Consider the following 57,671-nt stretch of genomic DNA (forward strand, 5'->3'; position numbering starts at 1 on the left):
AAGGCCTGACTCCGATAGAATATCGAACTCAGGCCTTGAAAGCCGCTTAACAGAAATGTCCAACTTTACGGGGTCACTTCAGTGATAGGTATCTCTCGGGCTTTTTTCTCTGTGGTATTAAGTCCGCGGAACTCAATCAACACACTTAAGCATTGAATAAAATTACAGCTTAGCGATAGCGTCTTTAATTTGTTGTGCGATCTCTTCGTTGCTGATAGAACCAGATTCAAAGTCGAAGTTATCGTAGAAGCTTGGTACAGAAACAGAGGCCTTTACGTTGCCGCCAAAGTAAGGTGCCGAGCCTGTCGCCGCGCCCAGTACTGTTTGTGCCCCACCAGGGCCAGGAGAAGTCGCTAGGTAAACCGCAGGCTTTTCGCCAAATACTGAACGCTCAATGCGTGTCGCCCAATCAAATAGGTTTTTATACGCTGCTGGGTAATGTCCGTTGTGTTCTGCGAAAGAGATAACAAATGCGTCCGCTTCTGCTAGGTCACGCAAAAATGCTTGCGCGCCTTCTGCTTGGCCGATCTCTTTTTCAGTGTCTTCACTGAACATAGGAACGTTATAATCAGTGATGTTGAGAACTTTTACGTCAGCACCTTCAATCAAGTTAGCTGCGTAAGTTGCTAGTGCTTTGTTGATAGAAGTAGAGCTTGTGCTTGCGCCGAATGCGATAACTTTCATGATATAACCCTTTCTGTAATCTCGTTAAGTGGGATTAGAATAACGTAGTCAGAAAATGGCACCATCACAAGGATTGAACAGACTCATTCAAAAATTTCGAATGAGTCTCAAAATATTCACTGCTCAGCAAAATGGAAAGGAAGGGACTGAGCAGACGATGATAAATAACCCGCGATTAAGCTTGGTTTTGCAGCTCAACCCAAAGGTCATTCACAATGGTGCGATCTGCAGGTGTGAGTTCAGAGCGAGCATCATCTAGGCTCTTCTCAATGCGCGCTTTCACTTCTGCTAAATCTTCAATGCCTTCTTCTTCACATGAAGCCACTGAAAGAGAAATATGACCACGTAAGTAACCACCCGCAAACAGTTCGTCATCTGATGCGTTTTCAATGCGAGCATCAATTACTTCAAGTAGTTTTTCTTCAAATTCGATAATCATAATATTCTCTTATTTCACAATAAACTGGCTAGCACACAGAGGTTCTACATCGTAGAAGTCGCGCAACGCTTCAGAAAGCATTTTGACTCTTGGTGGAAGACCAACTTCTAGGATACCCATGACTTCGTTGTGTACTTTATTCATAAAGGCCAAACGATCTGGCTCAAAATCGCCGTGTAGATTGTCACAGCTAACATTAAAAGGAAAGCCTGCACTGGTTGCAATGATCCATTCATACGCTTGCGGGCGGATTTCTACCTTTTCAAACTCAGCTTGAACCGCTTCTGTTCGACCATCTGGCTCATACCAATAACCAAAATCTTCCAATAAACGACGCTCAGGACCCGCTACACACCAGTGCGCGATCTCGTGCAGTGCAGAGGCATAAAACCCGCGAGCAAACACGATACGATGGTGAGGAACCTGCTCATCGGCTGGTAGATAAATAGGCTCATCTTCACCCAGTTCGAGTTTAGTATTGAAGCTATCGAAAAAGGTTTGGTTGAAAATATTGATGATATCTGGATATTGGTGCGTCATAGAATCAAATTAAAGTAAAAAGAACAGGCGCATTTTGCGTTTTTTTGCGCGCACGGTAAAGCCCTATTAGGGGTAATGACATTCGCAATATCGTTGTCCTAGAGGTGGACAATCGATTGCAGCATCCAGATTACACCACTTTTAGGTGAATGATTAGTTTAGCTAATCTGAAATGCTCATTCACGGTACAAATATTCATTCGTCAATCACCTGTTTTACTACTACACTCGCGCTTCATTTTTATATCTCCAAGGCCTATAAGACTCCAATTTATAGACCTAAATAATAGAGCTACAGCAATGCTACTAAGTGTTTTGTATATCATTGGCATCACGGCAGAAGCCATGACCGGTGCTCTCAGTGCTGGTAAACAAAAAATGGATTGGTTTGGTGTAATGTTGGTTGCCAGCGCAACGGCGATTGGCGGTGGTACAGTGCGAGACATCTTGCTTGGTCACTACCCGTTAGGTTGGGTTGAGAACCCTGAATTTCTTGCGATTACTTGTGTGGCAGGCGTTGTCACAACAGGCCTAGCTAATTGGGTTATTAAACTTAAAGGTTTGTTCATTCGCTTAGATGCGCTAGGTCTGATTGTATTCAGTATCATAGGCACTAAAGTGGCGATGAACATGGGCCTTCACCCAATGATCTGTATGGTATCAGCACTGGTTACTGGTGTATTTGGTGGTTTGCTGCGTGATCTTATCTGTCGTCAAACACCGCTGGTGCTGCATGAAGAGCTTTACGCCTCTATCGCATTGATTGCTTCAGGCTTATACCTAGGCTTACTCGAGTTTGGCATTAACGATGTCACTGCAACGATTGTGACACTTGTGGTGGGTTACTTGCTGCGTATGGCAGCTGTGAGATTCAAATGGCGCTTGCCTTCATTCCAGCTTGATCCTGAAAGCTCTGTGCATTAACAACGAATACCACTAGAAAACAAAAAGGGTTGCTCCAACAGGAAGCAACCCTTTTTTCATTCACTCAATCGTTAGATTTGAGGAGTATTCGTCGTTACGCCATGGTTCTGACCACGATGGCGTAATAGATGATCAAGTAGAACAATCGCTAGCATCGCTTCTGCAATTGGCACCGCACGAATACCAACACATGGATCGTGACGACCTTTAGTGATGAGCTGCGTCGCTTCGCCATCTTTAGTGATAGTGTCACCCGGTACCGTAATGCTTGATGTTGGCTTAAGCGCAATGCTTGCCACAATATCTTGGCCAGTAGAGATACCACCTAAGATACCGCCAGCATGGTTGCTAGCGAAGCCTTCTGGCGTTAATGGATCACGGTGTTCGCTACCGCGTTGATTAACCACATCAAAGCCATCACCAATCTCAACGCCTTTCACAGCGTTAATGCTCATTAGTGCGTGCGCGATATCAGCATCTAAGCGATCAAAGATCGGCTCACCAAGGCCTACAGGCACTTTAGTCGCGACCACTTGAATCTTCGCACCGATCGAGTTGCCTTCTTTTAGTAGGTCACGAATCAGTTGGTCAAACTCAGGTACTTTATCTGCATCAGGGCAGAAGAAAGCGTTGTTTTCAATCTCGTTCCAATCCACTTTATCAATTGAGATATCGCCCATTTGAGAAAGGTAAGCTTGGATTTCAACACCAAATTCTTGTTTTAGGTATTTCTTTGCAATCGCACCAGCCGCAACACGCATTGCAGTTTCACGAGCTGAAGAACGACCACCACCACGGTAATCACGCACACCGTACTTTTGATGGTACGTGTAATCAGCGTGGCCTGGGCGGAATTTGTCTTTAATTTCGGAATAGTCTTTAGAGCGTTGGTCTGTATTTTCAATCAATAGACCAATAGAAGTACCCGTAGTTTGGCCTTCAAATACACCTGATAAAATCTTTACTTCATCTGCTTCACGGCGAGCCGTTGTATAGCGAGAAGTACCAGGGCGACGACGGTCCAAATCTTTTTGAAGGTCTGCTTCGGTAATTTCTAATCCTGGTGGGCACCCATCTACGATACATCCTAGTGCGATACCGTGACTTTCTCCGAACGTGGTCACGCGGAAATGTTGTCCGATACTGTTTCCTGCCATTACTTCCTCTAAATCAGCCATCAGCAGAAGGTTTGATTCCTAAACCCGCTGGTGAACAGCTTTACTTGTCTATTCTTCGTGAATTCATAGTGGCTTTATTACCAAATGATGTAAACCCCAAAAAAGGAACAATTTTAACTTTCTATTACATGAGCCGAACGAAATGAATAAGAGAAGGAAATAACTGGAGCTTTAAAAGAAGTGTTTTATGATGGATGAAATGCAAAAAACCCGACAACTCAGAGAGCTATCGGGTTTCTTTAAATAATGGCACGCCCTGAAGGATTCGAACCTTCGACCACATCCTTAGAAGGGACGTGCTCTATCCAGCTGAGCTAAGGGCGCGCTACAGGAAGGAATTATACGAATTCGAATCATGAAAGCAACGGCTTTATGTAACATTCTGATCTAAGTGAGTAAAAAAAGGGCAACAAACATATAAGTGTTGGAAAATAGAGCAAAGCAATCGTTTGCTTGATGGTAATCAAAAAGATTTTCTGGAATAATGCGCCAAAAACATCAGCCACTAACTTGAATATCAATACTAAGGAAATTCATGACTGCTCAAAATATTGATGGAAAGCTAATTTCTCAAACGGTTCGCTCCGAAGTTGCTGCACGTGTAAAAGCTCGTACTGAAGCTGGATTACGCGCTCCGGGCCTAGCGGTTGTTTTAGTGGGTGAAGACCCTGCTTCTCAGGTTTACGTTGGTAGTAAGCGTAAAGCGTGTGAAGAAGTTGGCTTCGTATCTAAATCTTACGATTTGCCAGCCACTGCAACAGAAGATGAACTGTTAAACCTAGTAGACCAACTAAACCAAGACCCAGAGATCGACGGTATTCTGGTTCAACTGCCTCTACCTGCTGGTATCGATAGCACTCACGTTCTTGAGCGCATCACACCAGAGAAAGACGTTGATGGCTTCCACCCATACAATGTCGGCCGTTTGGCTCAACGTATGCCTAAGCTTCGCTCTTGTACGCCAAAAGGTATCATCACGCTGCTTGACCGTTACAACATCGATTTACGTGGCAAGCACGCGGTTGTTGTTGGCGCTTCAAACATCGTAGGCCGCCCAATGACTCTAGAACTGCTTCTAGCGGGTTGTACGACGACGACATGCCACCGTTTTACCAAAGACCTTGAAGGCCACGTACGTCAAGCAGACGTTGTTGTGGTTGCTGTAGGTAAGCCTAACTTCATTCCTGGTGCATGGATTAAGAAAGGTGCAGTTGTGGTCGATGTTGGTATCAACCGTTTAGAATCTGGCAAGCTAGTCGGTGACGTTGAATACGATGTCGCGAAAGAGAGCGCAAGCTTCATCACACCTGTACCGGGTGGTGTTGGCCCAATGACAGTGGCGAGCTTAATCGAAAATACGATGATCGCTTGCGAGCAGTTTCACTCGAAGTAATCTGTAACGCAGTATAAATTAAATGAGAAAGCCGCAACGTGAAAAACGTTGCGGCTTTTTTGATAAAGAACACTTACTACTTATCTGGAGCCTCGAGTTTCTCAACCGGCTCTGAAGGCGGCAGTAAACTGATGATCTCACACTCTGTCGATATCAGCTTTTCCAAGTCAGCCCCTTGAGTAATTAAACGGAAATCACCGCCATTGATAACTCCAAGTAAAATCGCTTTAGGATACAAAGCATTAAACTCATTCAGATCAAATGCCTCTGTCAGCCCTGTACTCTTAATTTGACTGCCTTGAGCCATTAACGAATTAAGCTTGGAGTAGGTCACGCCTTCCTCAAATAGACTTCGGTTGCCATCTCGACTCACTTGGTGTCTCTCGTGCTTGCTTTCTGGTGACTCAAGCTCAAAAACCTTATTGGCACCAAACTCGTCTTGATAATGCATGCTGACTAACGGGTTAGTTTGGCGATAAGGTGAGACAATCATCGCTCGCCCTATCCCATCCAGTTCCAAATTGTTTTCCGCGTGACTGGAAGCTGGGTTACCAAAGTAGACATTCAAGCTATCCATACGCGCCAAGCGAATACTCTCCCAGTTGGTATCCGCAAGCACACTATTGATGTTATGAGTCGCGAGCACCTTGGCAAACTGTCTTGCGAAGTGGGTGGCACCAAAGAAGATAACCCCTTGCGCTTTCTCTTGAGTGACACCTAGCCTTCTCGCCCACCAACTTGCGGTTAAACTCTGAATAACAACCGTGCCGATAATGACCAAGAACACCATGGGCACTAGCAGATCTGCCCCATCAATCAATTGCTTCTCTTGAAGTTTGATCGCAAACAGAGAAGAAACCGCTGCAGCCACGATCCCGCGCGGCGCCATCCAGCTCAAAAACCATTTATCTGCAGAACTAAGATCCGTGCCGATCCCGCTGATCCACACACTTAACGGGCGAGCCACCAGCATAACCACCGCTAACAACCCTATACCGCCCCAACCTATCGACAGGAACGCGCCCGAATCGAGCCGACTGGCTAACAAAATAAACAGCGCAGAAATGAGCAGCACAGTCAGAGTTTCCTTGAATTCGATGATGTCTTCGATATCCAAGCCTTTCACATTGGCAAGCCAGATCCCCATGATGGTCACGGTTAACAAGCCCGACTCTTCACTCAAGTCATTAGAAAACGAGAACGCCGCCAACATTAACGTCAGCACTGCCACATTACGCAAATAGTGTGGCACCCAATGCCCTTGCAGCATCTTGGCAATCAAATGGCCACCGATGATCCCTAAGCTTAAACCAATAGCCAAAGTCAGCCCAAGCGCAAACAACACGTGACCGGTAGGGTCGGCTGAAGAGACAATGTATTCGTAAACCAGAACCGCAAACAGAGCGCCTATTGGGTCAATCACAATACCTTCCCAGCGCAAAATGCTGCCAAGAGAAGCTTTGGGCTGAATACTACGCAGCATAGGCACAATCACTGTCGGGCCCGTCACCACTACCAAGGCTCCAAATAGCGCTGCTAATGGCCAACTAAAGTTAACAAAGTAATAAGCACCGACCACGATACACGCCCATGTAATCAGCATGCCGACACTCACTAGATGAGTCACCATGCGACCATGGCCTCTGATCTCCTTGAAATTAAGCGTCAATGCGCCTTCAAACAGAATAATGGCAACACCTAATGAAATCAGCGGAAATAGCACTTCGCCAAAAATGGCATCTGGGTTAAGGACATTTAAACCGGGGCCCAATAGCAGGCCGACAATGAGAAGAGGGAGAATAGCGGGAAGACGCAAACGCCAGCCAAGCAGTTGACAGGCTAAAGACAAGAGTCCAATTAGCGCCAAAGAAGAAGTAATCGACAAATCCATTTATGCCCCTAAATAATTTGTGCCACACCCTGTGATACAAATCTATTTGCTAAAACAAGAAAGCCTACGTCATTAAACTATAGGCTCTCTTTTTCATGCTGACCGAATATTATTGTGATTAATCAGTCACTTTACTATAGGGGAAATAAAGTGACTGACTCATCCACTCGGTGCTTAATGATAAAACTAGATACTTACAGTGAAAGTACCACGCCAGCAATCGCGGCACTCATTAGGTTAGCAAACACACCTGCACAAATCGCTTTAAAGCCGTATTGTGAGATGAAAGAGCGACGCTCTGGTACCAAGCTACCTAAGCCACCGATAAGAATCGCCATGGTAGAGATGTTGGCAAAACCACACAGTGCGAAGGTAACGATCGCTTGAGAATGCTCGCTAAGTACCTCTTTCGCGTCCATTAACTGGATGAAAGCGACAAACTCGTTCACAACGATCTTGTTACCTATCAGTGAGCCTGCAACGATAGCCTCAGACCACGGCACACCGATCAGCCATGCAACGGGTGCGAACACATAGCCTAGGATAAGCTCGAAGCTTAGGTTTACGCCAAACCAGCCCCCAACAATACCTAGCAAGCCATTCAGCATTGCAATCACACTGATAAAGGCAAGAAGTGTCGCACCCACCGCAACGGCAATACGAAGTCCAGACATAGCCCCATCTGCCATTGCCTCAACTACGTTTGTTGCTCGTGGAATTTCAACATCAGACTCAATGTTTTCTTGAACATCGTCAGCACTACCTGGTACTAAGATTTTAGCCATCAACAAACCTGCCGGTGCAGACATGAATGCCGCTGCGATCAGATAGTTTAGGTCTACACCTAGTGACGCATAACCAACAAGCGTACCACCAGCAACAGATGCCAAACCACATACCATCACTGCGAACAGTTGTGAATCCGTCATGTGTTTCAAGTAAGGCTTAACCACCAACGGTGCTTCAATCATGCCAACGAAGATATTTGCTGTCGCAGACAGGGATTCTGCACGGCCTGTGCCCAAGAACTTCTGCAGCGCGCCACCGATAAGGTTGATCACTTTTGGCATAAAACCTATGTGGTACAAACCAGAGATAAGCGCAGAGAAAAAGATAATAATGCCCAGAACGTTAATCGCGAAAACGAAACCGTTGTTCGTAAGGCCACCAAATAGGAAGTTAATCCCTTCTTGACCGTAGTTGATCAAGCTAGATACCGCACCAGTGGCTGCATTCAACGCTTCTTTACCCATTGGTACATATAGAACCAATAGCGCGAATGAGATTTGTAGTAAGAAAGCCAGAGAGACTGTTCTTAGTGGAATATTTTTTCTGTCCGTAGATAGTAACCAAGCGGCAACTAAAATAGTAATAATTCCAAGTAGCGAAGCCATGTGCGTCAACCTAAAAGTTGTAGTTAGGAAAGGCGACGCATTCTATAGAGGAAATCGTTTGCGGCAAGCGGCGGTTGTTAATGTGATGTTGGGGTAATCACTCTTGAGCAATGATTTTAATTAAGTTATTGAATTTTAATAATTAACTTTGATTAAAAAGCGTACTTTTTCCATATGGAAATTATATTTATAGATTTGGAAACAGTTAACGATGCAGTTCAACGCAAGTTTTTAGGTTTTCATCCCAGTAGGTTGGCGATCCGATATGATCTTTTATGAACTCAATCACCGCAGAAAGCTTCTTCGGCATGTTCTTTCGACTCGGATACACAGCATAGAATGGCATCAGCTGACTCGCTCTCCATTCCGGCAAGACTTGGATTAATTTGCCCGTTCTGAACTCTTCCTTCACTAAGTAAGTGGCCAAGTAAGCCACGCCCCACCCGGATACCGCTGCGTCTCGAACTGCCTCAGCTAAATCCACCGAGTAATCCCCGGCCACTTTAACACTAAGGTTCTCTTGTCCGTTATCAAACGCCCACGATGTGTAGTCTCGCTCTCGGCTGCGATAGATAAGACAGTTGTGGTCAATCAAATCAGACGGTACGTGTGGTGTCCCGGCTTTAATCAGGTAATCGGGCGATGCTGCTACCACAAACTGGCTATCAGCTAATCGCTGCGCAATGTACCCCTCTGGCAAGTCTTCATTATTGGTGATCCAAAGATCTAAACGCTCTTCAATCATGTCCACTTTGTAATCGAACAGGTGGACTTCGATTCTCAACTGAGGATAAAGCTGTCTGAGCTCATCAATCGCAGGAATAATATGTAAGGTGCCAAATGACTGCGACAGCCCAACACGCAGTATTCCTGAGATATCGTCACGCTGGCTGTCCATATCCATTTGAGCCGCTTTTACCGTGTTAAACAGTTGCTCACAGTGCTGATAGAATACTTCCCCCGCTTCCGTTAGCGTTAGGCTACGTGTGGTTCTTTGTACTAGCTTGATTCCAATGGAGTCTTCGAGCAAAGCAACTTGCTTACTGATATGAGACACCGAAACGTTCAAGCTTTTTGCAGCACTGGTAAAGCCATCATGCTTAATTAATGCATGGAATATCACCATCTGTGCAGCTCTATCTGTTAGCACAAGACCACCTTATTAAAACTCTAAAATATAAAATCAAAAAGGACTCCGAAGAGTCCTTTAGTTCGTTCTGCCTATGGTAGGCCAAATGCTATCAAAGCAAGTCATACCGATTAATACAATTAGGTCGACTAATCAAACTTGATTCTGTCTGCTAGATGGCTAACCGCCAAAGCAAAGTAGTAAGAACGATTCCACTTCATTAACACATTGTAGTTGTTGTAAACGAGGTAAGAACGACCCGCTTCGTCATCTGGCATGATTAACCAAGCTTTAATGTCTTCATCAAGGCTAGGTAATGGGCGATCGTCATAACGCTTAATACCAAGTTCAGACCACTCTTTTAGGTATTTCGCTTTGTCTTCAGAACGACCTTGCAAATCAATAGACACCGTTGATGGTACGTGAACCTGACGGCCCCAAGTGTACTTGTCGTCCCAACCGGATTGGCTCAGATAATTCGCCGCCGAGGCAAATACATCTTCTTCCGTACCCCAGATATCTTTCTTACCATCGCCATTGCCATCAGCGGCATACGCTAAGAATGAGCTAGGCATAAACTGAGGTTGACCCATAGCACCAGCCCAAGAGCCTTTCATCTCTTTTGGTGTGATATGGCCTTGGTCAAGAATAGTTAACGCCGCCATCGCTTCACTGCGGAAAAACGCTTCTCTGCGCCCTTCGTAAGCCATAGTTGTTAAAGCATCGATAACGCTGTAATTACCGGTGAATTTACCGAAGTTACTCTCAACGCCCCATAAAGCGACAATGAATCGCGGCTGAACACCATATTCATCACCAATGCGCTTTAACGCTTTGTAATGCTTCTTATACAGTGATCTTGCTTGCTTCACTTTCCAATCTGGCACTGCTCGTGGAATATACTCATCCAGAGTCAGTTTCTTTTCAGGTTGGTTTTTATCCGCTTTGACCGCTCTTGGCTTAAACGTTACACCATCAAAGGCTTCATCAATGATCGCTTCAGAAATGCCTTCTTCACGGCCTTGTTGCTTTAGTTTTTCTACATATTGCTCAAAGCTCAGTTCTTGAGCCTGTACTGAGCCAATGGTCAGGCTATTACCTAAAAGTAATGCCGACACCGCCAATATGCTTTTCGAAAATTTACTCAACGATCACTCCTCCCTGAATTGAGATAGTTATCACTCTTCGTCTTGATTGTTTTGCTGAGCTTTGCGCTCTTTGTACAGCTCAAGTTCGTTTACTGGTGGAGGCGGAACTTGCAAAAAGAAACCATCGGTGTTCAGTGATTCTCTCACTTTATCGATGTTCACTTGAGCCAGTTTGCGACCGTCCATTTTAATTACCATTACAAAACTAGGTTTACCAAACATTTGCATCAATGCGTCAGGAACTTGTGAAAAATCATCCTTCTTCGGGATATAAAGGTATGTTCCTTCTTTCTTTGAGCTTTTATATATAGAACACAGCATGACAAACCTTTTTAATTGATTATGACTACAAAACTCTCACATGCGAGATCAATAGTTTATGTTAGGGAAATATTGGGAACAAAACGTCCATTTGACAACAAGATTACTTGCTGTGCTTGGTTTGGGAATATAACATGATAAACCTAGTTTCAGGCAATGCCCTTTATTTTATTCATAAAGAAATTGTACCAATTCGCTATTGAGGTCCTGTAGTTTTTCGATGTCTAGTAATCCAGATCTAAAAGGTAGCAGCTTTACGCTATCTGTTTTGCACTTATCCGATGATCAAGTCGAAAATGCAGTCTCTTTTCTTCAAGAGAAGGTAGACCAAGCGCCCACTTTTTTTGCTGCCGCACCTGTGGTTATCAACATCAGTAAAGTGGCTGGCGATATCGACTTCGTAAAACTCAAAGATGGTATCTCTCAAGCGGGTATGATTCCGGTTGGCGTCGCTGGCTGTTCTGACAAACGTATGCAAAACCTCGCGAGGGAAGCTGGCTTTGCAGTAATGACAGCAAGTAAGTCTCCATCGCAAGCGCCTGCTAAGATGGCACCAATTAAAGTGGTTCGAACCCCAATTCGTTCTGGTCAGCAGGTATACGCAAAAGATGGCGACCTATTAATCCTAAGCCACGTAAGTGCAGGTGCAGAAGTGATTGCCGATGGCAGCATCCATATTCATGGCACGTTACGCGGCCGCGCGATTGCGGGCGCAAGTGGTCAAACTGAAGCAAAAATAATTTGTAATGATTTACAAGCCGAGTTGGTTTCTATTGCAGGAAATTACTGGCTCAGCGATCAAATTGAAAGCGAGTACTGGCAGAAGAAAACCATGTTCAGTATGGCAAACGATGTATTACACGTTGACGTCCTCGCAATATAAGAGAAATAAAAGGAAAAAATAATGGCACGCATTATCGTTGTAACGTCAGGTAAAGGCGGGGTAGGCAAAACGACCTCTAGTGCAGCTATTGCCTCTGGTCTGGCTCTAAAAGGAAAGAAAACCGCAGTTATCGACTTTGATATCGGTCTGCGTAACCTGGATTTAATCATGGGTTGTGAGCGTCGTGTTGTTTACGACTTCGTTAACGTTATCAATGGTGAAGCAACGCTTAACCAAGCGATGATCAAAGATAAGCGCACAGAAAACCTATTCATTCTCCCTGCTTCTCAAACTCGTGATAAAGATGCACTAACCAAAGACGGTGTTCGTCGCGTATTTGATGAACTGGATGAGATGGGCTTTGATTTCATCATCTGTGATTCTCCAGCGGGTATCGAGCAAGGCGCTCTAATGGCGTTGTACTTTGCTGATGAAGCAATTGTAACGACCAACCCTGAAGTCTCTTCTGTACGCGACTCAGACCGTATTCTAGGTATTCTTGACTCTAAATCTCGTCGTTCAGAGGACGGCTTGGAGCCTGTGAAAACTCACCTTCTACTGACTCGCTACAACCCAGCTCGCGTAAATCAAGGCGAGATGCTGAGTGTTGAAGATGTTGAAGAGATCCTACACATTTCTCTACTGGGCGTAATCCCTGAGAGCCAAGCGGTACTGAACGCATCGAACAAAGGTGTTCCAGTGATCTTTGACGAAGCAACCGACGCAGGTATGGCTTACAATGATACTGTAGAGCGACTACTAGGTAGCCAAGTTGACTTCCGCTTCTTAACGGAACAGAAGAAAGGCATCTTCAAACGACTGTTCGGGGGCTAATACGCAATGTCATTACTAGAGTTTTTCAGACCACAGAAGAAGACCACTGCAAACCTAGCCAAAGAGCGTTTGCAAATCATTGTTGCAGAACGACGCAGCCATGACGACCCAGCGCCGTCTTACCTGCCGCAACTAAAAGAAGACATCTTGAAGTGTATTGCTAAGTACGTAGAAGTGGATCCATCAATGGTTGACCTTACGTTCGAACACAAAGATGACGATATCTCAGTATTAGAGCTGAACGTTAAACTGCCTGAAGACGATAAGTAATCATCACTATCTCGTCAGCAGATTGATTAAAAAAGAGAGCCTAGGCTCTCTTTTTTGTGTCTGCGTTTTGTTCTTAAACAGTTTGGCTATTTGATTGCTTTATTCAGCCTCTCGCCAACCAGATCTAAACGCCAACCTTGCATCACATCCGGCAGTTTTTCTGGATTACGATCGTGCTTCCAAACCCAACTCAACATTTGGTTTAGTTGCTTCTTCGATGCCAAAAATTCAGTCGCTAGGCCACTGTGTTGCGAAGCGGTTTTCACTTCATCTTTCAACACTTTAAAGACTTGCTTATAGCCCGGGTAGTCCATCAAGCGTTCAACTGGTGCTGGGTACTCTTCTTCTGGCGTGTGTTCCGCTAACTTAACGATTGAGCTGATCTTCGCGCCATGACGACGTACAGAGCGGAAATCAAAACCTTCTTCTTCCATACGCTTCGGATTCTTAATCGCAAAACGCGCGACAGCCCAAAGATCTTGTTCTTTAAAGATAAAGTTCAATGCGAGATCGCGCTTAATCGCTTCTTTCAAACGCCACGTTGCAAGTGGTCTTAAGATAGCAAGTTGCTGTGGCTTCAGTTGCCATGCGCCTTTGATATCAAGGTAAGCCGTGTCTGGGTTTACTTTGCGGATACGCTTAGCTACTTGTAAGTCAGACTCTTGTTGCGCCGCTTCCCACCAGCCCGCTTCCATCACTTTCTCAAGAAGCTTATTGTACATAGGCATTAGGTAATGAACGTCTGCTGCCGCGTAGTCGAGTTGCTTTTGAGAAAGCGGACGCGCCAGCCAATCGGTACGAGATTCACTCTTATCTAAATCCACACCAACAAACTCTGAAACCAAAGCAGCAAAGCCTGTTGATAAGCCATGCCCTAAGAACGCAGCCATGATTTGAGTATCGACCATTGGGGTTGGTGTACAATCAAATGCGTTCTGGAATACTTCTAAATCTTCACCGCATGCGTGTAACACTTTCAGTACTGAAGCGTCTTTCAATAGCCCAACGAACGGTGTCATTTCATCAAGAGCAATAGGGTCAATCAGAGACAGCGTTTCGCCGTCAAATAACTGAATCAAGCCTAATTGAGGGTAATAGGTTCTTGTACGAACAAACTCCGTATCAAGCATAACGACATCGGCTTCACGTGCTTGTTGGCAAACTCGCTCAAGATCTTTCAATTGAGTAATGATTTGATAATCCACAAAAACTCTCACTGGTTTCTATTTGATCGCCGGATACAAAAATGCCGACATTAACTGTCGGCATTCTAACACCATTTTATCACGCTCGCTTAGATTAAGCGTTTCAATGGTTTCAGGAGGACCTGTGTTCGTTACTCACTCGCGCGTTTAGCAAGCTCAGCATCGTTCTCTTCACGTAGTACACGACGTAAGATCTTGCCTACATTGGTCTTTGGAAGGTCTTCTCTAAACTCAACCAGTTTAGGCACTTTGTAACCCGTTAGGTGTTCACGACAGTGCGCAATAATGTCTTCTTTAGTCAGGCTAGGGTCGCGCTTCACAACGTAGATCTTCACCAGTTCACCAGATACTTCATGAGGTTGACCGATAGCCGCTACTTCAAGCACTTGGCCGTGTAGCGCCACTACGTCTTCAATCTCATTCGGGTAAACGTTAAAGCCAGACACAAGAATCATGTCTTTCTTACGGTCAACAATGTGCAGCAAACCTTCGTCATCAAACTTAACAATGTCACCCGTCGATAACCAACCGTCTTGGTCAATCACTTCTTTGGTCGCTTCTGGACGTTGCCAGTAACCTTGCATCACTTGAGGGCCACGAACTTGCAGCTCACCTACTTGGTCATTAGCAACCACGTTACCTTCGTCGTCAATGATACGTACATCCGTAGACGGAACTGGCAAGCCGATTGCACCAGTGTAGTCTTTTAGGTCGTATGGGTTACCTGTTACCAGTGGTGAACACTCGGTTAAGCCATAGCCTTCTAACAAGTGAATGCCTGTCGCTTTCTTCCATTGCTCAGCGACAGCGCGTTGAACCGCCATACCACCACCAACAGAGAGACGCAGATTACTGAAGTCTAATTCATGGAAGTCTTCGTTGTTTACTAATGCATTAAACAGTGTGTTTACACCGGTAATTGCAGTAAACGGAACCTTTTGCAGTTCTTTAATGAAGCCAGGAATATCACGAGGGTTAGTGATAAGGAGGTTACGACCACCCATCTCCACAAACAGCAAGCAGTTCACTGTCAGTGCAAACACGTGATAAAGCGGCAGTGCTGTGACCACCAACTCTCGGCCTTCTTGCAGAACAGGACCATACGCCCCTTTCGCTTGAAGTACGTTCGCGATCATATTGCGGTGCGTTAGGATTGCCCCCTTCGCAACACCTGTTGTACCACCAGTGTACTGCAGGAAGGCAATGTCATCACCTGCCATAAACGGCTTCACATATTGAAGACGACGGCCTTTGTGCAGCGCTTTTCTGAATGAGATAGCACCCGGTAGATCGTATTTAGGAACCATGCCTTTCACGTATTTCACAACGAAGTCGACAATAGTACCTTTTGCACGAGGGAGCATTTGACCTAGGCTAGTAAGTACAACGTGTTTAACTGGAGTGTTGTCGACCACTTTTTCTAGCGTGCTAGCAAAGTTTGAAACAATAACGATCGCCTTTGCACCAGAATCGTTCAACTGATGCTCTAACTCACGAGGTGTGTACAGTGGGTTGACGTTCACTGCGATCATACCAGCGCGCAATACACCAAAGAGTGCAATTGGGTATTGCAGCAAGTTTGGCATCATCAGTGCAACGCGATCGCCCTTCTTCAGCTTCAAATCATTCTGCAGGTAAGCAGCAAAAGCACGACTGCGCTCTTCAAGCTTACGGAATGTCATTACTGAGCCCATGTTCTCAAATGCTGGTTGGTCTGCGTACTTCTGTACCGACTGTTCAAACATTTCAACAAGAGATGGGTACTGATCTGGGTTGATCGTCTCTGGTACGTCACTTGGATAACGTGAAAGCCAAGGTTTATCCACTATGTTACTCCTCGTTTATCAGCTGACGACTGCTTCGCCGCTTTTTATCATTGCGGTATTACAGCACAGCTTTAGTGCATGAGCACTAAAAGGCTCAAACACTTGTTTAAATTTTGTTAACTAAACCAAGAATTAGCTCTGAAACTAGCTCTGGGCTCTCTAAATGACAATGATGTCCGCCGGGAACAGTCTCTATAATTAGAGGACTATGGGCTGATTTGTAGCGATTATGCTGCAAATGTCTAAATCCATCATTGCCTAATATTATTAATTGAGGGCATTCAATAGCCGCCATAATCGCTTCAGCATGCGCCTGTGACATTCGATATAAAGAGTCACATTTTAGGTTAGGGTCGCATCGCCATTGCCAGGAGTCGTCTAACTCGGCAATACCTCGCTCTACAATAGGAGCTATAAGTTCGGCATTGATTTGGTTGGCGTGTGCTCTCAGCTTAATAGCATCCTCTAGACTTGATAAAGGACGTGAAGGCTTTCTCCGCTGTCGAAGACGACTGAGTACCCCATCTCTTAGACGAGAGACCGTTTCTTGGGGAGCTTCAGAAAGAGGTCCGTGACCTTCAATTTGAATTAATCCTGACACCTTTTCAGGAAAGGCGGCACTATAGCAACTTGCTATCAATGCACCAAGTGAATGTCCTACTAGCACCAGTCTGTTTGGCGATAATTTAGTCACAAGCTGATGTAAATCATCGATATAGTCATGAAATGGGTAGTAACTTCCCGACTTATGCGACGAAAGACCATGACCAAAGAGGTCAATCGCAATCAGATGACAATCGGGTAATCTGGTTTGTAGGTTGGCAATAACAGAAGAAAAACTCGCAGAATTATCTAACCACCCATGAATAAAAACGACCGTCGTAACGGTCGTTTCTGGATTGCCCATCTGCTGTGTGGCAAGCGTCCCGCTCGCAAGGGAGTATGACTTTTCAATCATCAAACATCTCATTCCATCTGACTGTACAATCTAGGCCTAGCAAAGTGAGCTACTCTACGTCCTGTATAACTCGACCGTGCCTTGGCATCGTTTGGAAGCTACGGCAATGTAGGCTTCTGCACGAATAGTAGGTTGGTGCGAAATCGTTAACAACAACACGTTCCGTAATGTTCCACAGTCGTTGGTTATCTACCTTCATCACTGGGAAGGTGTAAGGGTACTCGCCGATTTTGCCATCTTCACTACCGTCTGATTGACCAACTAGCGTAATCAAACGGCCTTCAGCAAAGCTTAACGGCTCAACGTATCCTTCAATATAACCGACAAAGCGCCCACTCGGTTCGGCATCGAGATCTGGCTTACCATTGCTTGAAATTGGCATGTTAGCAACTTCAATTCGAGTTCTGTCTTTTAAGTTGGTCACTTTTGAAATCACGCCACCTAACCGAACACTTTTAGCGTCTGGTAATTGGTCAACCCATTGCTGGTAGTCGCTGATAACAGGCTCTGATTTTGCTTCAAGCTCGCTAGGAAGTGATGAACACCCTGCAAGCACCAAGATACCAATAGAAAGGGCAATTAAGCGTATTTTAGATAAGTAATTAGGCATGGTTCTGGTCCTTAAACAGGCATTAATAAATCGCTTTAGATATAGATATCGACACCGATAAGCTTTGCAAGTTCTTCTTTTTTCGCCTGGTTCATTACATCCATGTATTCTTCCATAGCCTTACGTCCTCGGCCTTCTGGAAGATCATACTGGATTTGAGCCTTGTGTAACTCAGACTCTTTAACTTGACGAATAGAATGAGAGACAGCATTGGCCACTTTGGTTGGCTGCCCAACCGCCGTGCTAGCATCAGATTTTTTTGCCTGCTCCTTCTTTTTAACTCGATTTGGCTTAGACGTATTGCCTATCGAAGAAGGAGGTAAGTTATTAATTGATACCATGACTAAATATCTGCCCTCTCAAATCTAAATAATACGCATTTAGATCAAATTTGCATCAGAACCTTGTAAAAAATTACTCGCGACCTGGCAGCTTCTTCCACGTCACTTTATCACGCAGATAAACTGGCTCAGACTCTTCCGCAGCAACCGCTTTACCCTCTGCGTAAGCGAATTGAGCTAGGAACGCCATATCTTGAGCTTCTGGGAATAGCACTTCACACGCTTTGGTGTTAATCGCTAGTGTATCCATATGCTCGGCGTAAGCTTCCCAACCAGTACCCACTTTTGCCCATGTTTCAGAGTCAGCTTCAAGCTGCGCAGCCAATTCACTTGGCGGTGTAACACACTCAGCATCAACCGCAGTCCAACGACCGTCTTGTTCACGGCTGTAACGAGCCCAATAAACTTCACTCATACGCGCATCAATAGCGGTTGCTACCTGAGTTTCACCAAATTTACGGTAGCTGCCTTGCGCCATCGCGGCCAATGTAGAGACACCGATCATTGGTAAATCTGCACCAAAAGCCAAGCCTTGAGCAATACCAATACCAATACGTACGCCCGTGAAACTTCCTGGACCTTGACCAAACGCGATAGCATCAATATCGGTTAAAGCGATATTCGCTTCTTTCAGTACTTCATCAACCATAGGTAGAATTTTTTTCGTATGGTCTCGAGGTGCCTCTTCGCTACGAGCGAACACCTGGTCACCAATTACTAATGCAACTGAACAGTTTTCAGTTGCGGTATCTACTGCAAGAATTTTCGCGCTCATTTGTGTCTCAAATATTCGTTATCTAATCTAAAAATAATGGCTAAGCTCAACAATGCCAGTTACTCGGCAGCGGTTGAATGGTCTTTAGCTAAGAATTCTTTAATGACCCCTAAGTCACGTGTACGAGGGATAGGCGGTAAACTCGCCAAAAAGATGCCACCGTAATCGCGAGTCACCAATCGGTTATCGCAAATAATCAAAGCACCATTATCACGCTTATCACGTATCAATCGGCCGACACCTTGTTTCAAGGTAATCACAGCGTCTGGCAACTGTACTTGTGCAAAAGGATCACCCCCTTTTAACTTACAGTCCTCAATGCGAGCCTTAAGTAAAGGGTCATCAGGAGCCGTAAAGGGCAATTTATCGATGATAACACAGCTTAATGCATCGCCCCTAACATCTATCCCTTCCCAGAAAGCGCCTGTCGCCACCAGCAAGGCATTACCCAATTCCATGAACTCGGCTAAGGTTTTTTGCTTACTTGTCTCACCTTGTAATAGAACTGGAACCGTCAGGGTTTCTCGGAATCGCTCGCCCAACTCTTTCATCATGCTGTGTGAGGTGCACAGAAAGAAACAGCGGCCTTGGTTTTGCTCAATTACCGGTGTCAGCATACGAACCAGTTTATCGGCTAAGCCCGGGCTATTCGGTTCTGGAAGGTAACGAGGCACACATAAACGCGCTTGATTCGGATAATCGAATGGGCTCGGCAGTGAAAACTGAGCCGACGGTTTTAGTCCCAAGCGCGAGGTAAAGTGATCAAAATCGTCCGATACCGCCAAGGTTGCTGAGGTAAACACCCAAGCGCCCGGCTTCAGCTCAATCTGCTCGTGAAATTTGTCAGCAACTGAAAGCGGCGTAATGTGCAAAGCAAAGTGGCGCGGTGTGGTGTCATACCAATACGAATAACCGGTAATCGAGACATCACATACACGCTCAATGCGTGACTTAATCATGTTTGCACGCTCAAAAGCGGTATCCAATAGTTGGCTTCGTCCGAGTGCTAATTTCAATACATCGACGGCCAGCTGCAGTGCATCTTGCAGGCGAACTAACTCTCTGGCGATCGACTCTGATTTTAGCGCCTCGCGCCAGTTACCACGAAACCCCGTATCACCCAGCACGATTCTTAAATCAGATGAGGACTGAACCAGCCTATCACCGACCTTTTGCAATTGGCGCATGTCTTTCGCTTCGGTACGATAGCCAATCTCAATGTCTTTGGCGAGCTCGTGAATTTGTCGACTCGATACAGACTGACCAAAATATTGGCTCGCAATGTCGGGAAGTTGATGCGCTTCATCGAAGATAAACACATCTGCCTCAGGGATAAGCTCACCGAATCCGGTTTCTTTGATCGCCAAATCCGCTAAGAACAAGTGGTGGTTTACGACCACCACATCAGAATCCATCGCTTTTTTACGCGCTTTCAGTACGAAGCAATCGGTATAACTTGGACACTCTTTGCCCAAGCAATTGTCGTTGGTCGAGGTAATCGTTGGGATTACAGGGCTATCTTCCGCAATATCATCACAATCACCCAAATCACCGGTTTGCGTGGATGACGACCAGCTACGAACTTTGACTAACTGAGCGAGCAGCGTTGGATCCGTATGAGTACCATGACTTTCGATCATTTGGCGGCTCAGCCTATCCAAACACAAATAGTTTGAACGGCCCTTGAGCAAAGCAACTTGACCATGAAAGCCAAGGGCATCGGTCATCAAAGGCAGATCACGGTGGAACAGCTGTTCTTGAAGGTTTTTAGACCCCGTACTAATAATGGTTTTCTTACCACTAAGCAGTGCCGGTACAAGATAAGCAAATGTCTTACCGGTACCCGTCCCTGCTTCTACCACCAATTGGCTCTGTTGCTGAATGGCCTGTGAAACTGCTTCAGCCATGTCTAACTGAGCTTGTCTTGGTTGAAAGCCTGGGATTGCTTTACCCAGTGCGCCATCAGCAGAAAACGTTTTAGATATCATAGAGTACGAAGTTTAGAAAAAGTGAAGGCGAATTATGGCAGGTTTAGTGAGCCGGCGCGAATCAAGAATGACTTCGCACCGGAGGTGTCTGGGTTGTTTCAAATGATTTAGAGAACAGAAATGAAAATCGAGATTGCTATTTTAGCTTAAAGGTTAATTGCTTATTTTCGATTGAGATAACGAGATAGCCAAGGAGCACCCTCAAATTCATTATCATTTGGCTGTATGGCTTTTACTGCATCGCTTGGCGGGGTTTTGCTTTCCCACATTTCATCGAGAACATTTCCATCTAGCTCTGTGCTGCCAGCCAGTGAACTCACTCGTTTGCAGTACAGTTTTTTTGCTAGTAACTCTTTATCCATAAGTATCACCTCTATTTTTGGCCAAGGCTAAAATGCCTCGGTTGAAGTTCAAATGCGTACTACGGTCAAAACTTTAAAAATGAAGCTTCTGCCTGTTTTTCTATCTGAAAACTGATATTTCGACATCAAACAATTTATCAAAGCGATAAATGAGCAGCAGAATTTGTTGAAACCAAATTGATAATAGATTAATTATAACGGTGATATTGCGGCTCAGTTCACCGTTCGACGGCCTGTATTTAATTTGAAGAATAAAAAATATTTCATGGAAGTAAGATGCAAATGGAAAGAAAAACATTACTAACACATTGTACTGATGCCCCAGGCCTCATCTCAAAGATCACCAACATTTGTTACAAGCACCAACTCAATATTGTTCACAATAACGAGTTCGTAGATAACACCAGTGGTCACTTCTTTATGCGCACAGAGCTTGAAGGGTATTTCAATGATGAAACCTTTCTAGCAGACCTAGACCAAGCCCTGCCAGAAAACGCGAAACGTAAGCTCGTTGGCTCTTCTCGCAAACGTGTGGTTATTCTCGTGACGAAAGAAGCACACTGCCTTGGCGACATTCTCATGAAGAACTTCGATGGTAGCTTAGACGTTGAAATCGCAGCGGTTGTCGGTAACTACGATATTCTACAAAGCCTAACCGAGCGTTTTGATATCCCTTATCATCATGTTTCACACGAAGGTCTGAACCGTGAAGAGCATGAGCAAAAAATGCTGGAAGTGATTGACCAATACGAGGCTGATTACCTTGTTTTGGCTAAGTACATGCGAGTGCTTACTCCGGGATTTGTTGAAAAGTACAACCACAAGATCATCAATATTCACCACAGCTTCTTGCCTGCATTCATCGGTGCGAAACCCTACCAACAAGCCTATGAGCGTGGCGTAAAGATCATTGGTGCAACGGCGCACTTCGTGACAAACGATTTAGATGAAGGCCCAATCATTAAGCAAGACGTTATCCCTGTCGATCACAACTTCAGTGCGAAAGACATGGCGCAAGCGGGTCGTGACGTAGAGAAGAATGTTCTAAGTAAGGCGCTAAACAAGGTGATCAATGATCACGTGTTTGTTTACGGCAACAAGACTGTCATTCTGTAGGTTCGACACCTATTAGAACCCAATAAAAAACGCGTAATAGGATCGCCCCATTACGCGTTTTTTGTATCTGGTTATCGAGTCCGTTGTTAGAGATTCCCGACTACGCTCCTTCGTCGCTATCGGGAATGACGGTGTTCAATCATCGGCTCTCTATCTAGATACTTTTATATTTTAAAAGCGCTCTCGATAGTTAGCAGACCCACACAGCAACTAACCGACTAAATCCGTCATTCCGACGAGCCTAAGCGAGATCAGGAATCTCGCCCCTTTAAACTATCGACTAAAACTAAGCTTGCTCTGATTCTACAATCTTCTTCAACGAATGTGGGTGCAGCTTGATACAAATCCCTTGATGCTTAAATGCAACGGTTGGGTTGTTCAAACGCTCACCCTCACCTTTCGGGCTAGACAGCTTGATCTTAACACCTTGCTCAGCCAGCGTTTCAAAGTTAGCAGCGAACTGCGGGTAAGTGTCTTTCAGATCCGCTAAGTACTCGTCAGCCGTTTGAGCATGAGACGGAATCACGAACTCAACGTGTTCCCAATCTTGGCTCGGGTAAATCTTGCCTTCTGCGGGGTATGGTAACTCTAAACACTCAATGCTCCAGCCACGGCTTTGCAAAGGTTCATCAAAAGCAATAACAACAATTGGACGACCATTGATCATCGCTTGTGAAATCGTAGAGCCGAATTCAGACCATGCTTGATGCGCCGCTTTCGCTAATTCCGTTTCATTGATTCTTAGCGCGATATGATCCGCTTGAGCAAAACTCAGATCCAAACCCAGTACGTTACCTAGGTTCTCAATTTTCGCCATAAACGTATCAAGGCGGGTGATCATTTGTTGCGGTTCTAATTCAGCTTGCTTGAGGCTCATCGTCATTGTCTGTGTTCTCCAAATATTGGCTGCATGGTATCAGTTTTGCTTTGTTCAACAAGCGCCGCGTATACAAAAAGACAGCCGATAAGCACGTTGGCTCACATTCCTAAATACACAAACGCTGAATGGCGAAAATTGATTGTCAAAAACCCCTCAGGAAATGTTAATTTTCTATCAATTCGACCTATAAGAAACCGCACAAAATTGGTATGATTACTGCCATTTTTGTGAACTTAAACAGTGTCTGTTGTTCATTTCGGCATTAAATCGTTAACTAGACGCATAATTAACCAAGTTTGATGACCTCGAAATAACGGCCACTCTTATCATCCTTGAATTGAAGGAAACGCGTGTGAATATCCAAGCACTTATTAATGACAAAGTATCTCAGGCTCTAGAAGCCGCTGGCGCACCTGCAGGCTCTCCTGCTGCTGTTCGCCAATCTGCAAAACCACAATTTGGTGACTACCAAGCAAACGGCGTAATGGGCGTTGCTAAGCGACTAGGCACTAACCCGCGAGAATTTGCTCAGAAAGTATTGGACGTTCTAAACCTAGACGGTATCGCTTCTAAAGTTGAGATCGCAGGTCCAGGTTTCCTTAACATCTTCCTAGATGAAGCTTTCCTAGCAAAACAAGCAGACGCAGCACTTGCTGACTCTCGCCTTGGTGTTGCGGCAGCTGAAGCACAAACCATTGTTGCTGACTACTCAGCGCCAAACGTTGCAAAAGAAATGCACGTTGGTCACCTACGTTCAACGATCATCGGTGATGCCGTTGTTCGTACACTGGAATTCCTAGGCCACAAAGTTATCCGTGCTAACCACATCGGCGACTGGGGTACTCAATTCGGTATGCTTATCGCAAACCTTGAGCGTGTTCAGGCTGAATCAGGTGAAGTTTCAATGGAGCTTGCTGATCTTGAAGGCTTCTACCGTGAATCTAAAAAGCTTTACGACGAAGACGAAGAGTTCGCAGTTAAAGCACGTGGCTACGTAGTGAAACTACAAAGCGGCGACGAGTTCTGCGCAGAGATGTGGAAGAAGCTTGTTGACGTAACAATGATTCAAAACCAACGCAACTACGATCGTCTAAACGTTTCACTAACACGTGATGACGTAATGGGCGAAAGCATGTACAACCACATGCTTCCAGGTATCGTTGCTGATCTTAAAGAGCAAGGTCTTGCTAAAGAAGATGACGGCGCGCAAGTTGTATTCCTAGACGAATACAAAAACAAAGATGGTGACCCAATGGGCGTTATCATCCAGAAGCGCGACGGCGGTTTCCTTTACACAACAACTGATATTGCCTGTGCAAAATACCGTTTTGAAGAGCTAGGCGCAGACCGCGTTCTTTACTTCATCGACTCTCGTCAGCACCAACACCTAATGCAAGCTTGGACTATCGTTCGTAAAGCAGGTTACATCCCTGAATCTGTTTCTCTTGAGCACCACGCGTTCGGCATGATGCTAGGTAAAGACGGTAAGCCATTCAAGACTCGTGCAGGCGGTACAGTTCGTCTAGCTGATCTTCTTGATGAAGCAGAAGTTCGAGCTGCACAGCTGATCGAATCTAAGAACCCAGAACTAGCAGAAGACGAGAAGAAAGCGATCGCTAACACAGTTGCAATGGCAGCGGTTAAGTACGCAGACCTTTCTAAGCACCGTACTACTGACTACGTGTTCGATTGGGACAACATGCTTGCGTTCGAAGGTAACACAGCACCTTACATGCAATACGCATACACTCGTGTTGCTTCTGTATTTGCGAAAGCTGGCGTTTCTATGGACTCTCTTGAAGGTGAAATCAAAATCACTGAAGAGAAAGAAAAAGCACTTATCGCGAAACTTCTGCAGTTTGAAGAAGCAGTTCAATCTGTTGCTCGTGAAGGTCAACCACACATTATGTGTAGCTACCTATTCGAACTAGCAGGTCAGTTCTCTAGCTTCTACGAAGCATGCCCTATCCTAGTAGCAGAAGACGAAGCGGTTAAACAGAGCCGTCTGAAGCTTGCTGCCCTAACAGCGAAGACAATCAAACAAGGTCTGTCGCTTCTAGGCATCGAGACTCTAGAACGCATGTAAGCGATTCGAGATTCGAGATTCGAGATTCGAGATTCGAGATTCGAGATTCGAGATAATTAGAAAGGTTGACGTGAAAGCGTCAACCTTTTGTTTTATTTGGAGGTTATATTTACTTAACTATCCGCAAACTTCCGTTGCAAGAGATCTCCTACTACGCTCCTTCGTCGCTCTAGGAGATGACGGCAATGAGTGCCGTAAGTCCGAGACAGGATCAATGGCGCGTTCCCCCCCATCCCCTTCATTGATGAGAGAGCGTGATAGGGAATCTGCTGATTGAGATCGTAAGCGCTAGCCACATTCCTATTCCAACCTTATACTCACTAAAACAATTAATTGGAAAGATCATGAGCTTCGAACTTCATCCTCAATTGGCAAAAGACACCACCGTTATTGGCGAATTCCCACTTAGCCTTGCGCTACTGCACAAAGACAACGCTGTGCCTTGGGTTATTCTGGTACCAAAACGTTCCAACCTCAAAGAGCTGCATCACTTACCAATGAAAGAGCAACAGCAGTTCTTACATGAATCTCAAGCAGTGAGCCAAGCACTAGAAGCTACGTTCCAACCGGATAAGCTCAACCTAGGCGCACTAGGTAACATGGTGCCACAACTGCACATCCACCATATCGCACGTTTCAAAGATGATGTGGCATGGCCTGGCCCGGTGTGGGGCAACACCGCAGGCGAACAACGCAGTGAAGAAGAGCAAGCAGCCATCCTAACTCGTATTCAAAATGTGCTGTCACTAAGCTCTATCTTTAAGAAAGCTTAACCTTGTGGCACAGGTGATGCCTCTTAGCTAGGCATCACCATTATTACCAATGTGTAATAATAATTCACAAAAATACCCCATTATCACAACACAGGCTCCCACGTATACTCTCTTGCACACAATATAGAGAGAGCATCATGAAACAAACCTTCAACCTATTTCGTCATATCAGCTGGATCGCCATCATCTGTTCTATGCTTGCTTCCCTACTCTTATTCTTTATGGGAGCAACCAAGACTTACTCTGCTTTTGCGATCTTCATGCTCAATCAGGTACCGCCAGAATCGCTCGCGCATTTAGACACAACAGATATCGCGATCTCTTACTTGATTAAGTCTCTGGATACGTTTTTGATTGCTTTTGTACTCTTCATCTTTTCTCACGGTGTGTTCACTTTATTCATCTCGGATAAAAGCCATGCCGCGAAAAGTGACCAACAAGTCAATAAAAGCAAAGTACTTAGCTGGATAAAAACACCCAACATTGGCCACCTGAAAAACATTTTGGCTGAAGTGATTATCATCATTCTCTTCGTGAAATTTTTGGAGCTTGTGCTCGTCAACTTCGACAGCATTGGGTGGGACATATTGGTTCTTCCAGTATCCATATTGTTACTGAGTATCGGCCTTAAAGTTCTTGGATTAGGTGAAACCAAAGAGTCTTAAGTTGTTAAACACAAACAAAAAAACCGCAGCTCATAGGCTGCGGTTTTTTATTAGATATTGACCGAACTACATCATCACATTCAGCGACAGACCATCTTGTTTGCAGATGGTGTAGCGAACACGCGTCGTATGACCATGTTTGTTAGTGTCGACCAAACGAGATACTTTGCCCTTCTTGACCCACACGCTCAACATCGCATCCACGCCATCTTCACTCATACCAAATTTCGCTGCAATCTCTTTACGAGCTGCGAAACCTTGGCTATCTATGTACTGATGAAGTTCAGTTAAAATCATACCACTTGCACCTCTAATGCTTTTTGCTTGCTGCCAACCTTCTTGAATACACGGTAGGTGATCACAAAGCCACCAGCAATCGCGACCATCCACACTGCACTTGTCACAGGGTGCGCTGCAAAGTTTGCCGCTTGGTAGTAGAAAGTTGCACCAAAGTAGCCAAGCGCCATTGTCCAAACCGCAATAAAGCGTGCAAACATTTGACCAAATTCACGAACATAAGCACCCATTGCTGCCACACAAGGTGTGTAAAGCAAGATAAGGATTAAATAAGCAAACGCAGCGTGACCAGAAACAAATTTGTCTTTCAGGTTACCAAAGATAGACGAGTCAACCTCTTGCTCTTCAGCAACAGCGCCTGAATCGCTTAGGTCACCAACTTCAATACCTAGAGGATCCGAGTAGCTCAAGCCTGATAGGTTTTCAGGGATCGTCATCACCGCTTCTTGTAAGCTCGCCGCCAAATCAAACTCAGCAGCTTCTTCATCAGAAGGCGTTGTGTAAAGGCTGTTCAAGGTACCCACTACCGCTTCTTTCGCGAAGATACCAGTAATGATACCTACCGTTGCTGGCCAGTTTTCTTCTGTAATACCAATTGGTTGGAATACAGGAGTCACAACTTGAGCTGCCTTAGAAAGTACTGAATTTTCGCTGTCTTCGTTACCGAAACTGCCATCCATACCTAGAGAGTTCAAGAAGCTTAAGATTGCCACCACAACCACAATCGTTTTACCGGCACCAAGCACGAAGCGCTTCAGTTTCTGCCATGTTTTCAGCATCACGTTTTGTACGGTTGGCAACTCGTAGTCTGGCATCTCCATCACCAAGCTATCGCTGCTACCTGGGTAGATCGTGTTTTTAAGGAACAAGCCAGTAAATACAGACGCTAGAATACCCATGATGTACAAAGCAAATACTACGTTTTGGCCCGCACCAGGGAAGAACGCCGCTGCAAACAGTGCGTATACCGGTAGACGAGCACCACATGACATAAATGGTGCCATCGATGCAGCTAGCTTACGCTCACGCTCTTGGTCAAGCGTACGAGTTGCCATGATTGACGGTACGTTACAGCCAAAACCAAGAACTAACGGTACAAATGCTTTGCCCGGAAGACCAATCTTTTGCATCACTTTATCAAGTACAAACGCAGCACGCGCCATGTAGCCTGAACTTTCAAGTACCGCTAAGAACAAGTAAAGCGCCGCGATAACAGGAATAAAGGTTGCAACAGTTTGAATACCACCACCGATACCATCTGCAAGAATAGTAACCAGCCAAACTGGTAGGTGTCCGTCTAATAAATGGTGCCCACCATCAACCAATATTGCACCAACACCAATATCAAAGAAGTCGATGAACGCACTACCAATATTGATAGAGAACATGAACATTAGGTACATAATGACAAAGAAGAAAGGGATACCGACCCATTTGTTCAGAATGAATTGGTCAGCTTTCTCTGTGAAGTTACGGCTTAGCTTACCTTCGCTGCGACGCACACGCTTGCACAAGTCGTGTAAGAAGGTGTATTTCGCGTCGGCTACCGCAAGGTCGATATCAAACTCGGCGCCAAGACGGACATTATCAATTTGAGTACGTGTTTGCGGAGCTAATCCGTTTAGCACCAAGTAATCATTTTCTAGCGCACGAATCGCAAGCGCTCGGTGAGAAACATCAGCATCATCAAAGTGTGATTCAACAGAAGGAATAAGTGCTTCTAATGCGTCGTCATAGTTAATAGAGATAGGATCAAGGCTAACACCTTGGACAAGAAGCTTATGCAGGCGCTCTTTGAAGCGAGCCACTTGGCCTTTATCGTTCGCAGACAAACTAAGAACCGGACAACCTAGCTCTTTCTCCAGCGCTTTCAGGTTAATCACCTGACGCTCACGCTTTAATACATCCATTTTATTCAATACCACGATCATTGGGCGACCCAACTCTCGCAATTGCAATGTCATGTATAAGCTTCGTTCTAAACAACTTGCATCAACAACATTAATGATCACGTCAGCAGGGTGAGTCAGAACAGCTCGCGACGCGATAGATTCATCAATACTATTTGCATCATTACCACTATCTAGTGCGTAGATACCAGGCAAGTCAGTTAGCTGAAATTGGTCACCCGCATGTGAATAGACACCCGTTTTCTTTTCAACGGTTACGCCTACCCAGTTACCAACATGCTGCTTCGCACCTGTTAGTGCATTGAATAACGTTGTTTTGCCACTATTCGGGTTACCAACGGTAAGAACTTGATAATCCATTTAGATAACCTCGATTTGTTCTGCGATGCTTTCACGAATGGCGATAGAGACACCTCTCACCTCAACTTGAAGCGGGTCACCCATCGGTGCGCGGCGGATTAGTGTTACCTCTGTTTTTGGCAACATACCCATGACCATGAGTTTTTTTCTAACGTCTGGTGTTAGACCAGTTAGCGCAACTATAGAAGCCGCTTTTCCTTGCTCTAGTTGTGAGAGTTTCATATATACCCAACTTCGTGACTGATAATGAGAAAGATTGTTATTAACACCATGATACACATACATGACCACAATTCTATTGTGTGAAATCAATGTTTTCGAAAATACATACTCGTAAATTTCGTTAAAAACGTTTACGTCAAAACCGTTACTTTCAACAACTAGTGAGAACTACCTCACTAGTACATCACAATCAAAAACCCAACAACTCATTAGATATCAATAACTTATAAAAATGTCGCTTTTCTCATAGCCTTCTGTCGTTAATTTTATAAGTAAAATAAGTCACTAATCGTATAGTTACTCCATCGAAGAGAAACTCCTTCTCTTTAATTTAATTCCAGAGGTGATGTGGCTTGCCATATCACTCCGGCAGCAAGCGAAGGTGTCATTGGCACCCGTGGTATAGTCCCCCCGGCTATACCACGATATTTTTTTTTCTTATCTCCCTCAACAAAACCATACTCAAACAACTCAATCGTAAATACCCCAATTATCTCGTATCTCGTATCTCGTATCTCGTATCTCGTATCTCGTATCTCGTATCTCGTATCTCGTATCTCGTATCTCGTATCTCGTATCTCGTATCTCGTATCTCACACGAATGTCGAGGCTTCAATAAAACTATCTGTCGTTAACGTAAGGCTGGCTGGTTAATATTGTTCGCTCTAGTCTTCACTGTTTTCTGCAAACTTAGATGGAGACATACCAAAGTGATGTTTGAACCTTTGGCTGAAATAAGACGGGTCATTAAAGCCAGAGTCAAAAGCAACGTCTGATATCTTCTCTCCCGCGAGCAACCGCTCACACGCATGCTCCAAGCGAACCTCATTCAAATGTTCTTTAAAGGTCTTGTTATAAGCCATCTTAAAGCGCCTTTGTAAGCTTCTCTCAGACATAAATAGATACTTAGCAGCAGTAGCAGTACCAAACTCAGCATCAGCGTAGTGCTCACTAACAAGCTGAGACACTCGGTTCTTCCACTCTTGCTCTGCACTAAGCTTTAACTGCTCAGGTGAGGTATTAGCGAGCTTAATAGTCTCAATCTGCTCTATTGTATTGGTTTCGAGATTATCTAATACCTGATAGTCGATTGGCCAAGTAAGCTGAACCTTATTTTGAGAATCCGACACAAAGGCATTGATTTCACCACCGCTCTGATTCATCAGCAACGGCAACTTTTCTATGTTTAAGTCGGTCGACTTACCACTGTTGTCACTAATACTGGAAGTTAACTTAGGGAAAGGCATGCCATGATCTAAAATGGTAACGACTAGGTGTTCTTTCAGCTCCTCCACCATGACCACCATACTCTGCGACTTAAAGTTACGCTTGATGATGCTCGCGATCAGGCTATTGAAGATAATATCGAGATTAAAATACAGTAAAGAGACATGTCTGTGCTTAGTATCTACCTTTATTTCTAGCTCAATGCCAGCCTTGGCTAAGTCTTCCTGCCACGCCTTAAGCACCGACTCCAAGATTAAGATCATATCGTAACCAACGGCGCCACCACCTTGACGGCTATTGCTCAATTGAGCCAAACCATTCTTTAACGCAAGAATCGGCGATTTACCTTGTTCATCACTCCAATTAGGGAGCATGGCTGCAACTTGGTTAACCTCTGAAGAGAGTTCGTCGGCTGTATGAGACACAAGCGCATTCTTAACCGATAACTGCTTCTTAAGTTGCTGATTAGTCGTCAGTAGTATCCTACTTTGGTGCCTCAACTGATCAGTTTTCAAAGCTACTTGTGCTTTAAGATGTCTGTTGGCAAAAGTGACGTAACGCGAACGCCAAAAAACCAAAATGGTGACCACACAAATCAGTAAGATAAGAGAGCTCGCAGCAGCCCAATTACTGAGATACCAAGGTTCCGCTATAGAGAAGCTTTGATTGGTTGAGACAAAACGATAGTGTGAATCCTTTACCGGCTTCACTTCGAGCGTATAATCCCCCGGAAGCAAGTGGTCGAGTGTTAATAAGCCACCTTCAAACTCACTCCAAGGTTCATCATCATTGAGTCGATACTCCATCGCAGGGGCAAATGTAGCAGGCAAAATGCCTAGCTTAAAGCCAATCGATGAACCATAAGGGATCTCGGCTAAATCCGCGGTCTTCCCACCCAATGATACGGTCTTTTGGTTAACACTTATCTTACTCAGCAATGCTCGGCTATGAGGCGTGGTAGATACCAACAACTCATTAGACAATGCACTCACCACACCATACTTGGAACCTAAAACTAACCGTGAGGATTGATTCTCCTCACTATAAAAGAGTTCACATGCACCGGCCGCCAATTCATTGGTGATCAAACCAAATGGTGAACCTATGTGCTTGTGCAGCTGACCATCCAGTCCATAATAGCTAAGTCCTTTTGAAGACCCCAACCACACACCATTCTCATCGCTAATCAGACAACTCGGACTGATATTCTCTTCAACTAAGGCGATCTCTTCTATCATCGAACCATCGTAAGGGATCCGATAAACGCCATAACTACCCGCAAACCACTGAGAGCCATCATTGGCTTTTTCTATATCAACCACTTTGCCAAATCGTTCGCTGGAACGACTAAAGCTGATCCGTTTATCAACAAAGGAATAGAAGCCATGGTCGGTGCCGATGTAGACGCGACCTTGTAAACCAATATTTAGATCTGTAATTTTTGCTGGCAGGAACTTATCCACCAACCAATCCATTCCGTAGCCCGTAAGCTCCATATGGTCGATCGATAATGAATAGAGACTTTGACCAGAGGTCATCCAAAGGGTGTTATCACCTTGAAGGGCAAAATTCTCGATGTGGACGCCTTCAATGGCTCTTGGCAAATTCAGCGCTTCAAACTCCAACGTCTCGGTATTGAAGCTTATAATCCCTTCTTCGGTCGCCAACCAAATTGACGTACCAAAAATCTGAAAGTCCTGTACTGGTTTTTGATATACGCGCCTAGGCCTCTCTTCAGTTTCAGAATCAACGAGGTAGAGGCCCATCGAAGATGCCACCCAAGATAGATGCTCACCGATTGGCTCAACTTTATTGATCACCATACTGCTGGAGTGCATGCCCATTCCGGTGAGTGGCGTTCTTGAGAATGTCTTACTAAACAAAGAAAAATACCGAATACCGTTGTTGGTCGCGACCCACATCCCACCAGCATGATCGTTAATTAATGAGTAAATCTTCTCTCCCGGTAACGAAAAGTCTTGGTTAGCAGCTTGTTCAAAACGAGTGATTTCGCCAGTAATAAAGTTGTAGCTAATCAAGCCGTGCTCAGTACCAATCCAATATTGATTCGTGGTTTCAGCAACAGAGAGCACATGCGAGCCACTGATCTTGGTCTCTTTCTCAGAATTAGCCAAATCAACAATCACAACACCATTTAATGTACCAATCAGTAATTCACGTCGCGCATTCGAAAAGTATACGGTCTCGATGTAGTGTTTATCAGAGGCAGCAACATGGGTAAATTCTTGATTTTCTGATAGGTAAGTGCCGGAACTGGTTGCCAGTACCCATTTTGATAATACCCACTCAGCATCATTAATCGTAATGTCGCTGCTGTTGTTGTATCGGTACAATTTGAGAAGTGAATAGGTATTAAATTCTAACGACTGAGTGTTATAGGTGTAGAAGTTATTGCCGTCGGTCACCCAGATGTAATTGTCAGACGCACCAATATTGGTTATCTCTGAACCAGGGCTAAGGCTAAATGCGAGCTCGTTACCAAGCCCAGGAGTATGTCGATATACCTCATTATCAAAAAACGTCCAAAACTCATCGTTCAGGAAAGCAACGCGTTCCGATGAGAACTGTAGCAGACTGCCTTTTCGTGGTAGCAAAGCTCGACCATCGTAAAACAGGACTTTTCCATGCACATCATGGATCCAAAGCCCACCACCAGCGCCTAGATAAAGATTTTTAGCCGCGAGAAAATTCCCTTGCGCTTGAACAGGCAAAGGATAAAAGACAGACGGTGATGTATTTAACGCAAGAGCGCTAAATGAAATGCTCATTAGCATGAACATTCGGAAGACAATTCGATACAACTTCTAATCCTGAACAGCAACAACGTATGAAGTTTCGGCTACCGCAATGTCTTAACCTGCTCGACCAGAAACTGAGTTTTTTTGTGATTATTATTATCTTTCCATTTTAGCGGAAATCTACGAAGGAGAAAGAAGGTTTATTGTTTGTTGAAAGGTTTTATCTTAGCGGTCACGAAAATGCCGCAAAAAGCGGCATTATTTATAATCATATCGAGAGCAAAGTGGAGTAAAGGTTACTCACTATTGATTACTTTGCGTTTAGGCAGCTTGTGTAACTATCGGTAAGTTGCTGAAGAAAATCGAAATAACTTCCACTCTTTACTTCAACTGTAGAACCTATTGGGTCCAATTGACCTTGTTTCGCATTACTTCCACGAGTCACTGATTCAATTACAGCCGGTGTAAATTGAGGCTCAGAAAATACACATTGAACGTTTTCACGTACTATCGTTTTCTTAATCGCAATCAAGCTTTTTGCACCCGGTTTACGCTCTGGGCTCACGGTGAAATGACCCAAGTTATTTAGGCCAAATTCTTCTTCATAGTAACCATATGCATCGTGGAAAACGTAGTAGCCTTTGTCTTTCACCGGAGCAAGTTGCTCACGAATAGACTGCTGCTTCTCTTTCAATGCAATCAGGAATGAATCGAGATTTTCTTGATATGCCATTGCATTGTCTGGGTCAGTTTCAATGAGCTTGTCTGAAATGTATTTCGCAGCAACTGCAACCTGATCGATCCCCAACCAAAAATGCGGGTCGTGGCTGCCGTGGTGGTGACCTTCATGCGCGTCATGGTCATGCTCATCGTGGCCGAACTCTCGTAAGTTGATACCAGGGATTTTACCGATTTCGATAACGTTATCATTCGATTCAATCACCTTAGTCAGAAACGCTTCTAAATCAGGACCAAACCAAACAACCATGTCTGCACCGTGAACTTTTTTGACATCAGACGGTTTAAGCGCATAATCGTGCGGCGAAGCATTGCTGTTCATCAACACATCCGGTTCACTAACGCCTTGCGTTAATTCTGTCACAATCATTTGAATTGGTTTGAAGCTTGTTAGAATGGTATTAGCACTTGCAACACTTGGCGCTAAAAGCAAAGTAGCAAGTATATAAGATGAACGTGACATAATTCCTCGATAATAGAAAAGTAGCTTAGGCTTGAGGTAAATGTTACATTATAACATTAGCGAATTGCAAATGAGTTCTATTCATGGATAACTTAATCCAACTAGATTCTGTGAGCGTCGAGTTTGACGGTCGAAAAGTCCTAGACAATATCTCTCTAAATTTAGAGCGTGGCAGAATCACTACCCTAATTGGGCCAAACGGTGCGGGAAAATCAACCCTAGTAAAAGTACTACTTGGGCTCCAACACAAATACTCTGGAAAGATTACCAAATCAAAAAAACTAAAAATTGGTTATGTTCCTCAAAAGCTAAAGCTGAATGATTCTCTGCCTCTCAATGTAGAGCGTTTCCTTAAGCTCACCGGTAGATTCAGTAAACAAGAGATCTTGGAAGCTCTAAAACTCGTTGGCGCTGAGCATCTGATGAAAAGCAACATGCATCAGCTATCAGGTGGTGAAAACCAACGCGTACTAATTGCTCGTTCTCTCTTGAGAAGGCCAGACCTATTGGTTCTTGATGAACCTGCACAAGGCGTAGATGTACAAGGTCAAATCGATCTCTACGAACTGATTGATTCTATTCGTCACCGCTTTGGCTGTGCAGTCTTTATGGTTTCACACGACTTACATTTAGTGATGGCAAAAACAGACGACGTGATCTGTTTACACCACCACATCTGCTGCTCTGGTGCACCCGCTGATATTAAGCATCATCCTTCTTATATCGCTCTATTTGGTACTGCGGTTCAAGAAAGTTTGGCGTTCTATCATCACCAACATGACCATCATCACCATGACTTAGCAGGCCAACCTGTATCTGGAGATGTGCACGACTGTTCTAACCATAAACACGGACATCACCACTAATGCTTGAGTTTCTTTTACCTTCTATCCTCGCAGGCTTAGGCATCGCGCTTATTGCTGGTCCACTGGGGTCGTTCGTAGTGTGGCGTAAGATGGCGTACTTTGGCGACACATTGGCTCACGCCTCTTTAATGGGTTTAGCGCTTGGTTTCCTGTTCAATATTAACTTGTACTTCGCGCTGCTGATTTGCTGCTTAATGTTGGCTGTATTACTCGTGACCTTACAAAAGCAAAAGCTGGTCGCGACCGATACGTTGCTCGGCATATTAGCCCACAGTGCACTCTCGCTCGGCTTGGTTGCTGTTAGCTTCTTAGATAACGTTCGTGTTGATCTAATGAGTTACCTATTCGGTGACCTGCTTGCCGTTTCTCCCACTGATTTAGTGTTCATCTATGCAGGCGCTAGTGTTATTGGTTTAGTGTTGGCTATCTTCTGGCGGCCACTGCTATCAACAACAGTGAACGAAGATCTTGCGGCGGTTGATGGCATCAACATTGATTTAATGCGCCTGATTCTAATGCTACTGGTCGGCATCGTGATTGCGGTTGGTATGAAGTTTGTTGGGGCGTTGATCATGACATCACTGCTGATTATCCCTGCTGCAACAGCAAGAAAGTTCTCAAGTACACCTGAACAAATGACGTTGCTCGCTTCGATTATTGGCTCTATCGCAGTATGTGGTGGGTTGAGCCTATCTTGGTTCTACGACACACCAGCAGGCCCATCTGTTGTGATCAGTGCTGCTGCAATGTTTATGTTATCTCAGATGGTGAAAACCCGAGCGTAGTCATACGGTTCGTATCTCGTATCTCGTATCTCGTATCTCGTATCTCGTATCTCGTATCTCGTATCATTGAAAGCATACAAAAAAGGCTTGGTCATCGACCAAGCCTTTCTATTATTCATCGCTTAACGCGCTGATTACCAACCAGTAATCTCACGTAAACCTTTACCGATGTCAGCAAGAGACTTAACTGTCTTAACGCCTGCTGCTTCTAGTGCTGCGAATTTGTCTTCAGCAGTACCTTTACCGCCAGAGATGATTGCGCCAGCGTGGCCCATACGTTTACCTGGAGGAGCTGTAACACCTGCAATGTAAGAAACAACTGGCTTAGTTACGTTCGCTTTAATGAACGCTGCCGCTTCTTCTTCCGCAGTACCACCGATCTCACCAATCATTACGATTGCTTCAGTCTCAGGGTCTTCTTGGAACAGTTTTAGGATATCAATGAAGTTTGAACCAGGGATTGGGTCACCACCGATACCAACACATGTAGACTGACCGAAGCCTTCATCTGTTGTTTGTTTAACTGCTTCGTAAGTAAGAGTACCTGAACGAGATACGATACCTACTTTACCTTTCTTGTGGATGTGACCAGGCATGATACCAATCTTACACTCGTCTGGAGTGATAAGACCTGGACAGTTAGGACCGATCATGCGAACGCCAGTTTCTTCTAGCTTCACTTTAACGTCGATCATGTCTGTTGTTGGGATACCTTCAGTGATCGTTACGATCAGTTCGATACCTGCATCAATCGCTTCTAGGATTGCGTCTTTACAGAAAGGTGCTGGTACGTAGATAACCGTTGCTGTTGCGCCTGTTACTTCTACTGCTTCGCGTACAGTGTTGAATACTGGAAGACCAAGGTGAGTTTGACCACCTTTACCAGGAGATACACCACCAACCATTTGCGTACCGTATGCGATAGCTTGCTCTGAGTGGAATGTACCTTGACCGCCAGTGAAACCCTGACAGATTACTTTAGTGTCTTTGTTAATTAATACAGACATTATTTCGCCTCCGCAGCAGCAACAACTTTCTGAGCAGCATCTGTTAGAGATTCAGCTGCAATGATATCAACGTCAGAATTAGCAAGTACTTCGCGACCTAGGTCTGCGTTTGTACCTTCTAGACGAACAACAACAGGTACTGTTACGCCTACTTCTTTAACCGCACCGATAATACCTTCAGCGATCATGTCACAACGTACGATGCCACCGAAGATGTTTACTAGTACTGCGCTAACATTGTCATCAGAAAGGATGATCTTGAATGCTTCAGCTACACGCTCTTTAGTTGCGCCGCCGCCTACATCAAGGAAGTTTGCTGGTTTGCCGCCGTGTAGGTTAACGATATCCATCGTACCCATCGCAAGGCCTGCACCGTTAACCATACAGCCAACGTTACCATCTAGTGCTACGTAGTTTAGTTCCCACTGTGCTGCGTGTGCTTCGCGCTCATCTTCTTGAGATGGATCGTGCATTTCACGCAGTTTAGGTTGACGGTACATCGCGTTTGAGTCGATGTTGATCTTGCCGTCTAGACAAAGAAGGTTGCCTTCACCAGTGATAACAAGTGGGTTAATTTCCAGTAGAGCTAGATCGTACTGAGCGAACATTTCACCAAGACCCATGAAGATCTTAACGAACTGTTTGATTTGGTCGCCAACTAGACCAAGTTTGAATGCTAGTTCACGGCCTTGGTAAGCTTGAGGGCCTACTAGAGGATCGATCGCAGATTGGTGAATCAACTCTGGAGTTTCTTCAGCGATTTTCTCGATGTCCACACCGCCTTCAGTTGACGCCATGAATACAATTTTACGAGTTGCGCGGTCAACAACAGCACCTAGGTAAAGTTCGTTAGCGATGTTTGACGCTTCTTCAACTAGGATCTTAGTTACAGGCTGACCATTAGCGTCTGTTTGGTAAGTCACTAGGTTTTTACCTAGCCACTTTTGTGCAAACTCTTTAACGCCTTCTTTTGTGTCGTGTAGCTCTACGCCACCCGCTTTACCGCGGCCACCAGCGTGTACTTGACACTTAACGACTTTTTTCTCAGTTGAGATACGGCCAGCAGCTTCGAAAGCTTCTTGTGCAGTATCACATGCGAAACCTTCTGGTACAGGCAAACCGAATTCTGCAAACAGCTGTTTGGCTTGGTATTCATGCAAATTCATTTTGATATTCCGTTTATTTTCCCTTAAGGGATTATTATTTCCATAACGACACAGTTTCCTGTGTTACGTCTGTAGGGTCTTCTCAAATCAACTGCTGTCCATTTTGTAATGGCTTGGCAGTTCAAGTGAAGGCCAGACGTTGAGCAGCCTAGCCTTTGAAACTTTTTACGTCTAGCTAACAGGGCTAACTAGACGTTTTAGCGATACTAAACGTCTAATAGCAGACGTGCAGGATCTTCTAGTAGCTCTTTGATGGTCACTAGGAAGCCAACTGATTCACGGCCATCGATTAGACGGTGGTCGTAAGAAAGCGCTAGGTACATCATTGGTAGAATTTCTACTTTGCCATCAACTGCCATTGGACGTTCTTGGATTTTGTGCATACCCAAGATAGCCGCTTGTGGTGGGTTGATAATTGGCGTAGACATTAGAGAGCCGAATACACCACCGTTTGTGATAGTGAAGTTACCACCCATTAGCTCATCAACAGTTAGCTTGCCGTCACGGCCTTTGATCGCTAACTCTTTGATGCCTTTTTCGATGTCAGCGAAACCTAGCGTGTCACAGTCTTTCAGTACTGGAGTCACTAGACCACGTGGCGTAGATACCGCCATGCTGATGTCGAAGTAGTTGTGGTAAACGATATCATCACCATCGATAGATGCGTTTACTTCTGGGTAACGCTTAAGCGCTTCAGTTACCGCTTTCACGTAGAAAGACATGAAGCCAAGACGCGTATCGTGACGCTTCTCGAATTGGTCTTTGTACTGCTTACGAAGGTCCATGATTGGCTTCATGTTTACTTCGTTGAAAGTCGTTAGCATTGCTGTGCTGTTCTTCGCTTCTAGAAGTCGGTTAGCTACTGTCTTACGTAGGCGAGTCATAGGTACGCGCTTCTGGCTACGAGCTGCCGCTGGCGCTTCAACCGCTGGTGCAGCTGCTGCCGGCGCCGCTTTCGCTGCCGCTAGGTGTGCGTCGATGTCTTCACGAGTAATACGACCACCAACACCAGTGCCTTTCACGTCAGCTGGTTGTAGGTTGTGTTCAGCTAGAAGACGACGAACAGCTGGGCTCAGTGCGTCGTTGCTCTCTTCTGTAAGCGCTGCTTTATGGCGTTTGTCAGGAGATGCTTCTGTGTCTTCAGTGGTATCTGTTGTTGGTTCACCTGCAACCGCGCCAGGCTTCAACTTAGCGATAAGCTGCTTAGAAAGTACCGTAGCACCCTCGTCTTCGATGATAGCTTCCAGAACACCCGCTTCAGGCGCAGGTACTTCTAGAACTACTTTGTCTGTTTCGATATCTACAATGACTTCATCACGTGCAACCGCTTCGCCTGGTTTTTTGTGCCAAGTCGCAACTGTTGCATCAGCCACAGATTCAGGTAAATCTGGAACCAGAATTTCAATTGTCATGTCTGTATTTTCCTTTTACTTCTAGTTCTTTGGTAGGGTCAGAGCGTCATCTACTAACGCTTTTTGTTGTTTCAAGTGTACCGACATATAGCCTACAGCTGGTGATGCTGATGCAGGACGACCTGCGTATTGAATATCAGCGCCTACTGGGATAGCAGCTCGGAAGTTGTGTTGGCTGCTGTACCAAGCACCTTGGTTCTGAGGCTCTTCTTGACACCAAACGTAATCAACGACATTTGTGTATTGTGCAATTGCAGCGCGAACATCCTCGTAAGGGAATGGGTATAGCTGCTCAATACGAACAATAGCAACGTCGTCTTGCTCGTTCTTACGTCTTTGGTCAAGTAGGTCGAAGTAAACCTTACCTGAACAGAATACGACGCGTTTTACGTTCTCAGGAGCGATATCGTCAATCTCTGCGATAGCTGGTTGGAACGTACCTTCTGCTAGGTCTTCTAGAGAAGACGTACACAGCGGGTGACGAAGCAATGACTTAGGTGACATTACAATCAGAGGACGACGCATTGGTCGAACTACCTGACGACGAATCATGTGGTAAACCTGAGCTGGTGTTGAAGGAACAACAACCTGCATGTTTTGTTCAGCACACAATTGAAGGTAACGCTCAAGACGCGCAGAAGAGTGCTCTGGGCCTTGGCCTTCATAGCCGTGAGGAAGCAGCATAGTCAAGCCACATAGACGTGCCCACTTTTGCTCACCTGACGAAATAAATTGGTCGATAACCACTTGCGCACCGTTTGCGAAATCACCAAATTGTGCTTCCCAAAGGGTTAGACCGCTTGGCTCTGCTGTTGCGTAACCATACTCGAACGCTAACACTGCTTCTTCAGACAATACCGAGTCAAATACTTGGAATGGACCCTGCTTATCATGAATGTTCGCAAGAGGAACATACGTGCTTGCATCTGATTGGTTGTGCAGTACTGAGTGACGGTGGAAGAAGGTACCACGGCCTGAATCTTGGCCAGAGATACGAATACGCTTGCCATCGTCAACAAGTGTTGCGTACGCCAGAGTTTCAGCCATACCCCAATCGACTTGTTTCTCACCATTCACCATGGCAGTACGATCGTTGTACAGTTTATTTACTCGGCTTTGCAGTTTGTGGCTCTCTGGGTATTGGCAAATCTTAGTACCAAGGTCTTTTAGACGCTCAATATCAACTTTGTTGTCCCAATCAATATTCCAGTCGTGACCTAGGTAAGGAGACCAGTCTACAGAGTGAAGTGCCATTGGGCGCCACTCTTTAACCACAACTTCACCGTGATCAAGTGCGTCACGATATTCGTTAACCAGCTGAGTTGCCGTATCAATACCAAACTCACCGCGCTCCATTAGCACGTCAGCGTAAAGCTTACGTGGTGTTGGGTGCTTCTTGATTTTTTGGTACATCAAAGGCTGAGTTGCGTTCGGCTCATCGGCTTCGTTGTGACCGTGGCGACGGTAACAAACTAGGTCGATAACAACATCACGTTTGAAAGTATTACGGTAATCCAGTGCTAAGCGAGCAACAAAAGCAACCGCTTCTGGATCATCAGCATTAACGTGGAAAATCGGAGCCTGTACCATCTTAGCGATATCGGTACAGTACATCGTAGAGCGTGTGTCGCGAGGGTTAGACGTTGTAAAACCAACTTGGTTATTTACAACGATACGAACCGTACCACCTACACAGAAACCACGAGCTTGAGACATGTTAAACGTCTCTTGCACAACACCCTGACCAGCGATTGCTGAGTCACCGTGAATAGTGATTGGCAGTACACGGCTACCATCAGTATCACCTAGGCGATCTTGACGTGCACGTACTGAACCGATAACCACTGGGTTTACGATTTCTAAGTGTGATGGGTTAAATGCTAGTGCTAAGTGAACGTTGCCACCTGGTGTCGCGAAATCCGCAGAGAAACCTTGGTGGTATTTAACATCACCAGTACCCCACGTTTCGTCGTGCTTACCCGCGAACTCGTCAAACAGGTCTTGCGGTTTTTTACCAAGCACGTTAACCAACATGTTTAGACGACCACGGTGAGCCATACCAACAACGACTTCACGCATGCCTTGTCCACCAGCATGACGAATGATCTCTTTCGTCATTGGGATAAGTGCATCACCACCTTCCAACGAGAAACGTTTCGCGCCTGGGAATTTCGCACCAAGATAGCGCTCAAGACCTTCAGCAGCGGTTAGCTCTTCTAGGAAAGCTTGCTTTTCTTCTTTGTTGAAAGAGGGTTGACCAGACACAGACTCTAAACGTTGTTGAATCCAACGTTTTTGCTCTGTATTAGTCATGTGCATGTATTCAGCACCAATTGAACCACAATAGGTTTGCTTTAGAGATTTGTGTAAATCTTTAAGCACCATCGTCTCTTGGCCAATCGCGTAAGAGCCGACGTTAAACGTCTCATTGAGGTCTTCTTCGGTAAGAGTGTGGAAAGAAGGGTCCAGTTCATCAACTGTCGCTCTCTTCCATAAACCTAGGGGGTCTAGATTTGCTGCTTGATGCCCTCGGAATCGATAAGCATTAATCAGTTGCAGAACTTTTACTTGTTTCGCATCGACATCTGGATCACTAACTTGGACACTGTAATGCTTTGTTTCTTGAGCGAGTCGACGGAAGTATTCACGAACACGAGAATGTGGTTGTTCCACCGCTTCTGAAGCTTGCACAGGCAATTCTTCAAAAACACTTCTCCATTCGTCACTTACCGAATCGGGGTCACTTAGATACAGTTCATAGAGTTCTTCTACGTACGTTGCATTGGCGCCAGCCAAGTGTGAAGACTCGAGCCATGCCTTCATCACGCCGTTGTGCATATTTTCCCTTAACCAGTAGTTTTCACGTTTGCTGCGGTCTATGCCGAGCTATTAAAAGGCCGCCCCAAAACTTCTAGGGCGGCAATTTTTTTATAACTTAAACCGAACGATTCACTAACATGGTCTTGATGTGACCAATCGCTTTCGTCGGATTTAATCCCTTAGGACAAACACTTACACAATTCATGATGCCATGGCAACGAAAAACGCTAAATGCATCATCAAGATCAGACAAACGTTCATCTGTCGCTGTATCTCGGCTATCAATTAGCCAACGGTACGCGGCAAGTAGGCCTGCTGGTCCGATGAACTTGTCAGGGTTCCACCAGAACGATGGGCATGACGTTGTACAACATGCACACATGATACATTCGTACAGTCCATCTAAATGAGCACGCTCATCAGGGCTTTGTAAGTTTTCACGTGCCGGTGGTACATTGCCATCAGACACTAGGAATGGTTTTACTTTTTCGTAGTTATCGTAGAACTGAGTCATATCAACAATCAGGTCACGAACAACAGGTAAACCTGGCAGCGGGCGAATCACGATCTTATCGCCTTTCAGCGCAGATAGAGGCGTGATACACGCTAGACCGTTTTTACCGTTCATGTTCAGACCATCCGAACCACATACACCCTCACGGCATGAGCGGCGGAATGCGATTGTTGGATCTTGTTCTTTCAGTAGAATAAGCGCATCCAGAAGCATCATGTCTGAACCTTCATCCACCTCTAAGGTGTATTCCTTCATGTAAGGCTTTTGGTCGACATCTGGATTGTAACGGTATAAAGAGAAATTCAGTTTCATGGTCATGTCTCCTTAGTACGTACGTGCTTTTGGCGGGAACGCTTCACGATGGATAGGTTCCATGTTTACGTTACGCTTAGTCATGCTTTCTGACTCAGGATTGTAAAGCGTGTGGCATAGCCATTGCTCATCATCACGATCAGGGAAGTCAAAACGAGCATGTGCACCACGACTCTCTGTGCGGTAGTTTGCCGCTACAGCCGTCGCGTAAGCTGTTTCCATTAGGTTTTCAAGCTCTAGACACTCAATACGCTGCGTGTTGAACTCAGTAGACTTGTCTGAAAGGTGTGCATTCTTCAGACGCTCGCGAATTGCTTTAAGCTCTTCTAGGCCGTCAGCCATTGCTTGACCTTCGCGGAATACAGAGAAGTTGTTCTGCATACATTGCTGTAGATCTTTACGGATCTGCGCTGGATCTTCGCCGTCTGTGCTGTTTTCCCAACGGTTGTAGCGCTCTAGAGAACGAGCGATATCTTCTTCCGTTGCAGGTTTAGCATCAGCTTGCTTCTTCAGAGTCTCACCTAGGTGTAGACCTGTAGCACGACCGAATACAACCAAATCAAGCAGTGAGTTACCACCTAGACGGTTAGCACCGTGTACGGATACTGAAGCAATCTCACCACAAGCGAATAGACCTTGTACTTCTACATCGCTACCATCTGTACCCTGCTTAATCGCTTGGCCAGAAACTTGTGTCGGTACACCACCCATCATGTAGTGACACGTTGGGATTACTGGGATTGGCTCTTTTACTGGATCAACGTGTGCGAATGTACGAGACAGTTCACATACACCTGGTAGACGAGATTCAAGTGTCTCTTTACCTAGGTGGTCCAGTTTCAGCTTGATATGTGGACCCCAAGGACCGTCACAACCACGACCTTCACGGATTTCGACCATCATTGAACGAGCAACAACGTCACGACCCGCTAAGTCCTTCGCATTTGGAGCGTAACGTTCCATGAAACGTTCGCCGTCTTTATTTAGAAGGTAACCACCTTCACCACGACAGCCTTCTGTTACAAGAACACCTGCGCCAGCAATACCCGTTGGGTGGAACTGCCACATTTCGATATCTTGCATTGGAACGCCAGCACGAATCGCCATACCAACACCGTCACCAGTATTGATGTGTGCGTTAGTTGTCGATGCGTAGATACGGCCAGCACCACCGGTCGCTAGGATCGTTGCTTTCGCTTTGAAGTAGCATACTTCGCCTGTTTCCATGCAAAGTGCTGTTGTACCAAGAATGGCACCGTCTTCATTCTTCACAAGATCAAGCGCGTACCACTCAGAGAACACGGTTGTTTTGTGCTTGATATTTTGTTGGTAAAGCGTGTGTAGCAGTGCGTGACCAGTACGGTCAGCTGCTGCAGCGGTACGAGCCGCTTGCTCACCACCAAAGTTTTTCGATTGGCCACCAAAAGGACGTTGGTAAATGGTGCCGTTGTCGAAACGAGAAAATGGAAGACCCATCTTTTCTAGTTCGATAACTGATTCTGGGCCATTTTTACACATGTATTCGATAGCATCTTGGTCACCGATGTAATCAGAACCTTTTACTGTGTCATACATATGTTGTTCCCAGTGATCTTCGTGCGCATTACCTAGCGCAACCGTAATACCACCTTGAGCAGATACGGTATGAGAACGAGTTGGGAAAACTTTAGAAAGCAATGCACATGATAGGCCTTGCTCTGAAATTTGCAGTGCGGCACGCATACCTGCACCACCAGCGCCGATAACTACGGCATCAAACTCACGAACAGGAATAGTCACTTACGCACCCCACAAAATAAACAGACCAGAGAAGAAATATCCAAGAAGAACCGCAACTACACCTACTTGAAGGCCAACACGCAGTTTAGCGCACTTGATGTAGTCGGTTAGCACTTGCCATAGGCCGATCCAAGCGTGAACAAGAACCGAAGTAAGCGCTAACATGGTAAATACTTTAGTGAAAGTTCCACCAAAGAACTGAGTCCATGATACGTAAGAGATATCGGTGAAGGCACAAAAGCTCACCAAATAAATTGTATATAGCGTCATAATGATTGCAGTTGCACGAATCAATAAGAAATCGTGAACGCCATTACGGCCAAATGTCGAAACGTTGTTTACCATACTAAGATCCCCGCTAGTAGAGACAATACCGCTGTCGCTGCGAATGCAACCTTAGCGCTCTTCGCGCCAGATTCCAGCTCTTCAAAGTGACCTAAGTCCATAAGAAGGTGACGAATACCACCAGCAATGTGGTAAGCCAAAGCGGTTAAAATGCCCCACAGAATAAACTTCACGAAGAAACCGTCGACAATGTCGCTAGCTTCCATAAAGCCTACTGGGGATGAGAGGGAAATGGATAGTAACCAAAGCAAAATTCCAATCGCAACAAAAGTAATCACCCCAGACACACGGTGTAGGATGGAAGCTATTGCAGTGATCGGAAAGTGGATGGTCTGTAAATCTAAATTAACAGGTCTTGTCTTTCTTTCTTTCACGGGCTTGCTCACTCAGCTCCATTGAGCATTATGGTCATTAAATAACCTTATGATATTGTTATGGACAAAATTTGATCGCAAACCTTCAAAATTTAACATTAACTTAACAAATAACTGAAGTTGAGCCTTAGATAATTGTAAAATAATTGTTAACAACAAGATTAAGATAGACACCTCACATTTCTTCTTAGCCTTGCATTTATAAGGTTTTAACCAAATTTTTCATCGCCACTATACGGTCGGCAACATTCTAATACAATTGATGTAACAAATAATGCTACACAGACCAGATTTTTAACGAATTTAATGTAAAAAACACTAACAAGTGCACACAAAGCTGCAGAAAAATTGACTTTCCCACGTAAGACCAGTAAAAAAATGGCACATAAACATCCTGGACGGATTAAATAATAAACAAAGGAGATTGTTATGGCGGATAAGAAAGCTACCCTTCACATTGAAGGTCAAGCGCCAATCGAGCTGCCGATTACAGAAGGTGTACTAGGTACTCCAGTGATCGATGTTCGTACACTAGGTTCTAATGGTTTTTTCACTTTTGACCCTGGTTTTCTTGCCACTGCATCTTGTGAGTCTCAAATCACTTTTATTGACGGTGGTAAAGGTATCCTTTTACACCGTGGTTATCCAATTGACCAACTTGCCAATAACGCTGATTACTTAGAAGTATGTTACATACTTCTTTACGGTGAAGCTCCATCTCGAGCTGAATACGAAAAGTTCAAGACTACCGTGACACGTCACACTATGGTTCACGAGCAAATTGCTAGTTTCTTCCACGGCTTCCGTCGTGATGCTCACCCAATGGCTGTAATGTGTGGTGTTGTAGGCGCTTTAGCAGCGTTCTACCACGACTCACTTGATATCAACAACGATACACACCGTGAAATTGCGGCTTACCGCCTAATTTCAAAAATGCCAACACTGGCAGCAATGTGTTACAAATATTCAATCGGTCAGCCGTTTATCTACCCACGTAACGACCTAGGCTACGCAGAAAACTTCTTACACATGATGTTCGCAAACCCATGTGAAGAGTACGAAGTGAACCCTATTGTTGCTCGCGCAATGGATAAGATTTTCACTCTACACGCTGATCACGAACAAAACGCTTCTACATCGACAGTACGTCTATCTGGTTCATCTGGTGCTAACCCGTTTGCGTGTATCGCAGCTGGTATCGCGTCACTTTGGGGCCCAGCTCATGGCGGTGCAAACGAAGCGTGTCTACGTATGCTTGAAGAGATCGGTAGCGTAGATAACATCGAAGAGTATGTTGCAAAAGCGAAAGACAAAGATGACCCATTCCGTTTGATGGGCTTCGGTCACCGCGTTTACAAGAACTACGATCCACGTGCAACAGTAATGCGCGAAGCGTGTCACGAAGTACTTAAAGAGCTAAACATCCAAGATCCACTACTTGACGTAGCAATGGAACTTGAGCGTATCGCTCTTTCTGATGAATACTTTGTGTCTAAGAAGCTATACCCGAACGTAGACTTCTACTCAGGTATCATTCTGAAAGCGATCGGTATTCCAGTGTCTATGTTTACAGTAATCTTCGCGATGTCTCGTACTATCGGTTGGATTGCACACTGGAACGAAATGCACAGCGATCCGACAAACCGTATCGGTCGTCCTCGTCAGCTATACACTGGTGAAGAGCAACGTGACTTTAAAGCACTTCACGAACGTGAATAATTGCGATTAAAGTATGATTGTGAAAAAGGGTTGATGCTTTCGCATCAACCCTTTTCTTTTATATGCTCGCAACACTGTCATCCTCAAGAGCGAGGAACGAGTGAGTTGGGGATCTTATTCAACGAGTAGATGGCCCAAAGAGATTCCCTACTCCCTCCTTCGTCAGTCTAGGGAATGACGGATTCGGATATGACCCTTTAACGTTCTGACTCGCGCATCACATCGACAGATACAAATTTATAGTTGCTCGTATACCTAAGAGTGAGGGACGAGTGAGTTGGGGATCTCATTCAACGAATAGATAACCCAAAGAGATTCCCTACTCCTTCCTTCGTCAGTCTAGCGAATGACGGATTCGGATATCCCCCTTTAGCGTTCGGACTGGCGCGTCGCATAGACGGATACAAATTTATAGGTGCTCGTTATACCTAAGAGCGAGGAATGAGCGAGTTGGGGAGCTCATTCAACGAGTAGATAGCCCAAAGAGATTCCCTACTCCCTCCTTCGTCAGTCTAGGGAATGACGGATTCGGGATATCCCCCTTTAACGTTCTGACTCGCGCATCACATCGACAGATACAAATTTATAGTTGCTCGTTATACCTAAGAGTGAGGGTCGAGTGAGTTGGGGATCTCATTCAACGAATAGATAGCCCAAAAAGATTCCATACTCTTTCCTTCGTCAGTCTAGGGAATGACTATAGGAGCAAACTATGCCGTCATCCCCAAGAACGAGGGACGAGTGAGTTGGGGATCTCATTCAACGAGTAGATAGCCCAAAAAAATTCTCTACTCCCTCCTTCGTCAGTCTGGGGAATGACGAACACTATTTACTCGTATCCCTCATCTCGCATCTGCTCTTATACCGGATTATCGATATCGATAAACTCAACATCCAAGCCGTGCTCTTTTGCTAACCACTCACCTAGTGCCTTCACGCCGTAGCGTTCTGTCGCATGGTGACCTGCAGCAAAATAATGGATGTCTTGCTCGCGAGCCGAGTAAGTTGTGCGCTCAGAAATTTCACCAGAGATAAATGCGTCGATACCTTGAGAGGCTGCAAGTTCAATGTAATCTTGACCGCCGCCAGTACACCAACCTACCGTTTCAATCATCTTATCTGCGTTTTCAGGAGCGATATGTAGCGGCTTACGATTCAGTACTTGATCAATTTTTGCCGCAAACTCAGCACCGGTCATCGGTGTCTTTAATCTACCAAACATAGCAACCGATTGTGGGTGCCCTTCCAAGCCACCTTCTACTTCAATATCAAGCAGTTCAGCGAGTTTGGCGTTGTTACCAAGTTCAGGATGGATATCGAGAGGTAAGTGATAACCCAAAAGGTTAATGTCATTCTTAATCAGAGTGCGAATGCGTTTGCCCTTCATGCCACGAATTGCCTCTGACTCACCTTTCCAAAAGAAACCGTGATGAACCAACAAAGCGTCAGCCTCTAGCTCAACCGCTTTATTAATCAAAGCTTGCGAAGCCGTAACACCAGTAACAATACGCTTGACTTCAGAAGCACCTTCGACTTGAAGGCCATTCGGACAGTAATCTTTAATCTGCTGTGGCTGCAGTTTTTCGTTAAGTAGCTTTTCTAATTGTAAGTTATTCATTTTTATTTCCAGCTTACCTTTATAATAACGTCGTTATATCAATTTACGGGTAGAATGTCGAAAGCCCTTCCACTCTGTTTCTAGAGAACAGATGACTGAAGTTTACGAGGAACCGATGACCGAACTGCAACGCTTTTATCAATGGGTGATTAGCTCACCACCGCTACTAGAAATCAAGCCGCCCATTTCTGATCTCACTGTGTTCTCAAACCACCAAAAGCTCGACGATACACATACTTATGATGGAAACCCTAGATTAGGCTTTCTCTACCAACACTTATGTGAACAAGTCATCATGACTTCGGATAATTATTCAATCAAGCACGATGAGATTCAGATTAATGTTGAGGGACGAACACTTGGCGCAATCGACTTTATCTTGGAAGACACAAGCAGCCAAAAATTAGAACACTGGGAAGTGGCAATTAAATTTTACCTACTTCATGAGCAAACATGGTTTGGTCCCAATTCTCACGACCAATTGGACAAGAAGCTCGATAGGATGCTCTGCCATCAACTTGGTATGTCCTCTTCAAACGCCTTTGTTGAGCAGTATCCGGAGATCGATGTCGACTCAAAACATCTTCTGATGCAAGGTCGCCTCTATACCAACCCATTTCTAGAACAAAATATACCTACAGAATGTTTGGGCTACAGCATTAACCCAAGCCAAGTAAATGGATTTTGGTGTTATCAAAATCAGGCTCACTTGATCACCGAAACACTCTATCCTCTAAACAAAGAGCAATGGGCCGCAGGAACGGATGATTTCAGCGGTGAACCTATCACCGAATTTGGTGACCACTTTGTTCACGGGCAAACTAAGTCTGGTCAATTCTGGTTTGTGATGCCACAAACTTGGCCACACGGCTAATCCATTCGTCATTGAACTGACTTAGTCTAGCCACTTACTCACAGGAAAATAAAAAAGGGCTGATGCTTTCACATCAACCCTTCCATTATTTGCTTTATAACTCTATGAATCGTATTCGATTATAGACCTGCAGCGGCAAATACTTGGTTAACAATCTCTTGAGCTTCTGCTTCGATTGCTTTTAGGTGCTCTTCACCTTTAAAGCTTTCACAGTAGATCTTGTAGATGTCTTCAGTGCCTGATGGACGAGCAGCGAACCAACCGTTCTCAGTGGTCACTTTAAGGCCACCAATCGCAGCGCCATTACCAGGAGCATGCGTTAAACGAGCAGTAATCGCATCGCCAGCAAGCGTTTCAGCAGAGACCATCTCTGGAGATAGCTTCTTCAGCACATCTTTTTGCGCGCCATTTGCTACCGCTTGAATACGGTTGTACTTAGATTCACCGTGCTTAGCAGCTAGCTCTTCGTAGTACTCTTGTGGGTTCTTACCTGTAACGGCTGTGATCTCAGCCGCAAGTAGGCAAAGAATTAGGCCATCTTTATCTGTTGACCAAGGCGTACCGTCTTTACGTAAGAAAGATGCACCTGCACTCTCTTCACCACCGAAACCAAACTGACCGTTGTAAAGGCCATCAACGAACCATTTGAAACCAACAGGTACTTCACAAAGTTCACGACCTAAGTCAGCTACCACACGGTCGATCAATGCGCTTGATACCAAAGTTTTACCAACCGCAACCTCTTTACCCCAACCTTCACGGTTACGGTATAGGTAATCGATACAAACCGCTAGGAAGTGGTTAGGGTTCATTAGGCCTTTAGGCGTAACGATGCCGTGGCGATCGTAATCTGGGTCGTTACCAAACGCTAGCGCGTACTCATCTTTAAGCGCAAGTAAGCCTGCCATTGCGTATGGCGAAGAACAGTCCATACGAACCACGCCATCTTTATCTAGAGACATGAATTGGAATGAAGGGTCAACCGCTTCACTTACCAAAGTAAGATCTAGGTTGTACGCTTTACCAATTTGACGCCAGTAATCGATACCGCTGCCGCCCAGTGGATCAACACCAATTTTGATGTTCGCTTTCTGGATAGCTTCCATATCAACCACGTTAACCAAATCAGCAACGTATGGCGCCACTAGGTCAACTTCTTTCACTAACTCAGACTGTTTAGCCTGTGCGATAGGAGTGCGTTTAACACCTTGCATTTGCTCAGCAATGATCACGTTCGCACGGTCTTCAATCGCTTGAGTCAATTCAGCTTCAGCAGGACCACCGTGTGTCGGGTTGTATTTGATACCGCCATCTTGAGGTGGGTTGTGTGAAGGTGTGATAACGATGCCGTCGGCTTTTTTGTCATTCACTAGGTTGTGCGTAAGAATCGCATGCGAGATACCAGGTGTTGGAGTAAAGCCGTTGTTTTCTTGAATAATAACTTCAACACCGTTCGCTACAAGTACTTCGATTACCGTAGAAAATGCAGGTTCAGATAGCGCGTGCGTATCTTTACCTAAGAAAAGCGGGCCTGTTGTACCCTGCTCAGCACGCACCTCAGCCACTGCTTGTGCAATCGCTAAAATGTGGTTTTCGTTAAATGTTGATTTGTCTGCTGTACCGCGGTGACCTGAAGTACCGAATAGTACCTTGTGATCTGGGTTAGTCGCATCCGGTTGCTGTAAGAAATAGTTAGCCACTAAAGCCGGAATATTATGAAGATCTTCCTGCTGAGCTTTTTGCCCAGCACGAGGGTGCATAGCCATTTTTCGACATCCTTATATATATAAAATTTAAAAACAAAAAAACCTCATAATATCTTCTTATCCATGGATATTATGAGGTTTAAATCAGATTTCGTTAAATTGAACCTGTTACTTTTTCAATCAATTCTGCTTGGAAATTCATGCGGCTCATAAGCTGCTCAACCATCTGTCTTTTACGGCTAGTATTATTATTTGTAATAACCCAAAAAGGACTTTGTGGAATGGCTTTAGGCTTCGTCGTGTTACCGTTTGCTAGTAACGTCGCTTCGTTGTCTGCAAAGTAAACACGCTTGCGGCCTTTTACTTGAGTTGCTTCTGAAAAGCTTAAAGGGTCGATTTTATGCAGTGTTGATAACACTAGCATGAAACGATCAATGGCTTTCTTTAATGATGCAAACTCATCTGATATTAGTAGTGAGCGCATTTCTTTAACGCCATCGAACTTCTCTGGAGTAAAGCCTACCTCTTTGCTAACAACGATACCTTTCGGCTCTACGATCTCTTCGATCGGAGCCATGCCTTGGCTATCAACCTGTAACAAGCGGCGCAGAATATCTGAAGCGCTTTCGCCAATACGTTCTGTCTGACCCGCAATAAAACGGTATAGGTCCTCATCAACCTCAATTGTTTTCATTCGCTTTTCACAATCTCAATGTTTAAACTCAGGGGGATTATAGCGAGATCCGCGCGGATACTCTACGTCAAACCCACCATGAATAAGATAAAAATGTCAGTACAGCTCAACTATAAAATCGAAGGTGAGGGTCACACCATAGTTTTGATCCATGGATTATTCGGTAATCTGGACAACCTAGGCTTGCTAGCCAGGGATCTAAAAACCGATCATCAGGTACTGAGTATCGATCTTCGTAACCATGGACAATCCTTCCACAGTGATACCCATAATTACCAAGCGATGGCACAAGATGTCGCTCAACTGTTGAAAGATCTTGAGCTGAATGACGTCACTGTCATTGGTCACTCAATGGGTGGTAAAGTCGCCATGGCGCTAACTCAACACCTAGAACTGCACAAACTTATTGTATTGGACATGGCACCAGTCGCTTACACCCAAAGCCGTCACGACAACGTATTCGCAGGCCTTCAAGCGGTCATTGAAGAAAAGCCAGGATCTCGTGCCGAAGCACTTAAAGTGCTCGCCAAACATATCGAAATAGACGGTGTTCGCCAATTCTTAACAAAATCACTGTTCAAGTCAGAAGAAGGCATTATGGAGTGGCGCTTTAACGTCGCTTCGTTACTGAGCAACTACCCACACATTATTGGTTGGGAACCGATCGACAAAACCTCAGTCAAAACCTTACTAATAAAAGGTGGGGATTCTGACTACCTCACGGCTGAGCACCAAACTGCGGTCCAACAGCAATTTTCTAATGTAAAGGCGCATGTCATCGCGAATACCGGCCACTGGCTGCACGCAGAAAAACCAACTGAAGTGCTGAGAGCAATTCGAAAATTCATCGCTTAAGTGCGCTTTTTCATGCAGATAAATGAGAGTTGAGTAATCACTGCACATTAACTTTATCTCGCAACAGTGATATAGTGCGCCCAAGCAAAATTGGTATATAAGGTTCCCATGCTTTACGACTACATGAACATCATTGAATCTGTTGGTTTAGATCTCCTATTTGCCGCGATTTTCTTTTTGATCGGCATGGCAATTAAGGACGTTCTCAAGCAAGGAAATGTTCCTCCATTTGGTCGTCGCATTGTGTGGTTAGTACTTTTCCTTGGCTGTGCAGGTTTTATCGCCAAAGGGATAATCCAACTAAGCTGGGAAGGAACTGGGATCTAACGATTCCCCTCCGAACTTTATTACACCGACAACAGACAAAATGAAAGGTAATGATTCTATGGCAAGTGTAGGTCTCTTCTTTGGTAGCGATACAGGTAACACTGAAGCTGTTGCTAAGATGATTCAAAAGCAATTGAGCAAACAGCTCGTTCACGTTCAAGACATTGCAAAAAGCAGCAAAGAAGATATCGATAACTTCGATCTACTGCTGCTTGGTATCCCTACGTGGTACTACGGCGAAGCACAATGTGATTGGGATGATTTCTTCCCAGAGCTAGAAGCTATTGATTTCTCAACTAAGCTTGTTGCTATCTTTGGTTGTGGTGACCAAGAAGATTACGCAGAATACTTCTGTGATGCTATGGGTACTATCCGTGACATCGTTGAAGCGAAAGGCGGTACTATCCTAGGTTACACTTCTACTGAAGGCTACGAGTTCGAAGCATCTAAAGGTCTAGTTGAAGGCGATGACAGCCAATTCGTTGGTCTATGTATCGACGAAGACCGTCAACCAGAGCTAACTGATGAGCGTGTATCTAACTGGGTTAAACAAATCCACGAAGAGATGTGTCTAGCAGAGCTTGAAGACTAATTCTCTGGCAGTTGTCCATTGTTACAATTAGTGACAACTCTCTAGATATGAAAAAACCTCCTAATTGGAGGTTTTTTTCTATTTGTCTATATAAGATCTGTTTGTCTAAATTAGCACTCTGCTTCTAGTGCTTCGTCATCATCTCTGAATTGTGGCTTCTTTCTGACATAAAGCGTACGCTGAATTTCTGAGACCACATTACCCTGCTTATCTTTGACATAGATAATAAATTCAGGAAAACACTTCTCACCAAGTTGAGTCTGACGGTAAATCTCATCAAGCTGACCTTGGCTTATTTCAAAGTCTGCATACAGATCTGACTGACCAGGTTTGATGAAGTTAATGCTCGCCTCTTTGTCCCACACATAATACCTTTCACCTAAAATTCCCATTAACATCAATGAGTAAACAGGATCCGTGAGGGAAAATATGCTACCGCCATACTGAGTACGATTGGCATTTTTGTTCCACCAGCGCAACTTAAGCACTGTTTTTACTACCCTAAAATCTGAACTAATATGGGCTATCTTTATCCCTGCTCCCCAAAATGGAGGCCAAATATTAAGAGCGAATTTTACGATGTTTGGTTTGTATATTTTTGCAAGTTGCTTATTCATAACAACATTCCGTGTTCATATTAGAATTACCGCCACCCTGACTGGTCGTACCTCCACTATAAGTGAGATACTTCCAATTTACAAAACAGATTGTGATGTTGATTAGTAACCCTTTGAAGTTCGTGGTTTATTGTTATGCCTGACTAAACTATAATGGTATTAATATTGAATTCTGTTAATTGCTGCAGATCATCAACAGGAAAGTATATGTCAGACAATAATCAAGCGCTAAAAGATGCTGGTCTTAAAGTGACCCTCCCAAGGCTCAAAATTTTAGAAGTATTACAACAACCAGACTGCCAACATATTAGTGCTGAAGATTTATATAAAAAACTGATCGACTTAGGTGAAGAGATCGGGCTTGCGACCGTTTATCGAGTATTAAACCAATTCGATGATGCTGGCATTGTAACTCGCCACCACTTCGAAGGCGGTAAGTCTGTATTTGAACTTTCAACACAGCACCACCACGATCATCTAGTATGTCTAGATTGTGGCGAAGTTATCGAGTTCTCTGATGACATCATCGAAGAGAGACAAAAAGAGATAGCGAAGCGCTATAACGTTCAGCTAACGAACCACAGTTTATACCTTTACGGTAAAAGCATGACGGGTGATTGCAAAGGCAACCCAGACGCGCACAAACCGAAAAATTAAACAAACGCTGACTTCGGTCAGCGTTTTTTATATAGGGCTGAAAGTCCGCTAGATTGTTCTTTAGATCCACGCATTATTCAGATACAAAAAAACCGGCACTAAGCCGGTTTTTTATTAGACAACTTGTTAGCGTTAGCAATTATGCTTCAGCTTTACCCCAAGTATCACGTAGGCCAACCGTGCGGTTGAATACTAGCGCATCTGCTTTAGAGTCTTTTGAATCGACACAGAAGTAGCCTGTACGCTCAAATTGGAAACCTTGCTCAGCAGCAGCCTCCGCTAGGCTAGGCTCAACAAAACCGTTCAACTTAACCAGAGACTCTGGGTTGATCGTTGCAGCGAAATCATCCGCAGCAGCTGGGTTTGCAACAGTGAATAGACGATCGTATAGACGAATCTCAGCTGGCAGTGCTTTATCAGCAGATACCCAGTGGATAACACCCTTCACTTTGCGGCCATCTGCCGGGTTCTTACCTAGCGTTTCGTCATCGTAAGAACAGAAGATAGTTGTAATGTTGCCTTCTGCATCTTTCTCGATACGCTCTGCTTTAATTACATAAGCACCACGTAAACGAACTTCTTTACCTAGAACCAAACGCTTGTACTTCTTGTTTGCTTCTTCACGGAAGTCATCACGCTCGATCCAAACTTCACGAGTAAACGGTACTTCACGAGTACCCATTTCAGGTTTATTCGGGTGATTAGCAACTGTTAGTGTTTCTACCTTGTCTGCATCGTAGTTTTCAATCACGATCTTAACCGGGTCTAGAACAGCCATTGCACGTGGTGCATTTTCGTTCAAGTCATCACGGATACAAGACTCAAGTGAACCGAACTCAATCATGTTCTCTTGTTTAGTCACACCGATACGCTTACAGAACTCACGAATAGACGCAGAAGTGAAACCACGACGACGTAAACCAGAGATAGTCGGCATACGTGGGTCATCCCAACCTTGAACTAGGTTTTCAACCACAAGTTGGTTTAGTTTACGCTTAGACATCACCGTGTATTCAAGATTCAGACGGCTAAACTCGTACTGACGAGGTTGGCAATCGATCGTAATGTTATCTAGAACCCAGTCGTACAAACGACGGTTATCTTGGAATTCAAGAGTACAGATAGAGTGCGTAATACCTTCCAGCGCATCAGAGATACAGTGAGTGAAATCGTACATTGGGTAAATGCACCATTTGTCACCTGTCTGATGGTGGTGAGCAAAACGAACACGGTAGATAACAGGATCACGCATTACCATGAATGACGAGCTCATGTCGATCTTGGCACGCAGACACGCTTTACCTTCTTCAAAGCCACCGTCACGCATTTTTTCAAATAACGCTAGGTTCTCTTCAGGGCTGCGGTCGCGGTATGGGCTTGCTTTACCTGGCTCTTTTAGCGTGCCACGGTATTCGCGGATCTGCTCAGGACTTAGCTCGTCAACGTACGCTAAGCCTTTATTAATTAATTCCACAGCATAAGCGTAAAGCGTATCGAAGTAGTTTGATGAGTAACAAATGTCACCAGACCATTCGAAGCCTAACCAGCTTACATCATTCTTAATTGACTCAACGTATTCAACGTCTTCTTTTTCAGGGTTTGTATCATCGAAACGAAGATTACATTGTCCCTGGTAGTCCTGAGCAATACCAAAATTCAAGCAAATAGATTTAGCGTGACCGATGTGCAGGTAACCATTTGGTTCCGGCGGGAAACGAGTATGCACGCTACTGTGTGTACCATCCGCTAAATCTTTATCAATAATTTGGCGAATGAAATTCGATGGACGAGCCTCAGCTTCACTCATCTATAGCACCTCTATGTATTTAGTATTGTCAGAGAAAGTTATCTTTTATCTCCTAGCCAAGCGCCACTTTTAGCGTCAGCTCTAGATAGAAAGATCATTGTTGCTAATCATCCACAATTCTTCGCCTTTGCACAATAAGAACCGTCCGTTAATTACGATTATTTCTGCTATTCGATGAAGAATAGAACGAACCGTATCCCAAAGCCTTAAACTGCAGATACAAAAAAGCCTCCCTTA

Annotated in this window: 53 protein-coding genes and 1 tRNA gene; 17 read left to right on the forward strand and 37 right to left on the reverse strand. The window is 44.8% G+C overall.

What is annotated here, in order from left to right:
- Nucleotides 1-162: 162 nt before the first annotated feature.
- The 3 genes from F0228_RS21405 to F0228_RS21415 form a co-directional block, all read right to left on the reverse strand.
- Nucleotides 163-684 (reverse strand): NADPH-dependent FMN reductase, encoded by a 522-nt coding sequence (locus F0228_RS21405; protein WP_171731234.1) that lies wholly within the window; start codon nucleotides 682-684, stop codon nucleotides 163-165.
- 175 nt (nucleotides 685-859) lie between these two features.
- A complete protein-coding gene (locus F0228_RS21410) occupies nucleotides 860-1,123 on the reverse strand; it encodes a YfcL family protein (RefSeq protein WP_004737967.1) in 264 nt (87 codons plus the stop codon).
- A gap of 9 nt (nucleotides 1,124-1,132) precedes the next feature.
- Entirely contained in the window at nucleotides 1,133-1,663 is a 531-nt protein-coding gene (locus F0228_RS21415; RefSeq protein WP_061033725.1) for an elongation factor P hydroxylase, read from the reverse strand.
- A 299-nt stretch (nucleotides 1,664-1,962) separates the two neighbouring features.
- On the opposite strand from F0228_RS21415, the gene F0228_RS21420 reads away from it, so the two are divergent.
- Nucleotides 1,963-2,586 (forward strand): trimeric intracellular cation channel family protein, encoded by a 624-nt coding sequence (locus F0228_RS21420; protein ID WP_171731235.1) that lies wholly within the window; start codon nucleotides 1,963-1,965, stop codon nucleotides 2,584-2,586.
- A 71-nt stretch (nucleotides 2,587-2,657) separates the two neighbouring features.
- Here F0228_RS21420 and aroC read toward each other — a convergent pair whose 3' ends face one another.
- On the reverse strand, nucleotides 2,658-3,743 hold the full coding sequence (gene aroC / locus F0228_RS21425) for a chorismate synthase (RefSeq protein WP_116872061.1): 1,086 nt from the start codon (nucleotides 3,741-3,743) through the stop codon (nucleotides 2,658-2,660).
- 268 nt (nucleotides 3,744-4,011) lie between these two features.
- A tRNA-Arg gene (locus F0228_RS21430) sits at nucleotides 4,012-4,088 on the reverse strand.
- Nucleotides 4,089-4,299: 211 nt separating this feature from the next.
- Between F0228_RS21430 and folD the strand changes: the two genes are divergently transcribed.
- On the forward strand, nucleotides 4,300-5,157 hold the full coding sequence (gene folD / locus F0228_RS21435) for a bifunctional methylenetetrahydrofolate dehydrogenase/methenyltetrahydrofolate cyclohydrolase FolD (RefSeq protein WP_008221243.1): 858 nt from the start codon (nucleotides 4,300-4,302) through the stop codon (nucleotides 5,155-5,157).
- Between the two features lie 76 nt (nucleotides 5,158-5,233).
- Here folD and F0228_RS21440 read toward each other — a convergent pair whose 3' ends face one another.
- The 5 genes from F0228_RS21440 to F0228_RS21460 form a co-directional block, all read right to left on the reverse strand.
- On the reverse strand, nucleotides 5,234-7,048 hold the full coding sequence (locus tag F0228_RS21440) for a sodium:proton antiporter (protein ID WP_171731236.1): 1,815 nt from the start codon (nucleotides 7,046-7,048) through the stop codon (nucleotides 5,234-5,236).
- Between the two features lie 194 nt (nucleotides 7,049-7,242).
- Nucleotides 7,243-8,442: a NupC/NupG family nucleoside CNT transporter gene (locus F0228_RS21445; RefSeq protein WP_008221236.1), complete on the reverse strand. Its 1,200-nt coding sequence runs from the start codon at nucleotides 8,440-8,442 to the stop codon at nucleotides 7,243-7,245.
- A gap of 205 nt (nucleotides 8,443-8,647) precedes the next feature.
- A complete protein-coding gene (locus F0228_RS21450; RefSeq protein WP_080566522.1) occupies nucleotides 8,648-9,568 on the reverse strand; it encodes a LysR family transcriptional regulator in 921 nt (306 codons plus the stop codon).
- Between the two features lie 152 nt (nucleotides 9,569-9,720).
- Entirely contained in the window at nucleotides 9,721-10,719 is a 999-nt protein-coding gene (locus tag F0228_RS21455) for a lytic murein transglycosylase (protein WP_116871776.1), read from the reverse strand.
- Nucleotides 10,720-10,749: 30 nt separating this feature from the next.
- Nucleotides 10,750-11,040 carry a YcgL domain-containing protein gene (locus tag F0228_RS21460; RefSeq protein WP_004737952.1) on the reverse strand — a complete coding sequence of 97 codons (291 nt, stop codon included), beginning with the start codon at nucleotides 11,038-11,040 and terminating at the stop codon, nucleotides 10,750-10,752.
- 220 nt (nucleotides 11,041-11,260) lie between these two features.
- Here F0228_RS21460 and minC point away from each other — a divergent pair, with 220 nt between their 5' ends.
- Genes minC through minE form a run of 3 tightly spaced genes read left to right on the forward strand, consistent with a single transcriptional unit; the run spans nucleotide 11,261 to nucleotide 13,027 of the window.
- Nucleotides 11,261-11,923: a septum site-determining protein MinC gene (minC, locus tag F0228_RS21465; protein WP_061033720.1), complete on the forward strand. Its 663-nt coding sequence runs from the start codon at nucleotides 11,261-11,263 to the stop codon at nucleotides 11,921-11,923.
- Nucleotides 11,924-11,944: 21 nt separating this feature from the next.
- Nucleotides 11,945-12,757, forward strand: a complete 813-nt coding sequence (gene minD / locus F0228_RS21470) for a septum site-determining protein MinD (RefSeq protein ID WP_008221225.1) — start codon at nucleotides 11,945-11,947, stop codon at nucleotides 12,755-12,757.
- A gap of 6 nt (nucleotides 12,758-12,763) precedes the next feature.
- On the forward strand, nucleotides 12,764-13,027 hold the full coding sequence (gene minE / locus F0228_RS21475) for a cell division topological specificity factor MinE (protein WP_004737949.1): 264 nt from the start codon (nucleotides 12,764-12,766) through the stop codon (nucleotides 13,025-13,027).
- An 86-nt stretch (nucleotides 13,028-13,113) separates the two neighbouring features.
- On the opposite strand, the gene rnd is transcribed toward minE, so the two are convergent.
- From rnd to F0228_RS21515, 8 genes are all read right to left on the reverse strand, one after another.
- Nucleotides 13,114-14,232, reverse strand: a complete 1,119-nt coding sequence (gene rnd / locus F0228_RS21480) for a ribonuclease D (protein ID WP_061033719.1) — start codon at nucleotides 14,230-14,232, stop codon at nucleotides 13,114-13,116.
- A 131-nt stretch (nucleotides 14,233-14,363) separates the two neighbouring features.
- Entirely contained in the window at nucleotides 14,364-16,058 is a 1,695-nt protein-coding gene (gene fadD, locus F0228_RS21485) for a long-chain-fatty-acid--CoA ligase FadD (protein WP_116871775.1), read from the reverse strand.
- A gap of 106 nt (nucleotides 16,059-16,164) precedes the next feature.
- Entirely contained in the window at nucleotides 16,165-17,016 is an 852-nt protein-coding gene (locus tag F0228_RS21490; RefSeq protein ID WP_171731237.1) for an alpha/beta hydrolase, read from the reverse strand.
- 49 nt (nucleotides 17,017-17,065) lie between these two features.
- The gene (locus F0228_RS21495; RefSeq protein WP_061033716.1) at nucleotides 17,066-17,626 is read right to left on the reverse strand and encodes a Slp family lipoprotein; all 561 of its coding nucleotides are present in this window, start codon (nucleotides 17,624-17,626) and stop codon (nucleotides 17,066-17,068) included.
- A gap of 35 nt (nucleotides 17,627-17,661) precedes the next feature.
- Nucleotides 17,662-17,967, reverse strand: a complete 306-nt coding sequence (locus F0228_RS21500) for a hypothetical protein (protein WP_004737940.1) — start codon at nucleotides 17,965-17,967, stop codon at nucleotides 17,662-17,664.
- 73 nt (nucleotides 17,968-18,040) lie between these two features.
- A complete protein-coding gene (tsaB, locus tag F0228_RS21505) occupies nucleotides 18,041-18,742 on the reverse strand; it encodes a tRNA (adenosine(37)-N6)-threonylcarbamoyltransferase complex dimerization subunit type 1 TsaB (RefSeq protein ID WP_171731238.1) in 702 nt (233 codons plus the stop codon).
- 59 nt (nucleotides 18,743-18,801) lie between these two features.
- The gene (locus F0228_RS21510) at nucleotides 18,802-20,730 is read right to left on the reverse strand and encodes an ATP-dependent DNA helicase (RefSeq protein ID WP_008221210.1); all 1,929 of its coding nucleotides are present in this window, start codon (nucleotides 20,728-20,730) and stop codon (nucleotides 18,802-18,804) included.
- 161 nt (nucleotides 20,731-20,891) lie between these two features.
- Nucleotides 20,892-21,092, reverse strand: coding sequence for a hypothetical protein (locus F0228_RS21515; RefSeq protein WP_061033712.1), 201 nt, complete (start codon nucleotides 21,090-21,092; stop codon nucleotides 20,892-20,894).
- Nucleotides 21,093-21,374: 282 nt separating this feature from the next.
- On the opposite strand from F0228_RS21515, the gene purU reads away from it, so the two are divergent.
- Nucleotides 21,375-22,208 (forward strand): formyltetrahydrofolate deformylase, encoded by an 834-nt coding sequence (gene purU / locus F0228_RS21520; RefSeq protein ID WP_008221206.1) that lies wholly within the window; start codon nucleotides 21,375-21,377, stop codon nucleotides 22,206-22,208.
- Between the two features lie 286 nt (nucleotides 22,209-22,494).
- Here the strand turns inward: purU and F0228_RS21525 are convergent, their stop codons facing one another.
- Nucleotides 22,495-23,091, reverse strand: coding sequence for a VOC family protein (locus tag F0228_RS21525; RefSeq protein WP_061033711.1), 597 nt, complete (start codon nucleotides 23,089-23,091; stop codon nucleotides 22,495-22,497).
- A gap of 349 nt (nucleotides 23,092-23,440) precedes the next feature.
- Here F0228_RS21525 and argS point away from each other — a divergent pair, with 349 nt between their 5' ends.
- The 3 genes from argS (at nucleotide 23,441) to F0228_RS21540 (ending at nucleotide 26,612) form a co-directional block, all read left to right on the forward strand.
- A complete protein-coding gene (argS, locus tag F0228_RS21530; RefSeq protein WP_116871769.1) occupies nucleotides 23,441-25,174 on the forward strand; it encodes an arginine--tRNA ligase in 1,734 nt (577 codons plus the stop codon).
- Between the two features lie 344 nt (nucleotides 25,175-25,518).
- Nucleotides 25,519-25,947 carry an HIT domain-containing protein gene (locus F0228_RS21535; RefSeq protein WP_171731239.1) on the forward strand — a complete coding sequence of 143 codons (429 nt, stop codon included), beginning with the start codon at nucleotides 25,519-25,521 and terminating at the stop codon, nucleotides 25,945-25,947.
- A 137-nt stretch (nucleotides 25,948-26,084) separates the two neighbouring features.
- Complete coding sequence (locus F0228_RS21540; protein WP_008221198.1) at nucleotides 26,085-26,612, forward strand: YqhA family protein; 528 nt, start codon at nucleotides 26,085-26,087, stop codon at nucleotides 26,610-26,612.
- A 66-nt stretch (nucleotides 26,613-26,678) separates the two neighbouring features.
- Here F0228_RS21540 and F0228_RS21545 read toward each other — a convergent pair whose 3' ends face one another.
- The 5 genes from F0228_RS21545 to znuA form a co-directional block, all read right to left on the reverse strand.
- Nucleotides 26,679-26,909, reverse strand: a complete 231-nt coding sequence (locus F0228_RS21545) for a FeoC-like transcriptional regulator (RefSeq protein WP_105057455.1) — start codon at nucleotides 26,907-26,909, stop codon at nucleotides 26,679-26,681.
- A complete protein-coding gene (gene feoB / locus F0228_RS21550; protein ID WP_216610946.1) occupies nucleotides 26,906-29,179 on the reverse strand; it encodes a Fe(2+) transporter permease subunit FeoB in 2,274 nt (757 codons plus the stop codon). Before feoB ends, F0228_RS21545 begins: the two co-directional genes overlap by 4 nt.
- Complete coding sequence (locus F0228_RS25745; RefSeq protein ID WP_004734203.1) at nucleotides 29,180-29,401, reverse strand: FeoA family protein; 222 nt, start codon at nucleotides 29,399-29,401, stop codon at nucleotides 29,180-29,182. It lies immediately after the preceding gene.
- A gap of 665 nt (nucleotides 29,402-30,066) precedes the next feature.
- Entirely contained in the window at nucleotides 30,067-33,429 is a 3,363-nt protein-coding gene (locus F0228_RS21555) for a helix-turn-helix domain-containing protein (protein WP_171762739.1), read from the reverse strand.
- A gap of 268 nt (nucleotides 33,430-33,697) precedes the next feature.
- Nucleotides 33,698-34,588: a zinc ABC transporter substrate-binding protein ZnuA gene (znuA, locus tag F0228_RS21560; protein ID WP_171731240.1), complete on the reverse strand. Its 891-nt coding sequence runs from the start codon at nucleotides 34,586-34,588 to the stop codon at nucleotides 33,698-33,700.
- Nucleotides 34,589-34,671: 83 nt separating this feature from the next.
- On the opposite strand from znuA, the gene znuC reads away from it, so the two are divergent.
- Together znuC and znuB are read left to right on the forward strand one after the other, a co-directional pair.
- Entirely contained in the window at nucleotides 34,672-35,454 is a 783-nt protein-coding gene (gene znuC, locus F0228_RS21565; RefSeq protein WP_061034153.1) for a zinc ABC transporter ATP-binding protein ZnuC, read from the forward strand.
- Complete coding sequence (gene znuB / locus F0228_RS21570) at nucleotides 35,454-36,239, forward strand: zinc ABC transporter permease subunit ZnuB (protein WP_171731241.1); 786 nt, start codon at nucleotides 35,454-35,456, stop codon at nucleotides 36,237-36,239. Before znuC ends, znuB begins: the two co-directional genes overlap by 1 nt.
- Nucleotides 36,240-36,373: 134 nt before the next feature.
- Here znuB and sucD read toward each other — a convergent pair whose 3' ends face one another.
- The 8 genes from sucD to sdhC form a co-directional block, all read right to left on the reverse strand.
- Nucleotides 36,374-37,246 (reverse strand): succinate--CoA ligase subunit alpha, encoded by an 873-nt coding sequence (gene sucD / locus F0228_RS21575; RefSeq protein ID WP_061034155.1) that lies wholly within the window; start codon nucleotides 37,244-37,246, stop codon nucleotides 36,374-36,376.
- Nucleotides 37,246-38,412, reverse strand: coding sequence for an ADP-forming succinate--CoA ligase subunit beta (sucC, locus tag F0228_RS21580; RefSeq protein ID WP_004737918.1), 1,167 nt, complete (start codon nucleotides 38,410-38,412; stop codon nucleotides 37,246-37,248). Before sucC ends, sucD begins: the two co-directional genes overlap by 1 nt.
- Nucleotides 38,413-38,618: 206 nt before the next feature.
- Nucleotides 38,619-39,824 (reverse strand): 2-oxoglutarate dehydrogenase complex dihydrolipoyllysine-residue succinyltransferase, encoded by a 1,206-nt coding sequence (gene odhB, locus F0228_RS21585; RefSeq protein ID WP_061034156.1) that lies wholly within the window; start codon nucleotides 39,822-39,824, stop codon nucleotides 38,619-38,621.
- 21 nt (nucleotides 39,825-39,845) lie between these two features.
- The gene (sucA, locus tag F0228_RS21590; protein WP_008221175.1) at nucleotides 39,846-42,662 is read right to left on the reverse strand and encodes a 2-oxoglutarate dehydrogenase E1 component; all 2,817 of its coding nucleotides are present in this window, start codon (nucleotides 42,660-42,662) and stop codon (nucleotides 39,846-39,848) included.
- 97 nt (nucleotides 42,663-42,759) lie between these two features.
- Nucleotides 42,760-43,470, reverse strand: a complete 711-nt coding sequence (locus tag F0228_RS21595; protein ID WP_008221173.1) for a succinate dehydrogenase iron-sulfur subunit — start codon at nucleotides 43,468-43,470, stop codon at nucleotides 42,760-42,762.
- Nucleotides 43,471-43,482: 12 nt separating this feature from the next.
- A complete protein-coding gene (gene sdhA, locus F0228_RS21600) occupies nucleotides 43,483-45,249 on the reverse strand; it encodes a succinate dehydrogenase flavoprotein subunit (RefSeq protein ID WP_008221172.1) in 1,767 nt (588 codons plus the stop codon).
- Nucleotides 45,250-45,594, reverse strand: coding sequence for a succinate dehydrogenase, hydrophobic membrane anchor protein (sdhD, locus tag F0228_RS21605; RefSeq protein WP_004737911.1), 345 nt, complete (start codon nucleotides 45,592-45,594; stop codon nucleotides 45,250-45,252).
- Entirely contained in the window at nucleotides 45,588-45,980 is a 393-nt protein-coding gene (gene sdhC, locus F0228_RS21610; protein WP_019820486.1) for a succinate dehydrogenase cytochrome b556 subunit, read from the reverse strand. Before sdhC ends, sdhD begins: the two co-directional genes overlap by 7 nt.
- Before the next feature lie 417 nt (nucleotides 45,981-46,397).
- Between sdhC and F0228_RS21615 the strand changes: the two genes are divergently transcribed.
- Nucleotides 46,398-47,687 (forward strand): citrate synthase, encoded by a 1,290-nt coding sequence (locus F0228_RS21615; protein ID WP_061034157.1) that lies wholly within the window; start codon nucleotides 46,398-46,400, stop codon nucleotides 47,685-47,687.
- Nucleotides 47,688-48,546: 859 nt separating this feature from the next.
- Here F0228_RS21615 and F0228_RS21620 read toward each other — a convergent pair.
- Entirely contained in the window at nucleotides 48,547-49,305 is a 759-nt protein-coding gene (locus F0228_RS21620; protein ID WP_061034158.1) for a Nif3-like dinuclear metal center hexameric protein, read from the reverse strand.
- A gap of 115 nt (nucleotides 49,306-49,420) precedes the next feature.
- Between F0228_RS21620 and F0228_RS21625 the strand changes: the two genes are divergently transcribed.
- On the forward strand, nucleotides 49,421-50,179 hold the full coding sequence (locus F0228_RS21625; RefSeq protein WP_061034188.1) for a DUF1853 family protein: 759 nt from the start codon (nucleotides 49,421-49,423) through the stop codon (nucleotides 50,177-50,179).
- Nucleotides 50,180-50,298: 119 nt separating this feature from the next.
- Here the strand turns inward: F0228_RS21625 and pgm are convergent, their stop codons facing one another.
- Both pgm and seqA read right to left on the reverse strand, forming a co-directional pair.
- A complete protein-coding gene (pgm, locus tag F0228_RS21630) occupies nucleotides 50,299-51,945 on the reverse strand; it encodes a phosphoglucomutase (alpha-D-glucose-1,6-bisphosphate-dependent) (RefSeq protein WP_061034159.1) in 1,647 nt (548 codons plus the stop codon).
- A gap of 94 nt (nucleotides 51,946-52,039) precedes the next feature.
- Nucleotides 52,040-52,579, reverse strand: coding sequence for a replication initiation negative regulator SeqA (gene seqA / locus F0228_RS21635; RefSeq protein WP_017061953.1), 540 nt, complete (start codon nucleotides 52,577-52,579; stop codon nucleotides 52,040-52,042).
- Nucleotides 52,580-52,672: 93 nt separating this feature from the next.
- Here seqA and F0228_RS21640 point away from each other — a divergent pair, with 93 nt between their 5' ends.
- The 3 genes from F0228_RS21640 to fldA all read left to right on the forward strand — a co-directional run bounded on the left by F0228_RS21640 (nucleotide 52,673) and on the right by fldA (nucleotide 54,353).
- Nucleotides 52,673-53,434: an alpha/beta fold hydrolase gene (locus F0228_RS21640; protein WP_061034160.1), complete on the forward strand. Its 762-nt coding sequence runs from the start codon at nucleotides 52,673-52,675 to the stop codon at nucleotides 53,432-53,434.
- A gap of 108 nt (nucleotides 53,435-53,542) precedes the next feature.
- Nucleotides 53,543-53,761 carry a DUF2788 domain-containing protein gene (locus tag F0228_RS21645; RefSeq protein ID WP_004737900.1) on the forward strand — a complete coding sequence of 73 codons (219 nt, stop codon included), beginning with the start codon at nucleotides 53,543-53,545 and terminating at the stop codon, nucleotides 53,759-53,761.
- Nucleotides 53,762-53,819: 58 nt separating this feature from the next.
- Entirely contained in the window at nucleotides 53,820-54,353 is a 534-nt protein-coding gene (fldA, locus tag F0228_RS21650) for a flavodoxin FldA (RefSeq protein WP_004737899.1), read from the forward strand.
- Between the two features lie 110 nt (nucleotides 54,354-54,463).
- Here fldA and F0228_RS21655 read toward each other — a convergent pair whose 3' ends face one another.
- Nucleotides 54,464-54,970, reverse strand: a complete 507-nt coding sequence (locus F0228_RS21655; protein ID WP_004737898.1) for a DUF4442 domain-containing protein — start codon at nucleotides 54,968-54,970, stop codon at nucleotides 54,464-54,466.
- 207 nt (nucleotides 54,971-55,177) lie between these two features.
- On the opposite strand from F0228_RS21655, the gene fcrX reads away from it, so the two are divergent.
- Entirely contained in the window at nucleotides 55,178-55,627 is a 450-nt protein-coding gene (fcrX, locus tag F0228_RS21660; protein WP_004737897.1) for a ferric iron uptake transcriptional regulator FcrX, read from the forward strand.
- A gap of 139 nt (nucleotides 55,628-55,766) precedes the next feature.
- Here the strand turns inward: fcrX and glnS are convergent, their stop codons facing one another.
- Entirely contained in the window at nucleotides 55,767-57,434 is a 1,668-nt protein-coding gene (gene glnS / locus F0228_RS21665; protein WP_061034161.1) for a glutamine--tRNA ligase, read from the reverse strand.
- Between the last annotated feature and the right edge of the window lie 237 nt (nucleotides 57,435-57,671).

The organism is Vibrio sp. 99K-1 (assembly GCF_013114585.1).
Taxonomy (GTDB): Bacteria; Pseudomonadota; Gammaproteobacteria; order Enterobacterales; family Vibrionaceae; genus Vibrio; species Vibrio chagasii_B.

Bases quoted from the DNA above. Each gene is read 5' to 3' on its own strand.
- F0228_RS21545 (WP_105057455.1), bottom strand. From the start codon at position 26,909: ATGATTTTAACTGAACTTCATCAGTACATAGATAGCCAAGGTTTCGCA.
- pgm (WP_061034159.1), bottom strand. From the start codon at position 51,945: ATGGCTATGCACCCTCGTGCTGGGCAAAAAGCTCAGCAGGAAGATCTT.
- tsaB (WP_171731238.1), bottom strand. From the start codon at position 18,742: ATGAGCGCGAAAATTCTTGCAGTAGATACCGCAACTGAAAACTGTTCA.
- F0228_RS21460 (WP_004737952.1), bottom strand. From the start codon at position 11,040: ATGCTGTGTTCTATATATAAAAGCTCAAAGAAAGAAGGAACATACCTT.
- F0228_RS21625 (WP_061034188.1), top strand. From the start codon at position 49,421: ATGACCGAACTGCAACGCTTTTATCAATGGGTGATTAGCTCACCACCG.
- minC (WP_061033720.1), top strand. From the start codon at position 11,261: ATGTCTAGTAATCCAGATCTAAAAGGTAGCAGCTTTACGCTATCTGTT.
- F0228_RS21525 (WP_061033711.1), bottom strand. From the start codon at position 23,091: ATGACGATGAGCCTCAAGCAAGCTGAATTAGAACCGCAACAAATGATC.
- purU (WP_008221206.1), top strand. From the start codon at position 21,375: ATGGAAAGAAAAACATTACTAACACATTGTACTGATGCCCCAGGCCTC.
- sdhD (WP_004737911.1), bottom strand. From the start codon at position 45,594: ATGGTAAACAACGTTTCGACATTTGGCCGTAATGGCGTTCACGATTTC.
- F0228_RS21595 (WP_008221173.1), bottom strand. From the start codon at position 43,470: ATGAAACTGAATTTCTCTTTATACCGTTACAATCCAGATGTCGACCAA.
- F0228_RS21450 (WP_080566522.1), bottom strand. From the start codon at position 9,568: ATGGTGATATTCCATGCATTAATTAAGCATGATGGCTTTACCAGTGCT.
- F0228_RS21515 (WP_061033712.1), bottom strand. From the start codon at position 21,092: ATGGATAAAGAGTTACTAGCAAAAAAACTGTACTGCAAACGAGTGAGT.
- F0228_RS21655 (WP_004737898.1), bottom strand. From the start codon at position 54,970: ATGAATAAGCAACTTGCAAAAATATACAAACCAAACATCGTAAAATTC.
- sucC (WP_004737918.1), bottom strand. From the start codon at position 38,412: ATGAATTTGCATGAATACCAAGCCAAACAGCTGTTTGCAGAATTCGGT.
- F0228_RS21535 (WP_171731239.1), top strand. From the start codon at position 25,519: ATGAGCTTCGAACTTCATCCTCAATTGGCAAAAGACACCACCGTTATT.
- F0228_RS21645 (WP_004737900.1), top strand. From the start codon at position 53,543: ATGCTTTACGACTACATGAACATCATTGAATCTGTTGGTTTAGATCTC.
- F0228_RS21490 (WP_171731237.1), bottom strand. From the start codon at position 17,016: ATGATTGAAAAGTCATACTCCCTTGCGAGCGGGACGCTTGCCACACAG.
- sucA (WP_008221175.1), bottom strand. From the start codon at position 42,662: ATGCACAACGGCGTGATGAAGGCATGGCTCGAGTCTTCACACTTGGCT.
- znuC (WP_061034153.1), top strand. From the start codon at position 34,672: ATGGATAACTTAATCCAACTAGATTCTGTGAGCGTCGAGTTTGACGGT.
- F0228_RS21410 (WP_004737967.1), bottom strand. From the start codon at position 1,123: ATGATTATCGAATTTGAAGAAAAACTACTTGAAGTAATTGATGCTCGC.
- seqA (WP_017061953.1), bottom strand. From the start codon at position 52,579: ATGAAAACAATTGAGGTTGATGAGGACCTATACCGTTTTATTGCGGGT.
- znuB (WP_171731241.1), top strand. From the start codon at position 35,454: ATGCTTGAGTTTCTTTTACCTTCTATCCTCGCAGGCTTAGGCATCGCG.
- fldA (WP_004737899.1), top strand. From the start codon at position 53,820: ATGGCAAGTGTAGGTCTCTTCTTTGGTAGCGATACAGGTAACACTGAA.
- F0228_RS21495 (WP_061033716.1), bottom strand. From the start codon at position 17,626: ATGCCTAATTACTTATCTAAAATACGCTTAATTGCCCTTTCTATTGGT.
- F0228_RS25745 (WP_004734203.1), bottom strand. From the start codon at position 29,401: ATGAAACTCTCACAACTAGAGCAAGGAAAAGCGGCTTCTATAGTTGCG.
- F0228_RS21620 (WP_061034158.1), bottom strand. From the start codon at position 49,305: ATGAATAACTTACAATTAGAAAAGCTACTTAACGAAAAACTGCAGCCA.
- F0228_RS21415 (WP_061033725.1), bottom strand. From the start codon at position 1,663: ATGACGCACCAATATCCAGATATCATCAATATTTTCAACCAAACCTTT.
- F0228_RS21640 (WP_061034160.1), top strand. From the start codon at position 52,673: ATGTCAGTACAGCTCAACTATAAAATCGAAGGTGAGGGTCACACCATA.
- F0228_RS21420 (WP_171731235.1), top strand. From the start codon at position 1,963: ATGCTACTAAGTGTTTTGTATATCATTGGCATCACGGCAGAAGCCATG.
- F0228_RS21555 (WP_171762739.1), bottom strand. From the start codon at position 33,429: ATGTTCATGCTAATGAGCATTTCATTTAGCGCTCTTGCGTTAAATACA.
- F0228_RS21440 (WP_171731236.1), bottom strand. From the start codon at position 7,048: ATGGATTTGTCGATTACTTCTTCTTTGGCGCTAATTGGACTCTTGTCT.
- F0228_RS21615 (WP_061034157.1), top strand. From the start codon at position 46,398: ATGGCGGATAAGAAAGCTACCCTTCACATTGAAGGTCAAGCGCCAATC.
- F0228_RS21405 (WP_171731234.1), bottom strand. From the start codon at position 684: ATGAAAGTTATCGCATTCGGCGCAAGCACAAGCTCTACTTCTATCAAC.
- sucD (WP_061034155.1), bottom strand. From the start codon at position 37,246: ATGTCTGTATTAATTAACAAAGACACTAAAGTAATCTGTCAGGGTTTC.
- aroC (WP_116872061.1), bottom strand. From the start codon at position 3,743: ATGGCAGGAAACAGTATCGGACAACATTTCCGCGTGACCACGTTCGGA.
- F0228_RS21510 (WP_008221210.1), bottom strand. From the start codon at position 20,730: ATGATATCTAAAACGTTTTCTGCTGATGGCGCACTGGGTAAAGCAATC.
- glnS (WP_061034161.1), bottom strand. From the start codon at position 57,434: ATGAGTGAAGCTGAGGCTCGTCCATCGAATTTCATTCGCCAAATTATT.
- F0228_RS21500 (WP_004737940.1), bottom strand. From the start codon at position 17,967: ATGGTATCAATTAATAACTTACCTCCTTCTTCGATAGGCAATACGTCT.
- minE (WP_004737949.1), top strand. From the start codon at position 12,764: ATGTCATTACTAGAGTTTTTCAGACCACAGAAGAAGACCACTGCAAAC.
- feoB (WP_216610946.1), bottom strand. From the start codon at position 29,179: ATGGATTATCAAGTTCTTACCGTTGGTAACCCGAATAGTGGCAAAACA.
- minD (WP_008221225.1), top strand. From the start codon at position 11,945: ATGGCACGCATTATCGTTGTAACGTCAGGTAAAGGCGGGGTAGGCAAA.
- odhB (WP_061034156.1), bottom strand. From the start codon at position 39,824: ATGACAATTGAAATTCTGGTTCCAGATTTACCTGAATCTGTGGCTGAT.
- F0228_RS21445 (WP_008221236.1), bottom strand. From the start codon at position 8,442: ATGGCTTCGCTACTTGGAATTATTACTATTTTAGTTGCCGCTTGGTTA.
- znuA (WP_171731240.1), bottom strand. From the start codon at position 34,588: ATGTCACGTTCATCTTATATACTTGCTACTTTGCTTTTAGCGCCAAGT.
- fcrX (WP_004737897.1), top strand. From the start codon at position 55,178: ATGTCAGACAATAATCAAGCGCTAAAAGATGCTGGTCTTAAAGTGACC.
- F0228_RS21540 (WP_008221198.1), top strand. From the start codon at position 26,085: ATGAAACAAACCTTCAACCTATTTCGTCATATCAGCTGGATCGCCATC.
- folD (WP_008221243.1), top strand. From the start codon at position 4,300: ATGACTGCTCAAAATATTGATGGAAAGCTAATTTCTCAAACGGTTCGC.